The organism is Aeromonas sp. s7(2024) (assembly GCF_040907825.1).
Classification (GTDB): Bacteria; Pseudomonadota; Gammaproteobacteria; order Enterobacterales; family Aeromonadaceae; genus Aeromonas; species Aeromonas veronii.
The window spans coordinates 113,515-168,117 of the sequence record NZ_JBFOCM010000021.1; the positions used below are offsets into that span (position 1 = coordinate 113,515).

General features: G+C 58.0%; 54 protein-coding genes, 2 tRNA genes and 1 pseudogene (1 of these 57 only partly in view). 32 read left to right on the forward strand and 25 right to left on the reverse strand.

The features are described from left to right. A protein-coding gene (locus AB5Y73_RS09140; RefSeq protein ID WP_107683525.1) for a PAS domain-containing hybrid sensor histidine kinase/response regulator crosses the window boundary here: on the reverse strand, window positions 1–1,327 show its beginning. 2,129 nt of this gene lie to the left of the window's left edge; only the first 1,327 of its 3,456 coding nucleotides appear in the window; its start codon is at window positions 1,325–1,327; its stop codon lies beyond the left edge, outside the window. A 215-nt stretch (window positions 1,328–1,542) separates the two neighbouring features. On the opposite strand from AB5Y73_RS09140, the gene AB5Y73_RS09145 reads away from it, so the two are divergent. From AB5Y73_RS09145 to AB5Y73_RS09155, 3 genes are read left to right on the forward strand one after another with little or no spacing between them, the layout of a single operon-like run. Further along, the gene (locus AB5Y73_RS09145) at window positions 1,543–2,091 is read left to right on the forward strand and encodes a DUF2975 domain-containing protein (RefSeq protein WP_118854663.1); all 549 of its coding nucleotides are present in this window, start codon (window positions 1,543–1,545) and stop codon (window positions 2,089–2,091) included. A 7-nt stretch (window positions 2,092–2,098) separates the two neighbouring features. After that, window positions 2,099–2,308 (forward strand): helix-turn-helix transcriptional regulator, encoded by a 210-nt coding sequence (locus AB5Y73_RS09150; RefSeq protein WP_005335250.1) that lies wholly within the window; start codon window positions 2,099–2,101, stop codon window positions 2,306–2,308. A gap of 7 nt (window positions 2,309–2,315) precedes the next feature. Further along, window positions 2,316–3,533, forward strand: coding sequence for a hypothetical protein (locus tag AB5Y73_RS09155; RefSeq protein ID WP_107683523.1), 1,218 nt, complete (start codon window positions 2,316–2,318; stop codon window positions 3,531–3,533). A 76-nt stretch (window positions 3,534–3,609) separates the two neighbouring features. On the opposite strand, the gene AB5Y73_RS09160 is transcribed toward AB5Y73_RS09155, so the two are convergent. Together AB5Y73_RS09160 and AB5Y73_RS09165 are read right to left on the reverse strand one after the other, a co-directional pair. Beyond that, window positions 3,610–4,764: a 3-phenylpropionate MFS transporter gene (locus AB5Y73_RS09160; protein ID WP_107683522.1), complete on the reverse strand. Its 1,155-nt coding sequence runs from the start codon at window positions 4,762–4,764 to the stop codon at window positions 3,610–3,612. 285 nt (window positions 4,765–5,049) lie between these two features. Beyond that, on the reverse strand, window positions 5,050–7,155 hold the full coding sequence (locus AB5Y73_RS09165) for a TonB-dependent hemoglobin/transferrin/lactoferrin family receptor (RefSeq protein ID WP_005354204.1): 2,106 nt from the start codon (window positions 7,153–7,155) through the stop codon (window positions 5,050–5,052). Window positions 7,156–7,348: 193 nt separating this feature from the next. On the opposite strand from AB5Y73_RS09165, the gene AB5Y73_RS09170 reads away from it, so the two are divergent. Genes AB5Y73_RS09170 through AB5Y73_RS09180 form a run of 3 tightly spaced genes read left to right on the forward strand, consistent with a single transcriptional unit; the run spans window position 7,349 to window position 9,322 of the window. Next, complete coding sequence (locus tag AB5Y73_RS09170) at window positions 7,349–8,320, forward strand: ChaN family lipoprotein (protein WP_107683521.1); 972 nt, start codon at window positions 7,349–7,351, stop codon at window positions 8,318–8,320. Between the two features lie 26 nt (window positions 8,321–8,346). Further along, window positions 8,347–8,901, forward strand: a complete 555-nt coding sequence (locus tag AB5Y73_RS09175; protein ID WP_005348211.1) for a cysteine hydrolase family protein — start codon at window positions 8,347–8,349, stop codon at window positions 8,899–8,901. Between the two features lie 37 nt (window positions 8,902–8,938). Continuing rightward, window positions 8,939–9,322: a hypothetical protein gene (locus tag AB5Y73_RS09180; RefSeq protein ID WP_005335256.1), complete on the forward strand. Its 384-nt coding sequence runs from the start codon at window positions 8,939–8,941 to the stop codon at window positions 9,320–9,322. Window positions 9,323–9,409: 87 nt separating this feature from the next. Here AB5Y73_RS09180 and hutZ read toward each other — a convergent pair whose 3' ends face one another. Further along, window positions 9,410–9,967: a heme utilization protein HutZ gene (hutZ, locus tag AB5Y73_RS09185; protein ID WP_005335257.1), complete on the reverse strand. Its 558-nt coding sequence runs from the start codon at window positions 9,965–9,967 to the stop codon at window positions 9,410–9,412. Then, window positions 9,964–10,476, reverse strand: coding sequence for a heme utilization cystosolic carrier protein HutX (gene hutX, locus AB5Y73_RS09190; RefSeq protein WP_107683520.1), 513 nt, complete (start codon window positions 10,474–10,476; stop codon window positions 9,964–9,966). The genes hutZ and hutX overlap by 4 nt, the downstream gene beginning before the upstream one ends. A gap of 170 nt (window positions 10,477–10,646) precedes the next feature. Here hutX and AB5Y73_RS09195 point away from each other — a divergent pair, with 170 nt between their 5' ends. The 5 genes from AB5Y73_RS09195 to pepE all read left to right on the forward strand — a co-directional run bounded on the left by AB5Y73_RS09195 (window position 10,647) and on the right by pepE (window position 15,901). Then, window positions 10,647–11,498 carry a hemin ABC transporter substrate-binding protein gene (locus tag AB5Y73_RS09195; RefSeq protein WP_107683519.1) on the forward strand — a complete coding sequence of 284 codons (852 nt, stop codon included), beginning with the start codon at window positions 10,647–10,649 and terminating at the stop codon, window positions 11,496–11,498. Next, window positions 11,495–12,526 (forward strand): iron ABC transporter permease, encoded by a 1,032-nt coding sequence (locus AB5Y73_RS09200; protein WP_005335261.1) that lies wholly within the window; start codon window positions 11,495–11,497, stop codon window positions 12,524–12,526. Before AB5Y73_RS09195 ends, AB5Y73_RS09200 begins: the two co-directional genes overlap by 4 nt. Window positions 12,527–12,537: 11 nt before the next feature. After that, the gene (locus tag AB5Y73_RS09205; protein ID WP_107683518.1) at window positions 12,538–13,350 is read left to right on the forward strand and encodes a heme ABC transporter ATP-binding protein; all 813 of its coding nucleotides are present in this window, start codon (window positions 12,538–12,540) and stop codon (window positions 13,348–13,350) included. Window positions 13,351–13,580: 230 nt separating this feature from the next. Beyond that, a complete protein-coding gene (locus AB5Y73_RS09210) occupies window positions 13,581–14,942 on the forward strand; it encodes an endonuclease/exonuclease/phosphatase family protein (RefSeq protein WP_107683517.1) in 1,362 nt (453 codons plus the stop codon). 233 nt (window positions 14,943–15,175) lie between these two features. Further along, entirely contained in the window at window positions 15,176–15,901 is a 726-nt protein-coding gene (pepE, locus tag AB5Y73_RS09215; protein ID WP_107683516.1) for a dipeptidase PepE, read from the forward strand. Between the two features lie 120 nt (window positions 15,902–16,021). Here the strand turns inward: pepE and AB5Y73_RS09220 are convergent, their stop codons facing one another. From AB5Y73_RS09220 to dnaB, 3 genes are all read right to left on the reverse strand, one after another. Beyond that, window positions 16,022–16,441 (reverse strand): secondary thiamine-phosphate synthase enzyme YjbQ, encoded by a 420-nt coding sequence (locus AB5Y73_RS09220; protein ID WP_107683515.1) that lies wholly within the window; start codon window positions 16,439–16,441, stop codon window positions 16,022–16,024. Continuing rightward, window positions 16,441–17,514, reverse strand: coding sequence for an alanine racemase (gene alr, locus AB5Y73_RS09225; RefSeq protein ID WP_107683514.1), 1,074 nt, complete (start codon window positions 17,512–17,514; stop codon window positions 16,441–16,443). Before alr ends, AB5Y73_RS09220 begins: the two co-directional genes overlap by 1 nt. A 191-nt stretch (window positions 17,515–17,705) precedes the next feature. After that, window positions 17,706–19,100 carry a replicative DNA helicase gene (dnaB, locus tag AB5Y73_RS09230; RefSeq protein WP_026035132.1) on the reverse strand — a complete coding sequence of 465 codons (1,395 nt, stop codon included), beginning with the start codon at window positions 19,098–19,100 and terminating at the stop codon, window positions 17,706–17,708. A gap of 363 nt (window positions 19,101–19,463) precedes the next feature. Between dnaB and AB5Y73_RS09235 the strand changes: the two genes are divergently transcribed. After that, window positions 19,464–20,324 (forward strand): Tim44 domain-containing protein, encoded by an 861-nt coding sequence (locus AB5Y73_RS09235; protein WP_107683513.1) that lies wholly within the window; start codon window positions 19,464–19,466, stop codon window positions 20,322–20,324. Between the two features lie 194 nt (window positions 20,325–20,518). On the opposite strand, the gene ushA is transcribed toward AB5Y73_RS09235, so the two are convergent. Beyond that, on the reverse strand, window positions 20,519–22,243 hold the full coding sequence (ushA, locus tag AB5Y73_RS09240) for a bifunctional UDP-sugar hydrolase/5'-nucleotidase UshA (protein ID WP_107684266.1): 1,725 nt from the start codon (window positions 22,241–22,243) through the stop codon (window positions 20,519–20,521). A 268-nt stretch (window positions 22,244–22,511) separates the two neighbouring features. Here ushA and AB5Y73_RS09245 point away from each other — a divergent pair, with 268 nt between their 5' ends. The 3 genes from AB5Y73_RS09245 (at window position 22,512) to AB5Y73_RS09255 (ending at window position 24,318) form a co-directional block, all read left to right on the forward strand. Next, window positions 22,512–22,856 carry a DUF2956 domain-containing protein gene (locus AB5Y73_RS09245; RefSeq protein WP_107684267.1) on the forward strand — a complete coding sequence of 115 codons (345 nt, stop codon included), beginning with the start codon at window positions 22,512–22,514 and terminating at the stop codon, window positions 22,854–22,856. Window positions 22,857–22,999: 143 nt separating this feature from the next. Next, entirely contained in the window at window positions 23,000–23,335 is a 336-nt protein-coding gene (locus AB5Y73_RS09250; protein WP_107684268.1) for a hypothetical protein, read from the forward strand. A gap of 113 nt (window positions 23,336–23,448) precedes the next feature. Then, window positions 23,449–24,318 (forward strand): hypothetical protein, encoded by an 870-nt coding sequence (locus AB5Y73_RS09255; protein ID WP_107684269.1) that lies wholly within the window; start codon window positions 23,449–23,451, stop codon window positions 24,316–24,318. A gap of 54 nt (window positions 24,319–24,372) precedes the next feature. Here the strand turns inward: AB5Y73_RS09255 and AB5Y73_RS09260 are convergent, their stop codons facing one another. Together AB5Y73_RS09260 and fkpA are read right to left on the reverse strand one after the other, a co-directional pair. Next, on the reverse strand, window positions 24,373–25,779 hold the full coding sequence (locus tag AB5Y73_RS09260) for a sigma-54 dependent transcriptional regulator (protein WP_005335282.1): 1,407 nt from the start codon (window positions 25,777–25,779) through the stop codon (window positions 24,373–24,375). Window positions 25,780–25,930: 151 nt separating this feature from the next. Beyond that, a complete protein-coding gene (fkpA, locus tag AB5Y73_RS09265; RefSeq protein WP_005335283.1) occupies window positions 25,931–26,734 on the reverse strand; it encodes an FKBP-type peptidyl-prolyl cis-trans isomerase in 804 nt (267 codons plus the stop codon). A 118-nt stretch (window positions 26,735–26,852) separates the two neighbouring features. Here fkpA and AB5Y73_RS09270 point away from each other — a divergent pair, with 118 nt between their 5' ends. Next, window positions 26,853–27,821: a hypothetical protein gene (locus AB5Y73_RS09270; protein ID WP_118854657.1), complete on the forward strand. Its 969-nt coding sequence runs from the start codon at window positions 26,853–26,855 to the stop codon at window positions 27,819–27,821. Between the two features lie 14 nt (window positions 27,822–27,835). Beyond that, window positions 27,836–28,051 carry a SlyX family protein gene (locus AB5Y73_RS09275; RefSeq protein ID WP_005335285.1) on the forward strand — a complete coding sequence of 72 codons (216 nt, stop codon included), beginning with the start codon at window positions 27,836–27,838 and terminating at the stop codon, window positions 28,049–28,051. A gap of 100 nt (window positions 28,052–28,151) precedes the next feature. Here the strand turns inward: AB5Y73_RS09275 and slyD are convergent, their stop codons facing one another. Beyond that, window positions 28,152–28,823 (reverse strand): peptidylprolyl isomerase, encoded by a 672-nt coding sequence (gene slyD / locus AB5Y73_RS09280; RefSeq protein ID WP_139441999.1) that lies wholly within the window; start codon window positions 28,821–28,823, stop codon window positions 28,152–28,154. Between the two features lie 142 nt (window positions 28,824–28,965). Next, entirely contained in the window at window positions 28,966–29,169 is a 204-nt protein-coding gene (locus AB5Y73_RS09285) for a YheV family putative zinc ribbon protein (RefSeq protein WP_005335287.1), read from the reverse strand. A 39-nt stretch (window positions 29,170–29,208) separates the two neighbouring features. Here AB5Y73_RS09285 and AB5Y73_RS09290 point away from each other — a divergent pair, with 39 nt between their 5' ends. The 3 genes from AB5Y73_RS09290 (at window position 29,209) to AB5Y73_RS09300 (ending at window position 31,973) form a co-directional block, all read left to right on the forward strand. After that, window positions 29,209–29,868: a hypothetical protein gene (locus tag AB5Y73_RS09290; protein ID WP_118854655.1), complete on the forward strand. Its 660-nt coding sequence runs from the start codon at window positions 29,209–29,211 to the stop codon at window positions 29,866–29,868. 152 nt (window positions 29,869–30,020) lie between these two features. Further along, complete coding sequence (locus AB5Y73_RS09295) at window positions 30,021–30,920, forward strand: chemotaxis protein (protein WP_005335289.1); 900 nt, start codon at window positions 30,021–30,023, stop codon at window positions 30,918–30,920. Window positions 30,921–30,986: 66 nt separating this feature from the next. Beyond that, complete coding sequence (locus AB5Y73_RS09300) at window positions 30,987–31,973, forward strand: hydrolase (RefSeq protein ID WP_118854654.1); 987 nt, start codon at window positions 30,987–30,989, stop codon at window positions 31,971–31,973. Here the strand turns inward: AB5Y73_RS09300 and AB5Y73_RS09305 are convergent. Beyond that, window positions 31,952–33,103 carry a GGDEF domain-containing protein gene (locus AB5Y73_RS09305; RefSeq protein ID WP_118854653.1) on the reverse strand — a complete coding sequence of 384 codons (1,152 nt, stop codon included), beginning with the start codon at window positions 33,101–33,103 and terminating at the stop codon, window positions 31,952–31,954. The genes AB5Y73_RS09300 and AB5Y73_RS09305 overlap by 22 nt on opposite strands. A 97-nt stretch (window positions 33,104–33,200) precedes the next feature. On the opposite strand from AB5Y73_RS09305, the gene AB5Y73_RS09310 reads away from it, so the two are divergent. From AB5Y73_RS09310 to AB5Y73_RS09320, 3 genes are read left to right on the forward strand one after another with little or no spacing between them, the layout of a single operon-like run. Next, complete coding sequence (locus AB5Y73_RS09310; RefSeq protein WP_005335298.1) at window positions 33,201–33,425, forward strand: YheU family protein; 225 nt, start codon at window positions 33,201–33,203, stop codon at window positions 33,423–33,425. A 52-nt stretch (window positions 33,426–33,477) separates the two neighbouring features. Next, on the forward strand, window positions 33,478–34,347 hold the full coding sequence (locus AB5Y73_RS09315; RefSeq protein WP_005335299.1) for a phosphoribulokinase: 870 nt from the start codon (window positions 33,478–33,480) through the stop codon (window positions 34,345–34,347). Between the two features lie 16 nt (window positions 34,348–34,363). Continuing rightward, complete coding sequence (locus AB5Y73_RS09320) at window positions 34,364–34,897, forward strand: DUF4136 domain-containing protein (protein ID WP_118854652.1); 534 nt, start codon at window positions 34,364–34,366, stop codon at window positions 34,895–34,897. A gap of 143 nt (window positions 34,898–35,040) precedes the next feature. Here AB5Y73_RS09320 and AB5Y73_RS09325 read toward each other — a convergent pair whose 3' ends face one another. Together AB5Y73_RS09325 and AB5Y73_RS09330 are read right to left on the reverse strand one after the other, a co-directional pair. Further along, window positions 35,041–35,337, reverse strand: coding sequence for an MliC family protein (locus AB5Y73_RS09325; RefSeq protein WP_279499430.1), 297 nt, complete (start codon window positions 35,335–35,337; stop codon window positions 35,041–35,043). A gap of 93 nt (window positions 35,338–35,430) precedes the next feature. Next, window positions 35,431–35,835 carry an OsmC family protein gene (locus AB5Y73_RS09330; RefSeq protein WP_118854651.1) on the reverse strand — a complete coding sequence of 135 codons (405 nt, stop codon included), beginning with the start codon at window positions 35,833–35,835 and terminating at the stop codon, window positions 35,431–35,433. 300 nt (window positions 35,836–36,135) lie between these two features. On the opposite strand from AB5Y73_RS09330, the gene crp reads away from it, so the two are divergent. The 4 genes from crp to AB5Y73_RS09350 all read left to right on the forward strand — a co-directional run bounded on the left by crp (window position 36,136) and on the right by AB5Y73_RS09350 (window position 39,958). Beyond that, complete coding sequence (crp, locus tag AB5Y73_RS09335) at window positions 36,136–36,774, forward strand: cAMP-activated global transcriptional regulator CRP (RefSeq protein WP_005335304.1); 639 nt, start codon at window positions 36,136–36,138, stop codon at window positions 36,772–36,774. Window positions 36,775–36,899: 125 nt separating this feature from the next. Further along, on the forward strand, window positions 36,900–37,700 hold the full coding sequence (locus tag AB5Y73_RS09340) for a putative RNA methyltransferase (RefSeq protein WP_107684274.1): 801 nt from the start codon (window positions 36,900–36,902) through the stop codon (window positions 37,698–37,700). 342 nt (window positions 37,701–38,042) lie between these two features. Further along, window positions 38,043–39,149 (forward strand): porin, encoded by a 1,107-nt coding sequence (locus tag AB5Y73_RS09345; protein ID WP_042053944.1) that lies wholly within the window; start codon window positions 38,043–38,045, stop codon window positions 39,147–39,149. Window positions 39,150–39,322: 173 nt separating this feature from the next. Then, window positions 39,323–39,958 (forward strand): murein L,D-transpeptidase catalytic domain family protein, encoded by a 636-nt coding sequence (locus tag AB5Y73_RS09350; RefSeq protein WP_005354246.1) that lies wholly within the window; start codon window positions 39,323–39,325, stop codon window positions 39,956–39,958. A 77-nt stretch (window positions 39,959–40,035) separates the two neighbouring features. Here the strand turns inward: AB5Y73_RS09350 and AB5Y73_RS09355 are convergent, their stop codons facing one another. Then, window positions 40,036–40,467 carry a universal stress protein gene (locus tag AB5Y73_RS09355; protein ID WP_005335309.1) on the reverse strand — a complete coding sequence of 144 codons (432 nt, stop codon included), beginning with the start codon at window positions 40,465–40,467 and terminating at the stop codon, window positions 40,036–40,038. A 189-nt stretch (window positions 40,468–40,656) separates the two neighbouring features. Between AB5Y73_RS09355 and AB5Y73_RS09360 the strand changes: the two are divergent. After that, window positions 40,657–41,400, forward strand: a pseudogene (locus AB5Y73_RS09360) (hypothetical protein). A 120-nt stretch (window positions 41,401–41,520) separates the two neighbouring features. On the opposite strand, the gene AB5Y73_RS09365 reads toward AB5Y73_RS09360, so the two are convergent. Next, a complete protein-coding gene (locus AB5Y73_RS09365) occupies window positions 41,521–41,973 on the reverse strand; it encodes an RNA methyltransferase (protein ID WP_005335311.1) in 453 nt (150 codons plus the stop codon). 203 nt (window positions 41,974–42,176) lie between these two features. On the opposite strand from AB5Y73_RS09365, the gene AB5Y73_RS09370 reads away from it, so the two are divergent. Together AB5Y73_RS09370 and AB5Y73_RS09375 are read left to right on the forward strand one after the other, a co-directional pair. Continuing rightward, window positions 42,177–43,268 carry a PfkB family carbohydrate kinase gene (locus AB5Y73_RS09370; RefSeq protein WP_181497104.1) on the forward strand — a complete coding sequence of 364 codons (1,092 nt, stop codon included), beginning with the start codon at window positions 42,177–42,179 and terminating at the stop codon, window positions 43,266–43,268. After that, window positions 43,262–44,170 carry a pseudouridine-5'-phosphate glycosidase gene (locus tag AB5Y73_RS09375; protein ID WP_279499429.1) on the forward strand — a complete coding sequence of 303 codons (909 nt, stop codon included), beginning with the start codon at window positions 43,262–43,264 and terminating at the stop codon, window positions 44,168–44,170. The genes AB5Y73_RS09370 and AB5Y73_RS09375 overlap by 7 nt, the downstream gene beginning before the upstream one ends. An 86-nt stretch (window positions 44,171–44,256) precedes the next feature. Here the strand turns inward: AB5Y73_RS09375 and AB5Y73_RS09380 are convergent, their stop codons facing one another. The 5 genes from AB5Y73_RS09380 to AB5Y73_RS09400 all read right to left on the reverse strand — a co-directional run bounded on the left by AB5Y73_RS09380 (window position 44,257) and on the right by AB5Y73_RS09400 (window position 47,189). Then, window positions 44,257–44,982, reverse strand: a complete 726-nt coding sequence (locus tag AB5Y73_RS09380; RefSeq protein ID WP_111901192.1) for a carbonic anhydrase — start codon at window positions 44,980–44,982, stop codon at window positions 44,257–44,259. Window positions 44,983–45,332: 350 nt separating this feature from the next. Then, on the reverse strand, window positions 45,333–46,607 hold the full coding sequence (locus AB5Y73_RS09385) for an alpha/beta fold hydrolase (RefSeq protein ID WP_181497102.1): 1,275 nt from the start codon (window positions 46,605–46,607) through the stop codon (window positions 45,333–45,335). A gap of 130 nt (window positions 46,608–46,737) precedes the next feature. Next, the gene (locus tag AB5Y73_RS09390) at window positions 46,738–46,950 is read right to left on the reverse strand and encodes a hypothetical protein (RefSeq protein WP_157161318.1); all 213 of its coding nucleotides are present in this window, start codon (window positions 46,948–46,950) and stop codon (window positions 46,738–46,740) included. Window positions 46,951–47,033: 83 nt separating this feature from the next. Then, window positions 47,034–47,109 (reverse strand) — tRNA-Asn (locus AB5Y73_RS09395). 4 nt (window positions 47,110–47,113) lie between these two features. Further along, window positions 47,114–47,189: transfer RNA gene (locus AB5Y73_RS09400), tRNA-Phe, on the reverse strand. 265 nt (window positions 47,190–47,454) lie between these two features. On the opposite strand from AB5Y73_RS09400, the gene rraB reads away from it, so the two are divergent. Next, window positions 47,455–47,790 (forward strand): ribonuclease E inhibitor RraB, encoded by a 336-nt coding sequence (rraB, locus tag AB5Y73_RS09405; RefSeq protein WP_026034893.1) that lies wholly within the window; start codon window positions 47,455–47,457, stop codon window positions 47,788–47,790. A gap of 63 nt (window positions 47,791–47,853) precedes the next feature. Here the strand turns inward: rraB and AB5Y73_RS09410 are convergent, their stop codons facing one another. Then, the gene (locus tag AB5Y73_RS09410; RefSeq protein WP_162895484.1) at window positions 47,854–49,809 is read right to left on the reverse strand and encodes an EAL domain-containing protein; all 1,956 of its coding nucleotides are present in this window, start codon (window positions 49,807–49,809) and stop codon (window positions 47,854–47,856) included. Window positions 49,810–49,994: 185 nt separating this feature from the next. Here AB5Y73_RS09410 and AB5Y73_RS09415 point away from each other — a divergent pair, with 185 nt between their 5' ends. Continuing rightward, window positions 49,995–50,489 carry a hypothetical protein gene (locus AB5Y73_RS09415; protein WP_005335330.1) on the forward strand — a complete coding sequence of 165 codons (495 nt, stop codon included), beginning with the start codon at window positions 49,995–49,997 and terminating at the stop codon, window positions 50,487–50,489. 73 nt (window positions 50,490–50,562) lie between these two features. Here the strand turns inward: AB5Y73_RS09415 and AB5Y73_RS09420 are convergent, their stop codons facing one another. Further along, a complete protein-coding gene (locus tag AB5Y73_RS09420; protein WP_368147514.1) occupies window positions 50,563–54,579 on the reverse strand; it encodes a choice-of-anchor K domain-containing protein in 4,017 nt (1,338 codons plus the stop codon). Between the last annotated feature and the right edge of the window lie 24 nt (window positions 54,580–54,603).

Below are 54,603 nucleotides of genomic sequence, written 5' to 3' on the forward strand. Positions count from 1 at the left end.
CAAGATAGACCCCCTTGCGATTGCCGTGACGCCAGTAGAGACCGAGCAGCAGGGCTGGCGCAAACTGGGCCACCGCGCCAAACGAGAGATAGCCGATGCGCGATAAGCTGGTGAGATCGCCGAGCCAGAGGTAGAGCCCCCAGGCCGCCAGCAAGATCAGCAGGATGGCGCCACGGCGCACCTGCAACAGCAGCCTTACCAGCCGCTCGTCGCGCCCCTGCCGCCAGAAGCGGCGCAGCAACACTGGCAGCACCAGATCGTTGCTCACCATGATCGCCAGCGCGATGGTGCAGACGATCACCATGCCGGTGGCCGCCGAAGTACCGCCGAGAAACGCCAACATCGCCATGCCATCGAAACCGAGGGCCATCGGCAGACTGATCACATAGGTGTCGGAGGCCATGTCAGCCCCCACCCACTGCTTGCCCGCCAGCGCCAACGGCCAGATAAAGAGCCCCATCACGAACAGGTAGAGCGGGAAGATCCAGCGCGCCCAGTGCAAATCCTGCCCCTGATTGTTCTCCACCACAGTCACATGAAACTGGCGCGGCAGGCAGATAACGGCGCACATCGCCAGCACCGTATAGATGGCAAGCTCCAGCAGGTTGCCGGGGCTCACCGCCACCACCTGCGCAAAAAAGTCGCGGGTCACCTGTTCGTGAGCCTCGCCCGGTTTGCTCAGGATCAGCCAGAGGGCGAAGCCCCCCACCGCGATAAAGGCCAGCAATTTGACCACCGACTCGAAAGCGATGGCCACCACCATCCCCCTGTGGTGCTCGGTGGCATCAAGATGGCGAGTACCGAACAGGATGCTGAACAGCGCCAGCAGCAGAGTGACCCCGAGCGCCAGCTCGCTGGTATTGCTGGTCGGGCTGATGCCGCCGCTGTTGACCATCAGCAGATCCAGCCCGGTGACGATGGCTTTAAGCTGCAACACCAGATAGGGGAGGATCCCCATGATGGCGATAAGGGCGATCACCATGGCGAGCCGCTGGGATTTGCCGTAACGGGCGGCAATAAAGTCGGCGATGGAGGTGATGTGCTCACGCTTGGCCACCAGAATAAGGCGAGCCAGCAGCCGCCAGCCAAACAGAAAGACCAGCATGGGGCCAAGGTAGATGGGCACCGGCGACCAGGGGGATTCACTCGCCTGCCCCACGGTGCCGAAGAAGGTCCAGGAGGTGCAGTAGACCGCCAGCGACAGGCTGTAGAGCAGCGGTTGCCCCTTGAGACGGTGCCGTTTGTGCTTGTCTGCCACGAAGGCGATCAGAAACAGCAGCCCCAGATAGGTGAGCGACAATCCGATCAGCAGCCATCCCTGGTGCATCGATAACTCCTTGTCCATGTTGAGTTTTTGTATACAGCCTCGCCAGTCTAGAGAGGCAGCAGCCAAAAGTCATCCCCTTCGGACAGATTGAAATTATCGTTTTTCAATAAGTTTTATCTTGACTGTATATCGCAAAACAATAAACATTATCGGTGTAAATATTGATAAACGATAAACTTTACCTTTCAGATAAAACCATCACAGTGAGGAATGAGATGATTTCCAACAAACTCGAACGCTCGAGCATGCTGATCGAATGGCTGCTACTGCTGGCACTGCTAGCAACCCCTTTGATCACCTTGCTGGAGGTGTGGACCCCCTTCGGTGGCGCCGATTTTCTGCAGGATAAACTCAATACCATCTTGAGCCGCCCCGGCATCAATCCTGCCGACTATCCCCTTCACTTCTCCACCCGGCTGCTCGGCACCCTGGTGCAGCTGTTGCCGGATCTGGTCTTTATGATGATGCTCTGGCAACTGCGTCAGCTGTTTCGCGGCTACCGCGCCGGTCTGCTCTTCACCTTCGAGCAGATCCGCCGCTACCGGCAGATCGGACTGCTGCTCTGTACAACCTTCCTGGTCGAATTGATCCTGACCCCCTTGCTGGATACGGTGCTCACCATGAGAGGCCCGGAAGTACTCGGTACCATAGCGCTGAGTACCTCAGATTTCCGGGTACTGCTGGCGGGACTGATCGTACTGGCGCTGGCACTGGTCATGCGCGAGGCCAAACTGCTGGCCGATGAACAGCAACTGACGGTGTGAGGAACGTATGCCCATTATCATCCGCCTCGATGCCCTACTGGCAGAGCGCAAAATGACCGCCCGCGAACTGGCCCAGCGCATCGACATCACCGAGGCCAACCTCTCGATCCTCAAGAATGGCCACGCCAAGGCGGTGCGCTTCTCCACCCTGGAGGCCATCTGCCGTGAACTCAAATGCCAGCCCGGCGATCTGCTGGGCTACGAGCAGGAGCGCTAACCCTCTTATGAGTCGTCATATCACCCTGTTTGCCCTGTGGCTGCTGCCGCTGTGGGCCTGCGCTGGCAATGACGCGAACGGCCCCCGCTACCTTATCGAGCAGGGCGCAAGCGCCAATGTGCTGCAAGTGCGCCTCACCATGCAGGGCAAGCCTCCCTTTACCTTGCTCCCCGCTCGTCAGTTGCCGGGCAGTGCCACGCCGGTTTCCCCCGCGCTGGTCTGCCTTGCAGACAACCAGCCGGTTGCCCTCAACCAGCCCTTCTCCTGCAAAGAGGTTGGCTGGCAAATCACGCTCACACCCGCTCCGGCACTGGGTGCTGATGCCTCGGCCCAACAGTCGCTTCTGTTCGCACCCAATCAGTGGCTATTGACCGAGTGGGGTAACTTTGTGCGCCAGATGGGGAATCGCCAAGGAAAGGTTTGTCTGCCGGATGGCAGCTGCCAACCACTGCCGGATGTCAACCAGCCGCCGCTGATCCTGCCGTTTGGTCTGGACACAGTGCCCGTCACCAAGCCGGATCCGCGGCTGGTGCTGAGCCATGACGAGACCGCCAACCAGTTCGATCTGCCGGCCTTGCAGCAGCAACTGAATGAGATCATCGACTATCTGGCCTTCCAGCTCGATGTGGATCCGCCCACTCACCCGTGGCAACTGGTGTGGCTGGGGCGGGATGTGGCGACCCGATCCCTTGGCGGCGCAGCTGGGGATCAGGTGTTTGTCGCCAACTACCCCACCGAGGCTGGCAAGCCGACGCCACAGGCCCCCTTGCGCCTGCTGCGCACCTCGGCCCACGAGGCGGTGCATATCCTCAGCGCTCGCCATACTGCGCCACAACCCACCTGGGTCAACGAGAGCCTCGCCGAGTACCTCGCCATCAAGGCGCTGCGCCGCTTTCGGCTGCATCAGGTCACAGCGGTCAACGAGCTGGCCGAGCGGGGCAAACAGCTGTCCCATCGCGAGAGTGGCCTCTATCGGGCGGCTCGCGAGGTGCTGGCGGGCGATCGCTCCTACTACCCGCTCTTTTACGTCAAGGGGAGCGCCTTCTGGGAAGCGCTGGAGCGGGAGCTGCAGCACAATGACGTGACGATGGCGCAACTGCTGCCCCAACTGGGCTGGCTGCCGGATGGCCGCTTTGATGCTGCATCCAATGAGCTGCTTGCCGGCACCATCGGCTCGGATACCTGGCGCCGCCTCAGCCGCCTCTATCTGGGCGAGCAGCAATAACAGCGCAACCGCGACAACGAAAAAGGGAGAGCCGTGGCTCTCCCTTTTGTTAGGTGATGATTCAAATAGACAACTATCAGACCGGAGCCCTCTCCTGCGCAGACGGCGCAAAGGGGCGCAGCCGCAGGAAGAACACCGGCAAGACCACCAGCACCATCAGGAAGAAGATGCCGCCGCCGAGAGGCTCGAACAGCACGCCGCAGAGTGCCATCAGAGCAGCCACCGTCATGCCGAGGCCAAGGGCCGCATAGAGCGCCTGAGTCGGGATCAACTGCTCGGCGGGCAGCTGGCGAGTCATGAAGCGCACAGCCCCCAGATGGCTCATGCCAAAGGTGACCGAGTGGAGCAGTTGCCCCAGCACCAGTACCCACAACTCGGTCGAGGCCCCGAGCAATACCCAGCGCACCACACAACCGATGGCACCGGCGATAAAGAGACTCTGGGCGCCAAAGCGCTGCAAGAACCGCTTGTCGGCGGCAAACATGCAGATCTCGGCCACCACCCCGAGCGCCCAGAGATAGCCGATGATGGTGCCGCTATACCCTTGCGCCTTCCAGTAGATGGCGCTGAAACCGTAATAGGCGGCGTGGCTCCCCTGCAGCAAAGCTGTCAGCAGCAGGAAACGGCGCACCGGTGCGCTGCGCAGGGTTGCCAGCAAGGACGCCTTGGCGCGCTCGCCCTGACTATCCTGTGGCGCCGGATAGAGCGGCAGCCAGCTGAGCAGCAGCATCAGCACCAGCCCCGCCACCATGGTGTGCAAAATCCAGTCACTACCGAAGTTGCCCACCAGCGCCCCCACCAGGGTAGAGGCGACAATAAAGGCAAAGGAGCCGCACAGCCGCACCTTGCCGTAATCGAGGTGCGCCTGCACCACCATGCGGGTCGCCAGCGCCTCCCCCACCGGCATCAGAGTCGGATAGATAAAGTTCGCCAGCAGGGTCAAGCCCACCAGCCACCAGAGGTTATGACTGAGATAGAAGCCGAGAAACGCCAGCAGACTGAGCAGGGAGAGCAACCGGGTAACCGGCAGCAGATGGCCCGCCCCCTTGATCTGCCCCATCACCATCAGGTTGCCGGCAAAGCGGATCGCCATCCCCGCCCCCAGCAACAGACCAATCATCTCGGCGCTGACGCCCACCCCTTCCAGCCAGAGCGACCAGAACGGCAAGTAAGCACCGTAGACAAAATAGAAGGCGCCGAAAAAGAGCGCTAACCAGGAAAACGCGGGCATAGATCCTCTGCAACCGGATGACGGGAGCAGAATGATAACCCATCCTCCCCCGCAGATCCCGATGGAAACCCTGCGCAGAAAACGAAAAAACTTCAATAAAATTGAACTATTACCGAAGAGGTGGGGTCTACTTGGTAACACCTCCTCCTGGTTAGTGTTGCAATCCTTCCACCCGCCCACGGCGGGTTTCTTTTTTTAGGCAAACCTCTGCTCCATCGTCACAACATGGCGGCGACAAAAAAGGGGCCGAAGCCCCTTTGATCATCTGCGTCTGTTGTTTGCTCTTTAGAATACGTATTTGACCCGTGCACTCAGGTTGCGGCCCGGTTCGGTCATCATGCTGTTATCGGAGCCCTCGGCACGACCGGCGATGCGCTCGTAGCTGGTGTACTCCTTGTCAAACAGGTTGAAGACCCCGACGTTGAGCTGCAGGTCGGTCATCGGGTTGAACTGGGCGTACATATCTACCACACCCCAACCGGCGCTCTTCACGTAATCGTTGCCTTTGCTGTCTTTACGGACTTTGTCCATGTCGTCAGCAAAGCGCAGCGCGGTGTTGAAGTTCCATTGGGACTGTTCCAGACGCACACCGATCGAGCCATTGAGCGGGCTCAGGCTGTTGATGTAGTTGCCATCCCCATCCTTGCCTTCGATGTAAGCGAGGTTGCCCCATACATTGACGATGTCGTTGAGCCAGTAATCCGCCTTGGCTTCGACCCCTTTGGTGGTCGCCTTGCTCAGGTTCTGGTACTGGTAGACGGCGGTGCGCCCCTCTTTGCCCACTTCTACCATCTCGATGAAGTCTTCAAACTTGTTGTAGAAGCTGGCTACTTCATAGCTGAAGCCGTTGCTGCTGCCACGCACGCCGAGATCGATGCCGTCGCTGCTCTCCGGATTGAGGTTCGGGTTGGGCTCGATGCGATAGCCGTACGCCTGATGGTTCAGGGTGGAGAAGGCACTGTCATACATGGGGGCCTTGAAACCGTGGCTGTACTGGGCGAACAGGTTGGCCGCCTCGTGGGCCTTGAACACCAGACCCAGCTTGGGTGACAACTCCCCTTCCGAGAACTTGTGCAGCTTGTCTCCGGTGTAGGCCGGATCGTTGTCCGGAGTCATCCGGTAGTAGTCATAACGGGCACCCGGGGTGAGCACCCAGCGCTCGCCAAACTTAATCTCGTCAAAGGCCCACAGGGCGCTGCGCTCGCTGGTGGTAGCCGGGAAACTCAGCTCGTTGTAGCCGACAAAATCACCGGGAGTCGTCGGCCCCTTGTAACGGGTACGTTCGTTGTCGGTGTGCTCGTATTCAGCCCCCCAGGCCAGGCGGTGGTTGGCGACCGCCTTGTGGAACTGCAGCTGGGCGCCGATGTTCTTCTGATCAAACACGTTGTGATCCAGCGAGTTTTTGGTCACATAGGGGTTGCCGGGGCTGACCGGATACTTGGATGAGGCGTACTGATCCAGCGTCTGCTTGGTGCGGGCGAAGTAGACCTTGCTATCCATCCGATCGGCCCAGCCTTGATTTAGCGCGATGCCGTGATCCAGCACCACAGAGAGGTTGTCGGTCTGCTTGTCGGTGATGGGCTGATCGAACACGCGGGCAGTACCGGTACCGACCTTGTTGAGCTTGACCGCATCCGGCTCCTCGCCATCGGTCAGGTAGTCAACGGTCAGCTTGAGGAACTGCTCATCAGAGAGGTTCCACTTGCTCTTGAGCAGCAGGGCGTGGGTACCGATATCGAAGTCGTTCTTGGTGGAGTCGAAATTCTGGGTCACACCGCCATCGCGCCAGGTGTAGCGCAGCAGGTTCTCCACTTCACCAGTGCGCAAGGCGCCGGTAAAGCCCGCCATCTTCTGGTGGCTGCTGGAGGCGTAACCGCTGGTCACGTCCAGATAACTATCCTTACCCTTGAGGAAATCGCTGGCATCCTTGGTGGTGATGGCAATCACGCCACCCAGCGCATCGGAGCCGTAGGCGGCAGAAGCGGGCCCCTTGGCCACTTCTACCTGTTTGATCATGTCGGTATCAAAGTAGCTCTGGCCGACACCACCCTTGCTGTAGGCATCGTTCTGGCGCACACCGTCGCGCACCACCTTGACCCGGTTTTCACCCATGCCGCGGATGATAAAGGTCTGCGCATCCCCCTGGCCGCCGAGCACGGTCACACCGGGTTCGTAGCGGAACAGGTCGGCGACGTTGGTGACGACCTGCTCTTCAATCTGCTTGGCGGTGATCACCGAGATGGGGCCGGAGACATCTTCCAGTTTTTGCTCCATCCGTGAGCCGCTGACGACCACGACTTCATCCGCCTTCTGGGTGGCAGCAAAGACCTGGGAAGAGAGACCGGCTGCCACGGCGAGGGCAACCAGAGAGAGTGCGTTATGATGGGTCACAGCGAATCCTTATTGAGAACTGTTATCAAACAGGCCGCATATTACCCGGCTCTCGACAAAGATCAACAAGAAACGAAATCATTCTCATTTGTTTTGAACCAAATTGGTTTTACACTGTCGCCCTGTGTTGCCCTTATTCTCTATTAGCCCCCCGAGATGCACCGGCATCCGGGCATATCAGCCGTGAGATCCCATGATTAGACGACTTCCCCTGCTCGCCCTGCCGCTGCTACTGGCAGCCTGTGCCACCCCCACCCAACCGACCCAGTCATCACAGTTGCAGACGCTCTATGACTACCGGCTAAGCAGCGAAAAAGAAGCAGACCTGACGCTGGAGCAGGCGATCGCGCGCATTGCCGACGCCGACATCATTCTGGTGGGTGAGCTGCATAGCCATCCCGCCGTGCATCTGTTGCAATCGCGCCTGCTGAGCGGGCTCTACACCGCTGGCCAGCAGCACGGGCGGCCATTGGCCCTCTCCATGGAGCAGTTCAGCCGCGCCGATCAGAAGATGCTGGATGCCTATCTGGCGAACCAGATTGGTGAAGCGGCCTTGATCCGCGAAGGCAACGCCTGGCCCAACTATCCGAGCGACTACCGCCCGCTGGTAGAGTTTGCCAAAGCGCACCAGATGCCGGTGATCGCAGCCAACGCCCCCAAGCCGCTGGTGAGCTGTGTCGGTCAGGAGGGGGCTGAGTGGCTAGACAAACTGCCCGCGTCGCGCCGCAGCCAGCTGGCCCGCCAACTGACGCTGGGGGATGATCCCTATAAACAGAAATTTATGGCCTCCATGCACCACGGCGACGCCGACAGCAACGCCCGCCGCTTCGCCGCCCAGACCAGTTGGGATGACACCATGGCCGAGAGCATGGTGGATTATCTCGCCAAGCACCCGGGCCAGCAGATCATGCATATCGCCGGCAATTTCCACGTCGAGGGGGGGCTTGGGCTCGCCAGTCGCATCGCCAGCCGCAATCCTGCCCTCAAGGTAGCGCTGGTCGTGCCCCGTACAGATGAGACCTCTGTTGCAGATCCCGCAGCCGATGTGCAGGTAACCATCATGCCGCTGCCTAAGCGCTGGCAAAACAGTGACGAGATGAAGCAAGATATGGGCGCGCTGCATCAATCCCGCAGTCGTGACTGCAGCCAGTGGCTGCAACCCTAATCTTCAAGGAAACGGCGGGTAAGAAAATGGATGTGTTACTGATCATCGATGTGCAGCAAGGCTTGTTCAACGAGCCCCGTTACCGCCAGGAGCAAGTGCTGGCCAATATCAATCGGGCTGCGGCCCATGTCAGGCAGCAACAGGGACGGGTCATCTATATCCAGCATGACTCGCCCCCCGGTACCGAACTGGAACCGGGCACACCGGGTTGGCAGTTGCACAGTGCGCTGCAACCGGCCAAGGGAGAGAGCCGGGTGCGCAAAACGGCCTGTGACAGCTTTCTCGACACCGAGCTCGCCTTCCTGCTGGCCGAGCAGCCGGTCGATCGACTCATTCTCTGTGGCTGTGCCACCGATTTTTGCGTCGACACCACGGTGCGCAGTGCCGCCTCCCATGGGTACGAGGTGCTGGTGTTGAGCGATGGTCACACCACCGCTGATCGCCCCCATCTGAGCGCAGCCCAGATCACCGAGCACCATCACTGGATGTGGCGCCACCTCAGCCTGCCGGAGGGGCGCAGTGTGACCCTGCTCACCACCGACGAGCTGCTGGCAGTAACACCCGCCCTGCAGCCATGCTAATCTGCGAGCCTCGCTTCGTTTCTCACTGGAGTCTGTCGTGCGCCTGTTGTCTGCCACCCTGTTGTTGATTGTTCCCCTGCTGTCGGCCTGCTCCAGCTTGCCCGGACAGAAGTATGACGGGCCGGAGCCCCTGTTTCTGACCCACATCAACGAGGAGGGGAGCAAGCGCTTCACCTTTGAAGCCGCGCCCAACGACACCTTGCCACGCGGTCTCTCGGCGGCCCAGAGCCAGCGGCTGCTGGAACAGCGGGAGGCGTTACAGGAGAACCTGCTGACCGAGACCCTGGCGACCAAGCAGTATTGCCGCCAGGGCTACATCGTACTGAGCCAGACCTCCTGGAAGGTGCGGGGAGAGTGCAACGAAACGGCCACCGATGCCGATCGTCGCGCTTTTCCCAACAAGGCCAGCTGGCAGGATTGAAAAGACCGGATGAGATAATGCAATAAAAACGGGCAGCCCAGTGGCTGCCCGTTGTGTTATGACGGCTGTCGTGGTCGACAGGGATCGTCAGACCGGCGCATCGGCCGGGCTGGTGAGCTCGGCACCGTTGTCGATGCGCTTGTGCCCTTCCACCAGATGGACGAAATCCACCAGCTCGTCACCGGAGACCGCGAACGCCTGGCCGAAGCCCTTGACGAACAGCCCCTGTTCCGGCTTGAGGCGGAACAGTTTGAAATCCTTGAGGTTGGAGAGACCCTTGATGATCTCGCCAAAACGACCTTCCAGTGCCGCCACCGCCTTGCTCCAGCGGGCGTCGTCACGGGCCACCACTTCAGCCACCGCATCGAAGGTCAAGCGCTTGCGGGCAAACAGCTCGCGGGCACCGCTCTCATCCTCGATCAGCATCAGGGATACCCGGGGCACCTGTTGCAGGTTGCGGGCGTGGCGGGCGATCTCGGAGATCAGCACATAGTAGCCATCTTCCTGCAGCACGAACGGGGCATAGCTGGCGTTGGGATTGCCTTCGCCATCGACGGTGGCGAGCTGCAGGGTGCGGCAGCTGTCGCGAAACTCGCGGATCTCCGGTTGCAGGCGGTTCTGCAGACGCTCCTGACGTTCACTCATGCTTTGACTTCCTCTTGAGAGTTGTGGCGCAGCGCCATAAAACGGGTGACCTGATCGGCCAGCAGCTGGCGTTTCTCGTCGCGACCCAGATAGACCTTGAAAATGCAGCGGCCGGAGTGACCGAAGAACTGGAAGGAGTGCCCCTCCTTGCCCATGAACAGCTTGCTGACCAGCGCAATCCCCGCCACGTTGTCGAGCTTAAGATGACCATGCAGCTCACCGTCGCGGCCCATCAGGTTGTAGTAACCGCGTGCGTCCTTGCCTTTCGGGAAGGGGGCTTTTACCTCGAAGATGGATCCTTCTGATTCGACGATGGTGGTCACCGGGCCCCAGTCGGCCAAATCTTCCAGCAGACCTTGTGCGCGATTGGCGGGTAGCAGAGTCACCAGCTCGGCGGGCAGATGGCGAACCACCTCCCATTCGCTGATGGCAAGCTGGGCCGCCAGGGTGGACGGATGAGCGCCGGGATCCTGCTCCAGCAGCGCGTGAATGCGTTGTGCAATGCTCATGTTTTCTCCCTCTGCGGGACCAGGTCGTCCCGCTGTTTATCATGGCGGCTACTCTAATAAAGCACCGAAACCAATGCAATTGATAATTGCTATCATTATCAGTGCATTTTTTCCAAAGCCTTGATATTCTCGGCGGCACACCCGTTTCATTCACCCCTTCGGAGGTTAGCATGGGCCGTCGTCTTGCCCTCGCCATCACCCTGCTCTGCAGTTCACTCTCTCCCTTCTCTGCCGTTGCCGCCGACGGACAGAAAGAGCGTATCGTCAGTATCGGCCCAGCCACTACAGAACTCATTCTGGCCCTTGGCGGTGAATCGAGCCTGATCGCCACCGATGTCAGCAGCCCCTTGCCAAAAGGGTTGCCCAAGGTGGGTTATCACCGGGCGCTGGCCGCCGAAGGGATCCTGAGCCTCTCCCCCACCCGACTGGTGGGCAGCGACGAGATGGGCCCGGCCCCGACCCTGGATCAGCTGCGTCGTGCCGGGGTCAAGGTGGAGGTGCTGGATACCGCGCCGACCCTCGCCAACCTCAACCAGCGTATCGACACCCTCTCCAGCCTGCTGGGCGATAAAGCCGCTGGCGATCGCCTGAAGGCAGAGATCCAAGCTCAGACCGATCAGCTGGCGGCGCAAGCCAAACAGAACAAACCGCTCAAGGTCGCCTTCCTGCTACTGCACAAGGGGCAACCCACCAGCATCGCCGGGGGGGACACCACCGCCAGCGCGCTGATTTCGCTGGCAGGCGGCATCAATCCGGTCGCCGAGTTGCGCAACTACAAGCCGGTATCCGCCGAATCCCTCATCGAGATGCAGCCCGATCTGGTGCTGGTCAGCGGTCGTGACTGGCAGCAGTATGCCGACCCGGCCAAGGTGCTGGCCGAAGTGCCCGCCCTGGCCGCCACCCCGGCTGGCAAGCGTAACGCCATTCACGCCATCAACGGCCACGCCCTGCAAGGGGGCCTGAGCCTCAACTCCCTGCAACAGGCGAACCAGATCGCCCAGTGGATCAAGCAGGGGTCATGATGCGGTTACCCCTCTCCTGGCTGCTGGCCTTCACCACGGCCGCACTGGCGCTGTTGCTGCTCGGTTCGCTGGCAACCGGCCCCATGACCCTCACCCTGGGCGAGAGTCTACGGGCGCTGTTTGCCGGGCAGGAGAGCGGGATTGAGTCGCACAAACTGCTGATCGTGCAGGAAATTCGCCTGCCTCGTACCCTGCTCTGCATCGCCGTGGGCGGGATCCTCGGGCTCTGTGGCGCCGTGATGCAGGGGCTGTTTCGCAACCCCCTGGCTGACCCCGGCATCATAGGTGTCTCCGGCGGTGCGGCGCTCGGTGCGGCGCTCGCCATCGTGCTGCTGGCCCCCCTCGGCCAGCAGCTGCAAGCCACCATCGGGGTTGGTCTGCTGCCGCTGCTCGCCTTTCTCGGCGGCGCGCTCACCACAACCCTGGTCTATCTGCTCGGCACCCGTGAGGGAGGCACCTCGGTCACCGTCATGCTGCTGGCCGGGGTCGCCATCACGGCGCTCTCCGGCGCGGTGATCGGCCTGCTCACCTATCTGGCGGACGATCAGATGCTGCGCAACCTGAGCCTGTGGCAGATGGGAACGCTGGCGGCAGGCAAACCGGCCGATGTGGCGCTGGCCCTGCTCACCCTGGCGGCCCTGCTGTGGCTCTTTATGCGCGATGCCAATCCCCTCAACGCCCTGCTGCTGGGTGAAGGAGAGGCTCGTCATCTGGGAGTCAATGTGCAATCCCTCAAGCGCCGCCTGATTCTGCTCACCGCAGCAGGCGTCGGGGTGGCGGTGGCGGTATCGGGGATGATCGGCTTCGTCGGGCTGGTGGTGCCCCATCTGGTGCGCCTGCTGGCGGGCCCCAACCATGTCAGGTTGCTGCCACTCTCGGCCCTGCTTGGCGCCGCCCTGCTGCTGGCAGCCGATATGCTGGCACGCACCCTGCTGGCCCCGGCCGAGCTGCCGGTGGGCATCATCACCGCCCTGCTCGGCGCCCCCTTCTTCATCTGGCTGCTGGTAAAAGGCCGCCGCGCCCTGTGATACGGACTGTTATGCAACCACTCTCATCCTCACTCTCCTCCCCCCTGTTGAGCTGCAGCCGACTCAGCCTGCGCCGTGGCCAGCGCCAGATCCTGGATGGGCTCGATCTGAGCCTTGAGAGCGGTACCCTCACCGCGCTGCTCGGCCCCAACGGGGCGGGCAAGAGCTCGCTGCTCAAGTGCCTGACCGGCGAGCTGGAATATGAGGGTTCCATCACCCTGTTTGGCGCAGATCGCCAGCAGTGGGACAGCAGCCAGCTTGCCCACTGGCTCGGGGTATTGCCGCAAAGCTCCTCCCTCAACTTCCCCTTTCTCTGCGAGGAAGTGGTCGCCATGGGGCGCTTGCCCCACAGTGAACCGGCGGCACGGCGTGACGAGATTGTGGCGGCGGCCATGACCCATGCCGGGGTCGAGCATCTGGCCAAGCGGCTCTATCCCGGGCTCTCCGGCGGCGAGCGGCAGCGGGTGCAGTTTGCCCGGGTGCTGGCGCAGATTTGGCAGGCCCCCTCCCCGACCGAGCAGGCCGAGCAACCCCGCCTGCTGCTGCTCGACGAGCCTACTTCGGCGCTCGATCTGAAATACCAGCACCAACTGCTCACCATGGCGCGCGCCCTGGCCAGCCGCAATACAGCTGTGCTGGTGGTGCTGCACGACCTCAATCTGGCGGCGCGCTATGCCGACCGGCTGGTGATGCTGGAGCGGGGCAAGCTGATGGCCGATGGCACGCCAGCCGAGGTGCTCACCCCTGAGCTCATCGCCCGTCTCTATGACTATCCGGCACAGGTGATCCACCACCCCGAAAGCGGCCTGCCGATGGTGGTGTGACAAATTCAGAGTGCGGTAACGGCAGGAAGCGCGCCATTCATCCCGGAAACTGCAGCATATAAACCGGTTTTTCACACTCCATATCGCCCTGCTAACATTCATCATCGCCAGCTATGTGGTGTGAATATCCTCACACTTCGCTCAGGCAAAACCCCCGCAGCATCACCGTCTACTTATAATGACGCCGCCTCACAGAAGGCATAACTCATTGATGCTACGGAACAATTACAATGAAAAATATCAACAAGACCCTACTGGCTGCCGCCATTTCCCTCGGGATGCTGGCTGGCTGCAACAGCGACAACGACTCAAAGGCAGCTGATCCCATGGTTCGTTTTGCCACCTTCAACCTCTCTTTTGATCGCACGGCCGCCGGTATGCTGACCGGTGAACTGGCCTTGACTCGCACCGAGCAGGATGCCCTGCTGGCCCGCCTCGCGGAAGGGAGCCTGAGCGGCGCCACGGAAACCAAAGCCAAGAACGTGCAGCAGATCCGCAACGTGGCGGAGATCATCCAGCGCACCCGCCCGGATGTGTTCCTGCTCAACGAGTTCGACAACGACGGCAAAGGCGAGAGCACCGCCGATCTGAAAGCCTTCAACGACAACTATCTGGCCCACGCCCAGCACGCAGAGGTGACGGCCATCAGCTATCCGGTGATGCAGAATTTCGCCACCAACACCGGCCTGATGAGCGGTTATGACCTCAATCTGGATGGCAAAGTCAACAGCGGCCCCGACGATGCCTGGGGCTTTGGCAACTACCACGGCCAGTATGCCTTTGCGGTGATGTCCAAATACCCCATCGACACCAAGCAGATCCGCACCTTCCAGAACTTCAAGTGGAAGGATATGCCGGGCGAGCAGAATCCCATCATCGATGACTGCAACAATCCCAAGGTCAAGATCCCGGCCAGCCGCCAGTGTGGCGATGCCTGGTATTCAGACGCAGCCTGGCAGCAGTACCCGCTCTCCTCCAAGAACCACGCCGATGTGCCGGTACGCATTAAGACCGAGAAAGGGGAAGAGGTGATCCACTTCCTGATCTCCCACCCGACCCCGCCGATCTTTGCCAACGCGGCGCGTCACACCGTCAAGCACAACCGCGCCGAGATCGCCTTCTGGAACGACTACGTCAAGGGTCTCAACTACATGACCGATGACAAGGGCACCAAGGGTGGACTGGCCAAAAACGCCAAGTTTGTTATCGCGGGTGATCTCAACGCCGATCCGCTCACCGGTGACGGCGACCTGACCGCCATTCAGGATCTCCTTAACAACCCGCTGATGAATCAGGCCATCACCAATGGCACCCTGATCCCGGTCAGCGAAGGGGGACCAGAGTGTGTCAGCAAAGGGGCCGACTGCAAACGCAACCTCACTCGCCCCAACCCGGAACGGATCACCAATAGCAGCGTGCTGCAGCTGGATCACGTCATCCCCTCCGCCAACCTCAACGCGGTGAAGAGTGGTGTCTACTGGCCGGCCAGCTTCGAGGCGGGTTATCACTTGGTCTATGATGCGAAACTCGGCATCGCCAAGGGAGTCAGTTCGGATCACCGCATGGTGTGGGTCGATCTCAAACTCGACTAACTCTGCCATGACCCCGCTGCGGCGGGGTCTTTTATTGGCGATAGGTGACAAGTTGACCACGGCTCATTAATCCACCGCTTGGCATGGCATCACCCATCCATAGCGGTTGAATAGGCCCCCCGATCACAGAACCGCCGCGCCAATGGTGGTAGCATGCCTCCTCTTGCCATCCGGCCGCACGGCGGTTCCGGTGGCCCTCCCTCCTCCGCTTTCACTTTTTGAGGACGTATCTGATGGAACTGCTTCTGCTTAGTAACGGTAAAGCCAACGAATTTCCGGGTCTGCTCGGCTGGGCCCGAGATCGGGTTCAAAGCCTGCTGGCTCGCAAACAGGTCAAACGCATCCTGCTCATCCCCTACGCGGTGATCCGCAGCGACTGGGATACCCGCGCCAACGAACTTACCGAGAGCCTCGGGATCGAGACCATCAGCATTCATCACTTCGATGATCCGGTCGAGGCCGTCAATCAGGCCGATGCCATCTTTATCAGTGGCGGCAACACCTGGCGCCTCAACCAGATGTTGCATGAAAACGGCCTGATCGTGCCGATCCAGCGTGCCGTGCGCGAACGGGGCGTCCCCTATGTAGGCTGGAGCGCCGGTTGCAACGTGGCGACCCCGAGCATCCGCACCACCAACGACATGCCGGTCTGCAACGCCGCCGTGCTGCCCGCGCTGGGCCTGTTCCCGCTGCAGATCAACCCGCACTATCTGGATGCCAGCATCAGCGGCCACATGGGTGAAACCCGCGACGAGCGTCTGGCCGAGTTCTGCGCCATCAACCCGAGCGAATATGTGGTGGCTCTGCGCGAAGCGAGCCTGCTGCAGATCAGCGGCGATACCGTTGAGTACTGGAGCGCCCGCGAGCAGGACTTCAAGATCTTCAAACATGGCCAGGAGCCGCAAGCCTTTATGGACGCCGCCCCGCTGGCCGAGCTGACCCCCTTCAAGGTCGGCTAAGCCACGAAGAGCGCCGAACCACTGGCAGGCAGATGGTTCACAGCAACGTAGAAACAAAAGAGGGATGGCTCGGCGCCATCCCTCTTTTTTATCTTCATCTTTCAGCTGGTTGCAGCCTGATTACTCACCCTGCAGGGTCACCAGCACCTTGCGGGCACCGCCATCGACACGATGCTCGCCAAGCCAGATCCCCTGCCAGGTGCCGAGCGCCAACTGACCATCACGGATCGGCAGTTGCAGGCTCACCCCGAGCAGGGAGGATTTGATATGGGCGGGCATGTCATCCGCCCCCTCATAGGTGTGGCGATAGTAGGGGGCATCCTCCGGCGCCAGCCGGTGCAGATGGGCCTCCATATCGCTGCGCACGCTGGGGTCGTAATTCTCGTTGAGGGTGATCGAGGCGGAGGTGTGTTGCAGTAGCAGGTGGACCATGCCGATCCGGTAATCCGCCAGCATCGGCAGCTTGGCCACCAGCTCGTCGGTCACCAGATGAAAGCCCCGCGAACGGGGCTTCAGAGTCAGCAGGCACTGCTGCCACATCAGACGTACTCCATAAAGACGCGGGAGGTGAGTTTGGTGATGAGCTCGTAGGGGATAGTGCCAATCTCGTCGGCCACCCGCTCCACCGGCAGCCCCTCGCCCCACAGCACCGCCTCGTCGCCGGGCTTGTCGGTCGCGCCCGGCCCCAGATCGACGGTGCTCATATCCATGGAGACACGCCCCACCAGCGGCACGATGCGGCCGTTGATCAGCACGGAAGTGCCATTGGGCGCCATGCGCGGGTAACCGTCACCGTAGCCGATGGCGATCACGCCAAGGCGGGTATCGCGATCCGCCACCCAGTTGGCGCCATAACCCACCGGCTCGCCCGCCTTGTGATCCCGCACCGCAATCAGCTGGGTCTTCAAGGTCATCACCGGCTGCAGGTCGTAATCGGCCGCCACCGTGTTGGGGAAGGGCGACACGCCATAGAGGATGACACCGGGGCGCACCCAGTCGCAGTGGGAGTCCGGCCAGGCCAGAATGCCCGCCGAGTTGGCCATGGCCCGCTCGCCCAGGAGCGGCGCGGTCAACTTGCTGAACAAGTCGATCTGCTCGCGGGTAGTGGGCTGCTCCAGCTCATCGGAACGGCTGAAGTGGGTCATGATGTTGAACGGCTGCACCACGTTCTTGCACTTGCCGAGTCGTTCGATAAAGGCGGGCATCTCGTCGGCACGCACCCCGAGGCGGTGCATGCCTGTGTCGAGCTTGAGCCAGGCCACCACGGGGGCTGGCAGCTCGACCTGCTCCAGCGCTTCGAGCTGCTCCCAGGTGTGAACCGCCGTCTGCAGGTTGTTGGCCGCCAGCACCGGCAGATCGTCGGCAGAGAAGAATCCCTCCAGCAGCACGATGGGTTTGACCACGGCGCAGGAGCGCAGCATCAGCGCCTCTTCGATCCGGGCCACAGCGTAGGCATCCGCATCCACCAAGGTGCGGGCGACCGGCAGCAGTCCGTGGCCATAGGCGTTGGCCTTGACCACAGCGATGATCTTGCAAGCGGGGGCGTGGCGCTTGACCACGGCGAGGTTGTGGCGCAAGGCCGCAGTGTTGATTTGGGCAGTAGCCGCTTTCATGGTTTTCCCTTACGAGGGCACAAATGGTCTCCCCCTCATCGGGCAGAAGACCGCCACTCACTTATCGTCGTCGAAGGCCGGACCGGCATAATTGTCGAACCGGGAAAACAGGCCCTGAGCAGCAGCCAATGACTGGCTATCGATCAGGGCAGTCGTGGTAATGACGAAACCGCCATCACCTTGGGTTTACATCAATAATCGTCGTCAAACGCCGGACCGGCATAGTTGTCGAACCGGGAGAACTGACCCTGGAAGGTGAGGCGCACTCTTCCGATAGGGCCGTTACGCTGCTTGCCGATGATGATCTCGGCAATCCCCTTGTCCGGGCTGTCATCGTGATAAACCTCATCACGATAGATAAACATGATCAAATCCGCATCCTGCTCGATGGAGCCCGATTCACGAAGATCCGAGTTGACCGGGCGCTTGTCGGCCCGCTGTTCCAGGCTTCGGTTCAACTGGGAGAGCGCCACCACAGGGCACTGCAGCTCTTTCGCCAGCGCCTTGAGGGAGCGGGAGATCTCGCCGATCTCCAGGGTACGGTTGTCAGAGAGCGCCGGCACCCGCATCAGCTGCAGGTAGTCCACCATGATCATGGATAGGCCACCGTGCTCGCGTGCCACCCGACGGGCACGGGAACGTACATCGGTCGGAGTGAGGCCGGAGGCGTCATCGATATACATCTTGCCCTTCTCCAGCAGCAATCCCATGGTGGAGGAGAGGCGTGCCCAATCCTCGTCGTCGAGCTGACCGGTACGCACCTTGGTCTGGTCGATGCGACCGACCGAGGCGAGCATACGCATGATGATCTGCTCGGAGGGCATCTCCAGCGAGAAGATAAGCACCGGCTTGTCGGCGGTGAGGGCCGCATGCTCGCAGAGGTTCATGGCAAAGGTGGTCTTGCCCATGGAGGGACGGGCCGCCACGATGATCAAGTCCGAACGCTGCAAACCGGCGGTCATCTTGTCGAGATCGTTGTAACCGCTCGATACCCCGGTCACCCCGTTGTGCGGCGTCTTGAACAGCTCTTCAATCTTGTCGACGGTCTGCTCGAGGATGAGCTTAAGGGGCTGGGGCCCCTCGTTGGCGCTGGTGCGCTGCTCGGCAATCTTGAATACCTTGCTCTCGGCAAGATCCAGCAGATCGCCGGAGGTACGGCCCTGTGGCTCGTAGCCCGCTTCGACTATCTCGTTGGCGACCGAGATCATCTCCCGCACCACCGCCCGCTCGCGCACGATTTCGGCGTAGGCGTTGATGTTGGCGGCACTCGGGGTGTTCTTGGCGATCTCCACCAGATAGGCGAAGCCACCCGCCTCTTCCAGCTGTTCGGAGCGCTCCAGCTCCTCCTGCAGGGTGATGAGGTCAATGGGGTTGCCCGCGTTGGAGAGGCGGGTCATGGCCTGGAAGATCAACCGGTGCGGACGGCTGTAGAAATCCTGATCGATAACCCGTTCGGCAACCCGATCCCAGGCATCGTTATCCAGCATCAGGCCGCCCAGTACGGACTGTTCGGCCTCAAAAGAGTGGGGAGGAACTTTCAGCTGTTGTGTCTTGGCGTCTTTTTTCGCCGTCACTTGCTCTGCCATACACATAAAAACCGCAGCGGGAAGGGGACGGGAATTTTACAAAAGAAAGCCAACTACGGCGAGCCCTATCTGGCGGCTCATACCATCATAAAGGGCCAAACCAGAGTCTGCTCTACCTTGACCATTTTGATTTTGCTTCGCATTTTGCGCTCTTTGCGACTCAATCTTCTGCTTTTCATCCGGTTTACTCCTCTTGTTTGACGCCGCATCGCGGCAACCTCGTTCATGAATAATTCATGCCAGAGGTGATATTGATGAATACAAGCTGCGACACAATTAGGGACCGGCAGCCTGCCATGCGCCTTGCTGAGCTTGCCAAAGCGGAGCATGCCCCACCCACAGACGAGAGTGAAAAGAGTCAAAATGAAAAAGATGCTGACCCTGTTTGCCGTGATCCTGGCCATTGGCCTGGGGGCACCTCACGCCGAAGCCAAGAAGTTTGGCGGCGGCAAATCCTTTGGTAAAAGTTACAAAACTGCGCCGGCCCAGCCTGCGGCCAAACCGGTCGACAACAAGAATCCGACACTGAATGCCCAGACTCCGCCGAAAAAGAGCGGCATGATGGGCGGCCTGCTGGGCGGCCTGCTGGCCGGTGGCCTGTTTGCCTACCTGCTGGGCAGCGGTGCCTTTGAAGGTCTGCAAGGAATGGACTTCCTGCTGATCGCTCTGCTGGCGCTGGGTGCCGTCTTCCTGATCCGTACCCTGCGCAAGGGCAAGGTCGCGACGCCACAGCCACAACAGGCGGCCTATGCGGGCTATCAGCCACCGCAATCCACTGCCCCGCAACAGTTTGAGCAGAGCAACAGCGCACCGCAAGCCACCGGCTTTGCCGACAGCGATGTGCCGTTCCGCCTGCCGCCGGGCTTTGACATGAACGGCTTCCTGGCCGGTGCCCGAGATCACTATCGCACCCTGCAAGAGGCGTGGAACAAGAACGATCTGGAAAAAGTGCGCGAATACGTCAGCCCCGAGCTGTTTGAGCAGCTCAAAGCCGAGCGCGCCGAACTGACTGGCGACCAGCATACGGAAGTAATGTATGTCGACACCCAGCTGGTACGCGCCGACTACGGCAGCGACTGGGCTCAGGTAAGCGTGCGCTTCAGCGGCCGTTACATGGACCGTCAGGAGCAGGTCGAAGAAGACATCAAAGAGGTGTGGCACCTCGAGCGCGATCTGGCCAAAAACAATGCTCCCTGGCATATCGTCGGTATCGAGCAGCTGTAAAGTTTATATTGTCACTACGCAAGAGGCGGCCCATGGGCCGCCTCTTTTCATTTCATCCCCTCACCTGACCTCATACAGGCATTGCTATCGTCATTAATGATTGAAGAGTTGTAACCGCTACCCAACCAACGACAAAGGGCAGCCACTGGCTGCCCTTGGGGATCACATCTGGAGCTAAACGCACCGCTGACGAATCAGTTGCACCCTTCGGCAGATGTTGAGTTCAGATAGGTCACCTCATTGGACGGTTGATAATCGGCTACGTTGATCACCTTCTTGATCTCGATGTACTCCTTCAGCACGGCTGCATCCACCAAGCCGGCATTGATGGTATCGATCTTCGGATAGCCGTCACCACCGGAGGCGCTGAAGCTCGGGATCGCGAAGCTGTAGGTTGCAGCCGGATCAAACGCCTTGCCACCGATACTGGTGATATTGACGCTCTTGGCCTGACAATCCACCGCCATGTTGATACCGCCAAACTGGGCATAACCACCGGTATTGCGAGTCTTGCTTGCCACCTGGCCCAGATAGGTCGCCAGATCGCTTCCCTTCATGACAGCCTTGTTGACCGTGTTGCCAAACGGGTGCACCAGCAGCACGCTGCGGTAGGTGATATCACCGGCCGGGATGCTGTCGCGCACACCGCCTGAGTTGACGATACCAAAGTCGACACCCAGCTTGCTGCTGGTCGCCGTGGTGATGAGGCGACCCAGGTTGGTCTGCTTGTTGCGAACCGAGTTGCGATCACCAACCAGCAAGCCATCTGCCGAGCCAATGACGACATTCAGCTCTTGCTGACCTTTCTCCTGGTAACCCAGCAGGGTGTTATACAGCTCGGGATCCTTGGTGATCTCGTCCTGTACGAACTGCATCTTGGCCGGGTCCTTGGTTACGGCGCCGTTGGCATCGATCGCTTCTCCCTTGGCGTTGCGCTTGATCAGGTTGACCGGGATCAGGTCATAGCTGGTCAGGGTCAATTTGCCATTCTGGTACTCAAACTGGGCACGGCCCACATACTTGCCCCACTCGTGGGCCTGCATGATCCAGGTGCCGTTTTGCTGGTCCGGTTGGCAGTTATCACCCGGTTTGAAATTGGCGTACTTGTTGGTGGTACCCGGTTCCATACAGACCGGATTCTGGGAGTGGCCACCAATGATGGCATCCAGAGTCCCTGCCGGCAGTGCACGAGCCATCTCTACATCGCCCGGCGCATTGCTGCCGTGCTGACCATTCTCGTAATGGCCCATGTGAGTGATGGCGAAGACCAGATTGGCCTCCTTGTTGCTGCGTATCTGCTGGCCCAGTTTGGCCGCCTCGCTGGTCGGATCGCGGAACTCCAGGGTCTGCACGTTGTTGGGGTCAACCAGCTGGGCGGTATCTTCGGTGGTCAGGCCCAGTACGGCGACCTTGAGACCGCTCTCCAGCTTGAACACCTTGTAGGGGTCAAAGTAGTGTTTGCCGCTGGCCTTGTCATAGATGTTGGCCGAGAGCATGGGGAACTGGGCCCACTTGCGCTGCTTCTCCAGTACGCTGAGGGGATTGTCGAATTCATGGTTGCCCACCGCCATGGCATCGTAGCGAATGTTGTTCATCGCCATGAAGTCAGGCTCGGCGTCCTGCAGATCGGACTCCGGCACCCCGGTATTCACATCACCACCGGAAAGAACCAGTACGTCACTGCCAGCAGCCTTGGCATCGGCACGCAGCTGCTCGACCAGAGTCTTCTGGGCAGCCATACCATACTCATTTTCAGCGTTGTGCCAGAAACGGCCGTGGGTATCGTTGGTGTGCAGGATGGTCAGTTTGCAGACATTTTCGGTGCAGGGTGCAACGGTGTCATTGCTCGAGGTATTACAGCCAGTCAGTGCAGCAAGCACGGCCAGTGCCACGCCACCTTTGATAAAGTTATTATTCATTTCCATATCACCTTGATTGTTTTGTTATTTATCAACCCTGTCCAGCGGGTCGGGCGCCAATATAACAAACAACAGATGACCGTTTTTCATCGATGACTCACAAATTCTGCTAATTGTGATCTTCGGCCCAACATCCGGCTTCCTGCTGATTTATCAGGTTTTTTGTTGAGCAGTCACTCACTTGCTCCCCTCCCGCACCAAGGAGGCGCCACCCGGACGCGCCTTTATGGCATACTCCCCAGCCAGCCATGCCCGAGGAGATGATTTGATGGCCAAGTACGACAAGATTTCCCCCGAGACCCAGCAGGAGGCGATGAAAATTGCCCGTGCCAACCAGAAGCCGGGGCAGACCAAGGAACAGACCCAACTTATCGCACAAGGGATCCAGAAAGGCATCGACGAATACAAGAAACAGATGAAGGCGCGGGCCCGCAAAGCGAGCCGCCAGAAAAAATTGCAGGCCAAAGCCAGGCAGCCACAGGGCGCGCCACAAACCGAAGAGCAAGACGATCAGCTTGAAGTGGTTGAAGTAAGCCATCAGCATCCCCTGCCCTGGATCTTGCTGGTGCTGAGCTGGCTGGGATTTGCAGCAGCCTGGTTCTGGTTGCACTAAGACGCGCTAGCAAACCTTTATCCGGGATCCTCTTCACAGCCCGGGCCCGGGCTGCTGGTGATTACCTGCGAAGAGTGATTAAATTCCGCGCCTCTTGCACCGGACAACCGGTTTTTTGACGATCAGTTTTCAGGAAAGATGTTATGAACCCCGCTCCGCTCTATCTGCTGGCCCCTTTTGTTCTGTTCCTTGTGACCATGCTGCTCTATCGCATTTCGCCGCTGCGGGCGGTCGCCGCCGGTGGGGTACGCTGGTTTATCCTCCCCGCCTTCACCCTGTTTATTTTGCTGATCATCATCAATGGAGCCGCCAATCCCGCCCTGCGCGACCCGGCATTCCACTGGTTGATGCCGGGCCTTGGCTTTGCCCTGAGCCTGTTTCCGGCCCTGCCCAAGGCGCTGGTGCCACGGCTCGCCATCAAGGAGGGGGCCTTTGCCGCCCTCGGTCTGATGCTGATGAGCCTGGCCATGGTCTACTGACCAACCGGCCACAGCAGTTAGCATGATGCAAGGGGCGCTCTGTGACGGGCGCCCCTTGTACAAACAATGGCCTGCAGGCATCTTGGTAACAGGATAACCAGCAAGGAGGCCAGATGGACAATCCGCCCGATTTCATGGCGCTGTGGGATTATCAGGATCCCGCCGCCAGCGCCCTGCGTTTTCACACCCTTCTTCCCGAAGCGCGTGCCGCCGCCGACCTGCAACTCGAACTGGAGTTGCTGACCCAAATTGCCCGCACCCACTCGCTGCAGCGCCAGTTTGCCGAAGCCCATCAGCTGCTCGACGAGATAGAGCCCCGCCTCACCGATAAAACCCCCAGAGCGCGGATCAGGGCCCTGCTGGAACGAGGCCGCACCTTTAACTCGGCGGGCGACAAAGCCAGTGCCAAACCGCTGTTTGAACAAGCCTGGCAATGGGGGCTCAAGGAGAAGGAAACCTATCTCGCCATCGACGCCGCTCACATGATCGCCATCGCCGCACCATTGGAAGAGCAGAGCCGCTGGCATCAACTGGCGATGGAGCTGGCGGAACGCAGCAGTGACGAGAAGGTGCGTGGCTGGCTGGCCCCCCTTTACAACAATCAGGGCTGGACCCTGTTCGAACTGGGCCGCTTTGATGAGGCGAAAATCCAGCAGCAGAAGTGTCTGGCCTGGCATCTGCAACATAACCAGCCGGCCAAGGCGTTTATCGCTCGCTGGAGTCTGGCTCGCCTGACCCGGGCCCAGGGTCAGCACCAGCAGGCGCAGGCAGAGCTGCACCAACTCAAGGCCGATATGGCCGAGGCAGGCGAACCTGAGGATGGTTATCTGTTCGAGGAGCTGGGGGAGAATGCCTTGGTACTGGACGATCCGCTGGCTGCGGAATACTTCTCCCGCGCCTGGTTTCTGCTGTCGCAGGACCGCTGGTTCAGCGCCAACGAGGGGGAGCGACTGGCCCGCCTCAAGCGCCTCGCCAAACTCTGATCCCCAAAATAGCAAGGGCGGCACGCTAGCCGCCCTTTCTGCTGGCAAGATGGTTCAGGCCCGATTGGACTCTTCCCACCCCTGCTTTTTACGGTAAATGGTGGAGGGGCTGATCTCGAGCAGGGCCGCCGCCTTGGGAATATTGCCATCACAGCTGGCGATGGCCTGTTCGATCACCTCTTTCTCCACCAGCCAGAGCGGACGAATTGGCCCGTTGGCCACCCCGGTGGTGGCCGGAGCCGATGTCACCGCTGCCGCAATCGCAGCCGGCAGCTGGGGGCGAACCCCATTGAGCGGTGGCGGCAGAATATCCGGGCTCACCAACTCCTTATCGTTGAGCACCACGATATTGCGCACCACGTTCTGCAGCTCGCGTACGTTGCCAGGCCAAGGGTAGTCGAGCAGCACTCGCGCCGCCTCGACATCGAAATCCTTGAAGCGTTTGTTCTCCTCCTTGGCGTAGCTCTGCAACAGGGTACGCGCCAGCAGCAGTATATCCTCACCCCGCTCCCGCAGCGGCGGCAGGGTGAGGGGAATGACGTGGAGCCGATAGTAGAGATCCTCGCGAAAACGGCCCGCTTTCACCTCCACCAGCGGATCCCGGTTGGTGGCGCAGATAAAGCGCACATCCACCGTCTCGAGCTTGCCGCTGCCGACTCGCTGCACTGTGCCGGTCTGGATAAAGCGCAGCAGCTTGCTCTGCAGATCAAGGTCCATCTCGCAGATCTCGTCGAGAAACAGGGTACCGCCATCAGCCAGACTGGCCGCCCCTTTGCGATCCCCCTGGGCACCGGTAAAAGAGCCCTTCACATGACCAAAGATCTCGCTCTCCATCAAATCGTGGGGAATGGCGGCGCAGTTGAGGGCAATAAAGGGCTGTTCGCTGCGGGGACTGCACTGGTGAATCGCCTCGGCACACACCTCTTTGCCGGTGCCGCTCTCGCCAGTGATAAAGACGGTCGCCTTGCTGGGCGCAGCGCTCTCGATGATGCGATAGACCGCCTGCATCGACATGGAGGCACCGATAAAACCGAAGAAGGAGCTGCGCTCGAAGTTCTCCCGATAGTGGGCAACCAGCGAGCTCAACTGCTGGTGTTTCAAGGCATTGCGAACGGTGGCGCAGAGCCGCTTGCTGTCAAACGGCTTGGTCAGAAAATCGAAGGCTCCGAGGCGCATCGCCTCCACTGCCACATCCACCGAACCATGGGCGGTGATCACTACCACAGAGCAGGGCAACTGCTGTTCGGTGATCATTTGCAGAATATCCATACCGGACATATCCGGCAGCTCCAGATCCAGCAGCACCACGGGGGGAGGACTTGCCAGCAACTGCGCCAACGCTTGCTGACCACAGTCGGCCAGCACCACCTCATACCCCTCCTGGCGCAGGTACTGTTCATAGACCACCGCCAGACTACGTGTATCTTCCACCAGCAGGACACGCGATTTATTTTCAGCCACTGGACTCATCCTTGTATTTGATTCTGCGATCTATTTTGCCTTATTTTCGCGCGCAAACCCAACGCCAAGACAGCTCTGTTATCCCGCGATTGCAGGGAATACACAAGTAAAAACGGCTCCTTAAGGAGCCGTTTTTCACTACAAGAAAAGATTACTTCTTGGCATCGTCTGCAGTCGGCTTCTCGATAGCCAGCAGCTCAACGTCAAACACCAGTACGGCATTCGCCGGGATGGAGCCTGCACCGTGCTCGCCATAGGCCAGCTTGGACGGCAGGAAGAACTTGAACTTGGAGCCAACCGGCATCAGCTGCACACCTTCGGTCCAACCCGGGATAACCTGGTTGAGCGGGAAGGTAGCCGGCTCGCCGCGATCGACGGAGCTGTCGAACTTGGTGCCGTCGGTCAGGGTACCGGTGTAGTGCACCTTGACGATGTCGGTAGATTTCGGCTTGGCGCCAGTGCCCATCTTCTCGACCACGTACTGCAGGCCGGATTCAGTGCTCTTCACACCCTCTTTCTTGGCGTTGGCAGCCAGGAACTCTTCGCCCTTCTTCAGATTCTCAACGGCGTCTTTCTCGGCCTTGGCCTTGGTCAGCTCGTTGATCTTGGCGTCGTAATCCTGCAGCACCTTCTGGATCTCTTCATCAGTCATCTTGGCTTCTTTGCCCAGACCGTCAGTCACCCCTTTCAGGATCACGGCGTTGTCCAGTTTGATGCCCAGTTCCTGCTGACGCTCCAGGGTATTGGCGATGTAACGACCCATGGAGAGGCCAATTGCGTAGCCAGATTGCTCTTCAAAGCTCTTGGCTTCGGCCTTGGTCGCCTCTGCCGGCTTGCTGGCTTCTGCCTTCACTTCGGCGGTATTGGCCGCAGCAGGCTTCTCGTCTTTTTGGCAAGCAGTCAAACCGACGGCAACGGCCGCCGCCAACAGGGACACCTTCAGAAATTTGTTCATCAGTTTCTCCAAACTCCAAATACCGCTCTCGGTTCCATCGTGAAATGAGAGGTTTATCGTGATAAGCGCCTTATACTAACGCCGTGATCGCAGGTAACAAAAGCGTGAGACCGCAAAAATGATAAAAAGTGCCATTTATCTGGTGAGCCTCTGTTTAATGCTCACCGGTTGCGAGCAAAGCTCCCAACCCAACCAGCAAATGACCCTCGCCAGCACGGGTCTGCTGACCGCAGATCTCTCCAGTGATGGCAAGCAGGCCATCGTCTCCAGCATCAGCCAGGGCATCATCGTCTGGGATCTGGAACAGAACCGTCAACGCTGGCGCTGGAAGCAATCCGACTCTGCGGAAGACCTGGTATTCATTACCCGCTTTTCCGAAGGCAACAGCCATGCCGTCACCGCCACCCCAGACACCTTTGCTACCTGGCGGCTGAACGACGGGCAATCACAAGGCTACTACTCACTTCCTGAATCCAGGCTGAGGGACATCGCGCTCTCTGCCGACGGTCGTTATGTGCTGATCGGGCGAGAAGATGGCAAGGCCGAGTGGCTCGATACCCGAAGCGGTCGTCGTCTGCAGTTTCTGGGGCACACCGAACAGGTCAATACGGTCGATCTCTCCGCTAACGGTCGCTACGCCCTGACCGGAGGCAACGACTACAGCGCCTATCTGTGGGATACCCGTAGCGGGCAGGTGATCTGGCGCTTCAACCATGGTGGCCGGGTGATCATGGCCAGACTGGAGCCGAGCGGCCGCTACGCCTTCACCGCCGACAGCAGCCGGGCCAGCATCTGGGATCTGAAAACCGGCAAGGAGGTGAGTCAGCTGAAATATGATCACCGCTTCGAGGTCTACACCAGCGCCCGCTTTGCCAACGATGGCAAGTGGCTGATCACCGGCGCCCCTTCCCGTCAGCTCTCCCTGTGGCAAGTGAGCGATGGTGCCCTGCTGCAGAGCTGGCGCGTCTCGCCGCAACCCAAGGTGAAACCGCCCAGCGCAGTGGTCTACGGCGTCGCTTTGCGCGACAATAGCCACCTTGTCAGTGCCAGCTCCAGTGGTCTGGCCGAAATCTGGACAATCAAGTAAGGACCCGAAGGCCCATGAGTCAGCAACTTAACGATCGCATCGAAACCCTGGAAACCCGTCTCGCCTATGCGGAGTACACCATAGAGCAGCTCAACGACGAGGTAACCACCCAGGGCCGTGAACTCGATCGGCTCAAATACCAGATCCAGCTGCTGATCGACAAACTGCAAAGCGTACAACCCAGCCAGATTGCCAGCATGGCCGAAGAGACCCCGCCGCCGCACTACTGATCCGGCGCCATCTCTGGTCAGGCAACATGGTTCGGCATCACTGTCAGCCAATAAAAAACCCGCGAGTATCGCGGGTTTTTTATCATCGGCATGGCCGTGATCAGTGGTGATGGCCTTTGCCACCACAACCGCCGCCACCGCAGCAGCCGCCGTGACCATGGTCGTCACCGTGGTCGTGACCATGATCGTGACCGTGGCCAGCACCACCGCAGCAACCGCCGTGGCCGTGATCCTCATCGTGGTCGTGACCATGACCGCCACAGCAGCCGCCGTGATCGTGGTCATGACCGTGATCGTGACCGCAACCACCGGCACCGTGAACGTGGCCGTGAGACAGCTCTTCGGCAGTGGCGGCGCGCACGTCCTTGATCTCGACCTTGAAGCCCAGAGTCACGCCAGCCAGCGGATGGTTGCCATCTACCTTGACGAACTCTTCGGACACTTCAACCACGGTCACCGGACGGTGACCATCGTCGGTTTCAGCCACAAAAGTATCCCCTTCGGAGACTTCCATGCCGTCGAACAGCTCGCCCGGTACTTCTTGTACCAGTGTCTCGTCATATTCGCCGTAGGCCTGGCTCGGTGCCAGAGTCACTTCGAAGGCTTCACCTACCGCGCGACCTTCCAGCTCGGCTTCCAGGCCTGAGACCAGGTAACGGGTGCCGTGCAGATAGACCAGCGGCTCTTTGCCGACAGTGCTGTCGATGACTTCACCGTGCTCGTCGGTGACTGTGTATTCCAGCGTAACCACGCTCAGAGGAGCTACTTTCATGTCAGGATCCTGCGGATAGAAAAAACGGGCTCAGAATACCCTAAAAAGCGGGCCGCGCATATGGCGTGCGGCGCCACGGAGTGACGAAAAAAACGGCAGCAGCGTCAGCGAGAAGGCCCGCATTCCACCCGCCGTTGCCTTATCAGGGGCGAAACACCCCGATCACCTCTTCCGCCTCGCGAGTCTGCTTGTCGACCTCGGCAGGCGTTTGTACCTGGGTATCGCCACAGGCGACGCAGGTCACCTTCTCGACTCCATGCTCCAGATACAGCATCATGTTGTCCAACTTGCCGCACGCCGGGCAAACCGCACCGGCAATGAAGCGTTTTTTACGTCTGGTTTCCATATTTGTTACCTCCAGGCAGCATCATATCAGGGTTTTTACATGCATCACGCCATCGAGTATCACCATTTTTCCTGCCAGGGCCTGCACGCCGGCAACCGCAAACGAACTCCGGTCGGGCAGCTGTTGCGGATCACCCGGAGTGCCGCGTTGCTGAGACTGGGCCAACATGAGCTGTTGCTGCCAGCAGGCAGCTGTTTCTGGCTCTGCGCCGATGCCCTCGCGGCCTTCAGCCCCCTCAGCGGTTGCGAGTACGATCAGCTGAATGTCTCTTTGCGCGTGACTCAGCCGCAGCAGGCTGGCTGGCTGCAGACCACCCCACTGCTCGATGCCCTGCTCGACTCGCTGGCCCGGTGGCAACGTCCGCAAGAGTGGCAAGGAGCCTACGGTCAGCGACTCCAGGTTATCCTGGATGAGCTGCAACAGTGCGCCATCAGCCAGCAGGGTCACGATGAGCTGCAAGCCTGCTGGCAAGCGCTGGCCAATGGCCAACCGGAGTCTCTGCAACTGTGGGCACAACAAGTCGATGCGCCGGTGGAAGGGACTGCATTGCAACAACAGTGGCAACTGCTGCAGGCGCTCAGATTGCTCAAAGGCGGCAGCAAACCCGCACAGGTGGCCAGCAAGCTGGGTTATGCCGATGAGACCGCATTGCAAGCGGCCTGCCAGCAATGGGGCGTTGGCGAGGATGGCGATCAATAACCGGACGCCGATGGAATACGCCAACGAAATTGGCTGAATGAGTCCAGTTTTTTGCCAGATGGTCGTTAACAAGGAAGGGCCATTCCCCCCGTAATCCTTTATGCTAGAGGCCTGAAGTGACTGCCAACGTTTCGACCAACAGGACATCTGCCATGACGAGCAAAGCCAATCAATCCCAGGGCATGTTGCTGTTTCACCTTTCAGCCAAACAATCCTTTGCCATCGGTACTCTCAAAGTGAAGGAGATAGTGCCCTACACCCAGCTGACGGCAATGCCCCACTCGCACCCGACCGTGTTGGGGGCCGCCAATATGCGCGGCTCCACTATTCCGGTGATCGACATGGCGATGGCGGTAGGCTATCGCCCCATCAGCAAGGAGGAGATGCCCCACTGCTTCATCATCATTACCGACTGCCGCCGTACCCTGGTGGGCTTTCTGGTACGGGGCATCGACAAGATCACCGAGTGCAACTGGCGCGATATCGAATCGCCCCCCGCCTCCCTCGGCCACAATGTGTTCGTAACCGGCGTGACCCGGGTCAATGACCAGCTGATCCAGCTGCTGGATGTGGAGCTGATCCTCTCCCGGGTCTATCCGGATGATCCGAGCCACCTCTATCCGGTACTGACCGATGTGCAGCGGGAACGGATCAAGCCGATGCGGATCCTGCTGGTTGATGACTCTTCGGTCGCCCGCCGTCAGCTGATGGCCGCCCTCGACTACATCAATATCCCCTATGAAGTCTGCACCAATGGCAAGGATGCACTGACCCTGATGCAGACGCGGGCGAGCCAGAAGACCCCAATCGACATTCTGGTGAGCGATATCGAGATGCCGGGGCTTGATGGCTACGAGCTGGCCTTCGAGGTACAGAGCGACAGCAAACTGGCGGGGGCCTACATCATCTTGCACACTTCGCTCTCCAGCGAGATCAGCGTGGAGCGGGCCCATCAGGTGGGTGCTCATGAGGCGCTGACCAAGTTCGAGGCCAATGAGCTGATCCAGGCCATGCTGCGCGGCGCCGAACATCACGATCGCCTGCTGAAATAAGCCAATGACTGGCGGGAGGAACACGCCTCCCGTCCTCCTTATCTTCGACCCAGACCGACTGACCCCATGCTGACCGAGAGCCACTTCCACGCCCCCTGGTGGGCCCGCAATCCTCATCTGCAGACCATATTGCCCAAATGGCTGCGCCGCACCCCTGCCCGATTTGTGGCGGAGCGGTTTGAACTGCAGGATGGGGACTTTGTCGACCTCGCCTGGAGCGGGGAAGTCAGCCTTGATGAACGGCCGCTGATAGTGGTGTTTCACGGGCTGGAGGGGAGCATTCACTCCCACTATGCCAAGGGATTGTTCGCCCACCTGCAGCAAGAGGGCAGAGAGGCTGTACTGATGCACTTTCGTGGCTGCAGTGGCGAACCAAACCGCCATCTGCAGGCCTATCACTCCGGCGCCATCGGTGATTCGCAGGAGCTGATTGCCGAGCTGAGCCAGCGCTTCCCGGGCAAACCGCTGATCGCCATCGGCTTTTCACTGGGTGGCAATATGCTGGTCAATCTGCTGGCGCGGGGCTGTCCTGCGGCATTGAAAGCGGCGGTGGTGGTCTCGGCCCCGCTGCAACTGGCAAGCTGCGCCGAGCGGGTCAATCAGGGCTTCTCGAAGGTCTATCAGAACTATCTGCTGCGCACCATGCGCCACAATTTGCTTAGCAAGATCAGCCAGCAGCAGAAAGCGAGTGAACGCTGGCAACCTAGACAAGTGGAGCAGATTGCCACCCTGCGCGATTTTGACGAGCTTGTCACCGCGCCGCTGCACGGCTTTCACAGCGCCAGCCACTACTACCAGTGCTGCTCGGGACTACCGCTGCTGGCTCAAATCCCCATCCCTACCCTTATCCTGCACGCCGCCGACGATCCCTTTATGTCACACGCGGTCATTCCCCGGCCGGAGCAACTCTCGCCTACGGTGCGCTATGAGTTGAGCCAGCGTGGCGGCCATGTCGGCTTTCTGCACGGCACGCCCTGGCGGCCACGGTTTTGGCTGGATGAACGGATCAGTCACTGGATTGCCGAACAGAGTCACTCCGCAACACAGAACTGATTGCGTCCCGACTCCTTTGCCCGATAGAGCGCCTGATCGGCCAGCTCCAGCAACTGGCTCGCCCCTTCACCGGAGACATTGCTGGCAATCCCCTGACTCACCGTCACCCAGGGGGCAACATCGGACGCCAGATGCTCCAGCTGCAGGCTGGCCAAGCCATCTTGCAGCCGCTGCGCCACGCTGGCCGCCGCCTGACGGTCGGTATTGGGCAGCAGTAGCACAAACTCTTCCCCGCCATAGCGGGCAACCAGATCAGATGGCGTGCGTACCGCACGGTTGAGCGCTTGTGCCACCTCTTTGAGACACATATCCCCCACCTGATGGCCGTAGTGGTCGTTGAAGCGCTTGAAATAGTCCACATCGATCAGGATAAGCGATAGCGGAGCGCCGCTCTCCTGGCTATGGGCCAACGCGCGCTCCAACTCGATATTGAAATGCCGCCGGTTGGCGACTCCGGTCAGAGGATCTTGCTTGGCGAGCTGATCAAGTTGGCGCAGCAGCGTCAGATTTTCATGCTCCCGCATGATCGCCAGCTCAAACCAGCGGTGCAGCATGCGGCGGCCAACCTCCAGCGCAATCACGCCAAACAACACGCCAAGCAGGTAGATCTGGGGAAAATCGACGCGCAAAAAGAGCTCCAACCCTACACCCACCGTCATCGGGCCCAAGAGATAGCCATACAACACCTTGCGATCGGGATAAAACGCGATGAGCGCGGCCAGCAGGTTGAGCCGCATGATCCCGTTGGCATAGCTGACCCCTCCCCGCAGCTCCACCTGACCAATCGTGTAGATGTGCAGCGTCCAGAGTCCGCCCCATAGCACCATCACCAGTGCAGCCATCCGTAACCAGAGGCGGTCCTGCATATGGTCACAAAACAGGCTGACAACAGGTAGCAGCAATAACACCACCATGACCAGCGCCAGCTCACTCTGAAAGCGCCAAGGCAAGCTGTCATCACTGGCTAGCCCGACCTGGCTGTAAACCTCGTAGCGTATCGAAAGAAACAACACCACAAGCCAGTTCCACAACCAGAACCACACCATGCCTCGGGCAATCGCCTCTCGACGTGCGCTGTCCAGATGCTCAGTCAGGGTTAACGGCGCGCTGCGCTGCGCTTCAGACAACATCTCTCAGACTCCGGTGAAAAGGTAAAAAGTGATTGCATTCGCGGGATTCAACACAACAATAGCCTGACGATCACCTCTTTTGCTGTGAGACCTTTAAATGATCATTCCCTGGCAAGAACTGGACGGCGACACCCTGACCAACCTGATCGAACACTTTGTATTGCAGGAAGGAACCGAATATGGAGAGCAGGATGTTCCACTTGGCGTCAAAGTCGATGCAGTGAGAGAACAATTACAGCAAGGCAAAGCTGTCATCGTCTATAGCGAGCTGCACGAATCGGTGAATATCGTGATGAAAGACCGCTTCATCGAGCAGTCTTGACCCAACCGCAATCCGGACCTTATAACGGAATTCCCAAGGAAGAGAGAATCCCATGTCGGCCAAGCACCCCATTATTGCTGTTACCGGTTCGTCCGGTGCCGGCACCTCCACCTCCACCAACGCCTTTCGCTCCATGTTCCATCAACTGGGATATACCGCGGCTGTGGTGGAAGGTGACAGTTTTCACCGCTACACCCGACCGGAAATGGATGTAGCGATCCGCAAGGCGCGCGAACAGGGGCGCCACATCAGCTATTTTGGCCCTGAGGCCAATGACTTCGGGCTGCTGGAGAGCTTTTTTCAGGGCTATGGGCAGGATGGCAATGGCCAGTATCGCCGCTACCTGCACAGCTTTGACGAGGCAGTGCCCTTCAACCAGATGCCCGGCACCTTCACCCCCTGGCAGCATCTGCCCAGCAATACCGATCTGCTGTTTTATGAAGGGCTGCACGGCGGTGTGGTCACCGAGGATCACAATGTGGCGCGCCACGTGGATTTTCTGATAGGCGTAGTGCCCATCGTCAACCTGGAGTGGATCCAGAAGCTGATCCGCGATACCTCGGAGCGAGGGCATTCCCGCGAGGCGGTGACCGACTCCATCGTGCGCTCCATGGATGACTACATCAACTTCATCACCCCGCAGTTCTCGCGCACCCATATCAACTTCCAGCGAGTACCGACGGTGGATACCTCCAACCCCTTCAGCGCCAAGGTGATCCCGAGTCTGGACGAGAGTATGCTGGTGATCCGGTTTCGTGGTATCAAGCAGGTGGATTTCCCCTACCTGCTGTCGATGATCGACGGCTCATTCATGTCGCGGATGAACACCATAGTGGTGCCGGGTGGCAAGATGGGCTTTGCGATGGAACTGATCCTGCGCCCGCTCATCCAGCAATTGATCGAAACCGGCAAAATAACCTGATTCAAAGGAGTTCACGATGCGGCTTGCTTATCTCTCTGTGGCACTGCTCTCCCTGCTTGGCGGTTGCAGCAGCGGGCCGGCGGCCCCCACGCTGGAGTCCGGCACCATGCTGGTTCGCCCGATGGGCAACTGGACCTATGGTGCAACCCCGCACTACGCCCTGGCCGAACAGTATCAATTTGCCGGTGAGTTGGCGGAAGGGTGGCTGGAACCGATGCAGCAGGCGGTAAGCCGGGAGCTCAATGGCAAGGGGTGGCAGAGTGCACCGCTCGACGAGGCGGATCTGTGGGTCGCCATCGGCGTCGCGGGCGGCAAGGATATGAGTGACGGCGAGATTTTCGCGCGCCTTGGCATGACGCCCGGGGTATATGCCTCGGCCAACCAGCGCAAAGGGTCGCTGGCCATCGTGCTGCTCGATCGCAAAACCCAGAAAGCGGTCTGGAGCAGCATCATCCAGCTGACCAGCGACGTGAGCATTGCAGATAGCCAGCGCCAGGCTCTCAGCCAGCAGCTCGCGGCCGAGCTGCTCCATCGCGTCCCCACCAACTAGCGCTTGTTTAGTGATAACGGATGGATAGAAAAACGGCTTGCCTCCCGGCAAGCCGTTTTTTTTGTGGTCTCAACCTCTTGACCCAATCCGGCCTAGGCCAGACCCGGGCATAAAGCCGCACACCTTCAGCTATCTGTGGTCACTTATTTGAGCGTACAGGTCAGCAGTGTGACCCCTTTCTGGGTGAGGAGAGCTTGTTTCTCCTGATTCCAGAAGGTGGTCAGGCCGTCAGAATATTTGGCGCCAGACTCTGACTCCACACGCGCCAGCTTGTGATAAAGCCCGGCATAGGGGAACTGCACCATGTCAGCCTGGGCATCATAGGTAACGGCCAGCATCTCTTCGCCACACTGGTATTGGCTGTATTGATACTGGGTAGGTTGCGGGCTGCTGCACGCCGCCAGGCCCAAAAGGGGAAGCAGAGCGATCAATTTTTTCATTGCACTTTCCTTATGTAATGGCTTTATGTCATGGCCTTGTGCAGTGGCCTTACGTAACGGCCTTATGCCAGGGTACCAACGAAACTATCGTTATCAAGCTTCAACAATTTGATAACTATGGGTAATTTGTACCGCTTTTTCCAACATCAGGGAAACAGAACAGTATTTTTCCATCGACAGATCGACCGCTCTGGCCACCTGTGTCTCTGCCAATCCCTTGCCAGTCACCACGAAGTGCAGATTAATCTTCTCGAAAACCCGGGGCACGCTATCGACCCGTTCGCCACTGACATCGACATGGCATGCGGTCACAGACTGGCGCGCTTTTTCGAGGATGGAGACCACATCAATGGAGCTGCAGCCACCGACCGCCAGCAGGATCATCTCCATCGGGCTGGCCCCCTCACCGGGGTTGGCACCATCCAGGATCACCTTGTGACCGGATTCACTTTCACCCACAAACTTCATCCCTTCCACCCAGCTGACCTTGGCTTTCATCTCGCACTCTCTCCTGTTAATCATGATGATGGATCCCTAGCATAACCCAGTCGCTTATCTCTGCCGAACAGGGGGAGTTGGGATGGAAATAGATCAAAATCAACATCTCCGACCTCTATCTTCCCTAGAATGGCCGAAGCGGCGCAGCAGGCATTACTCAAAGGGCTCTGTCAAAAGCCCGCAAAGCCTTGTCAGCACAGGCAAAGGCTCTTATCCTACTGCGACCAATACAAGGAATGGCAAGATTGGCAGCTTGCCCGGACGCACAAGTCCATAAAAAGACACTACAGAGGAATTCTCATGGTCATTGGCAAACCGCAAAGCGATCCCACCCTGGAATGGTTCTTGTCGCACTGCCACATTCATAAGTATCCCGCCAAGAGCACCCTGATCCATGCGGGTGAAAAAGCGGAGACCCTCTACTACATCGTCAAGGGCACTGTGGCCGTCTTGATCAAGGATGATGAGGGCAAAGAGATGATCCTCTCCTATCTGAACCAGGGCGATTTCCTGGGCGAGATGGGGATGTTCGAGGAGAACGAGAACCCCGAGCGCTCCGCCTGGGTTCGCGCGAAAGGCTCTTGCGAAGTGGCAGAGATCTCCTACAAGAAGTTCCGCCAGCTGATCCAGGTCAACCCGGACATTCTGATGCGTCTCTCTGGCCAGATGGCCAAGCGCCTGCAACACACCAGCCAGAAAGTGGGTAACCTCGCCTTCCTGGATGTGACCGGCCGGATCGCCCAGACCCTGCTCAACCTGGCCAAACAGCCGGATGCCATGACCCACCCGGATGGCATGCAGATCAAGATCACCCGTCAGGAAATCGGCCAGATCGTCGGCTGCTCTCGTGAAACCGTGGGCCGCATCCTGAAGATGCTGGAAGAGCAGGAGCTCATCTCTGCTCACGGCAAGACCATTGTGGTATTTGGCACTCGCTGATGACCCGTCCGCAGGCCTGACTGAGGCCTTGGGATAAAAAAGGCTGCTACGGCAGCCTTTTTTGATCCTCTCCCCTATAATCCCGAACGCCCTTCACTGTTCCGGCATTCGCCCAGAGAGTTACTATGCACCTTCAATGTCCCCGCTGCCGCAGTCCGCTCCATCTTCATGAAGCCTCCCAGGGGCGCTATTGCGACAACAAGCATCACTTCGATCCGGCACCGGAAGGTTATCTGGATCTCATCCCCGGCAAGAAAAACCCCAAAGACAGCGACAGCCGTGCCCTGATGCGCGCCAAGCACCATTTCCTGGAAGCCGGCCACCAACTGCCGCTGGTTGAGGCCATGGCCGGCCTGCTCGCTCCGCTGGCCCCACAAGAGCTGATCCATCTTGGGTGCGGTGAAGGCTACTACTGCCGCGCGCTGGCAGAGCGCCTGCCCGACTGGCAGTTTGCTGGAGTTGATATCGCCAAGAACACCATCTTTGCCGCCAAAAAAGCGCAGCCGGACGGCCAGTTTGTCATTGCCGATCCCGCTCGCGCGCCGTTGCAACCAGGCTCTGCTCAGGTGCTGCTGGTCAACGATCTCAAGGTCAAGACCGAACAGCTGGTCAGCTGGCTGGCCCCCGGTGGCTATCTGCTCTATCTGCAGCCGGGCCCGCGCCATCAGTGGCAACTGCGGGTCAGCCTCAATCCGGTGAGCATGGAACACCCCCTTAGCTGGCCAACCCTCGGCGGTCTCAATCCGATGGCTCAACAACGCTGCCAGTTCAGCCTCACCATGGATCAGGCCATGCGCAGCTTTATTCTGGAGACCAGCCGTCTCGGCTGGCGGGCAACCGGTGAGCAGCGTCACGCTTTCGCGCAACAAGGCCCGAATGAACTGGAACAGGATCTGCTGCTGACCCTGTGGCAAAAGCCCATCTGATCACTGGGGGGGAGCCTTGCAAGGCTCCCGCCCCGTTTTTCCCGCCCCGCCCCATTCTCCCCTGCGTGATCTAGCTCACAACTTGAGCCATCGACCTTGTTGCTCAGAACAGCCTTGATGTCAAAAAAGTCACTAGAAAATAATTCATTGAATTTAATCTCTTTTTATCTTGTCAAAAACCGTCACACCCAGTCTTGATAACGACCTCGCCACCTCAATTAAACAACGATGGATTCAGGCCCAGTCAAGGTTGGGACGCCTACCGTGTGGCTATCGGACCATTTCCGATTTCACAGAACCGACAACAAGTTCGGAAGTGTTTACATCAGAGGAATAACGCATATGAAGAAGTCTGCACTGACTATTGCCATCTCCAGCCTGCTGCTGGCGAGCGGCGCCCATGCTGCTACCGTTTACAACCAGAACGATACCAAGCTGGAAATCGGCGGCCGTGCACAAGGTGCTTACTACGGTACTGACGACAACGGTTCCGAAGGTGACCAGAGCTACTTCCGTCTGCACGTTGCTGGCGAGACCAAGATTGCTCCCGAGATGAAGGCGTTCGGCTTTGCCGAGTACAACCTGCCGACTTCCGGTTCTGACAACGACGAGCTGCGTTATGCCTATGCCGGCATCAAGCACGACCGTTTCGGCGCATTCAGCTATGGTCGTCAGGATGGCCTGTTCACCAAGGCCGTCAACAACTATACCGACGTTCTGCCTGAGTGGGGCGGTGACGGCCTGGGCAAAGATACCGAAGTATTCGGCACCGGCCGTACCAACGGTCTGGCCCAGTACATCTATAACTACCAGGGTCTGACTCTGGGTGCCCAGTTCACTGGTAACAACGATCCGCAAAACGCCGGTCGCAGTGCAATCACTGAATCTTTCAACGGCAACACCTACAACGGTGAAAGCTGGAATAGCAAAGGTTCTGCTGAAGGCTTCGCAGTTTCTGCCAACTACGATTTCGATATGGGCCTGAGCCTGGGTGCTGCCTATAACCAGGCTGGCAAGACTGACGAGCAAGCTCGCTACGCCGCCTTCGGTGGCGACAAGGATGCCAAGCTGATGGGCTTCGGCGCCAAATATGCAACTGGCGACCTCTACCTGGCTGCAACCTACTCCCACGGTGAAGACCACCTGTTCGTCAACAACGGCTACGCCGAGAAGATGGATGGCTACGAAGCCGTTGCCCAGTACACCATCGGCAAGTTCAAGCCTTCTCTGGCCTACCTGCGCACTGACGTGAAAGACTCCGCTCGTGGTATCGATGATACCTACACCGAGTACGTATCTATCGGTGCCTGGTACAACTTCACCGAGAACTTCAACGCCTACGTTGATTACAAGCTGAACCTGCTGGACTCCGTAGATGGCAAGTCCACCAACTCTCTGGGCAAGAACACCGATGACGTAGTCGCGGTTGCCCTGCAGTACAACTTCTAAGTAATTGGAAGTCAGTTATACCCTGTGATACCAATGTCTACTGTTTGAATTACTTCCGGCCGCTCTGCGGCCGGTTTTTTATTGCGCCTTTTCAGCACCTTGCATATAACTATCGAGCGGATTGATGGCAATATCCGCGTCGTTGACAGGGAGTGACAAGGAGATATTCACGGATGAGACAAGCGCGCGGGAACATAGACTGGCAACGCGGATGGCTGTTGTTGCCACTGCTGTTGATATCGCTCATCTGGAGCAGCACGGCAGATGCCAGCTGGGATCAGAGCCTCTATCGTCAACTGGGTCTGGCCGGCAAGCTGGATAAACAGACCTTTCGTCAGGCACTCAACAGTTATCAAACCGTGCGCCACAAACGCAAACCCATTCTCACCATCATCGATTACAGCAAGCCATCCACCCAGCGCAGACTGTTTGTCATCGATATGAAACGCCACAAGCTGCTCTATCACACCTGGGTCAGTCATGGCCGCAACTCAGGTGAACTGGCAGCAAAACACTTTTCCAACCAGCTCAACTCCCGCCAAAGTTCCCTTGGCGTCTATCGCACCGCAGAAACCTATCTGGGCAAGCATGGCTACTCCCTGCGGCTGGACGGGCTAAGCCCCGGCAAGAACAGCAATGCCCGCAAGCGTGCCATCGTGGTACATGGCGCCGCCTATGCCAGCCCGACCCATCTGCGCAAATATGACAAGCTGGGCCGCAGTTGGGGTTGCCCCGCCCTGCCCAAGGAGCAGGCCAGAGCCATCATAGATACCATCAAGGGGGGGAGTGTCATCTACGCTCACGGCTAGCGGGCACAACACCAAAAAACGCAAGGCCAGCAATCGCTGGCCTTGTTTGTTACGCTTTTCACACTAAACGTGGCGCGTTATTGGCGCACCACCAGTACCGGACAGGGTGCATGACGCACCACAGACTCGGCGACACTGCCTACCAGCAGATGGCTGATACCGGAGCGACCGTGGCTGCCCATCACGATCAGCTCAACCTCATCCTCCTTGGCCTGAATGACAATTTCATCGGCGGCACGGCCAAAGCGAATATCAAAGGTGGCTGGGATCGGCAGGGTGGCAACCAGCTCTTTGAGCTGGGTTCTGGCCTGACGCTCCATCTCGTGGGTGATCTCGATGGCCGTCATATGAAGGATCTTGTAACTGTCAAAACCGTGCAGTTGATCAACCACGTGGATCAGCTTGAGCTGGGCCTGATGGCTCTGTGCCATGAAAACGGCATAGTCGAGTACCGCGCGAGACATTTGGGAAAAATCGACTGGACAGAGCAGAGTCTTGATCGATGGCATAATGCAGTCTCCTCTACTGATTGGGGTGCTATTGAATCTTTACTCGATCATAACGATCCGACCGCAAATAACCCTCGACCCTGTCGCAAAATGGAGATGCGAGATGTTTTCTCCGCCCGCCACTATCAATGGCATGGTATAAATCAGGTGACAAATGCTCTCCTCACCCCTGCGAGGATAATGCTGACCATGCTGCGCATCGGTTGTTTGCTGCTTTGCTGTCTGTGTGAGATCGCCCACGCTCGCACAGCCAATATTCACGTCTATTGCGATGGCTGGCCCGGTTTCTGCCAACCGGATGGCCGCGGTATCTATCTCGATCTGGTGCGAACCATTTACCAACCCCACGGCTATCAGATCGTGCCCCATATCGTGCCTTACAAACGCGCCGTCGCCATGGTAGCCAGGCAAGAGGGGGATATGGCGATGAGTGTCTATCTGGACGAGATCAAGGGGGTCAGGCAGCCCCATCAGCCAGCCTCCGCCGATGATGTGACCGTCTTCATGCTCAAGCAGTGGCAGCCACAATGGCGGGGAAAGCGCAGCCTCGAGGGAGAGACCGTGCTCTGGCGGCGAGGATGAGTGCTGGATAAATATCTTCCGGTCACCATGCGGTGGCACGAGATCGACAACCATGAGATGGCCCTGCAGCTGATTGGCAAGGGGCGCTATCGCTATTACCTGACCGCTGGCGTGCTCCATTCCGCCGATGAGACCCCGGCCAATATGTACCGCACCATTTTGCGCTGGATCCCGACTTACCCCATTTTTGCCGATACCGAGCAGGGCGAGCGGCTACTGCTGCTGTGGGATCAGGAGATGATGAATCTGATCCGTCGCGGCACGCTGGCCGAGATATATCGCTGTTATCACCTCTATGACTACTACCGCGACTTTCTCGAGGAGCAGGCGGTCAAGGCCGGCGGAAACTGATCCCACCATAGGGGAAATAGAAGGATGCCGCAGCCCCGTCAACAGCAGCCACCGCCAGCAACCAGTCTATGAGCAACACCGTTTCCATTACGGTTTGACTGACCGTGGCCACGCCACAACTCAGGGTTGCCGGAACCCCTTCGCCAAGCGGTCATAGAGGATCACATTGACCGAGGCGGCCAGATTCATGCAGCCCTGAGTCGGCACATAGACCACATCTTTCACCGCCCCGTAGAGGGCGGGATCGAGCGTGCCATCCTCCGGCCCGAAGATATAAAAAGCCCGTTCCGGATGGACATAGTCGGGGAGCGGTGTAGCACCGTCGATCAAATCGACCACCACGGGCACGCATCCCTGCGGGATAAACGCCATCAGATCATCCACCCCGAGCAGCGGGATCTTCTCCACCATCTGCTTGGTATCGGTGGCAAAGCGGCGCGCCAACTCGAAGCGGTTGCCAGTGTAGTAGACCTCGTCCACCCCGTAACAACCCGCAGCCCGCATCACGGAGCCGACATTTTCCGGAGACTTGGGATTGACCAGCCCCACGCAGCAGAATGCACTCTTTTCCATCATCTCTCCTCATCTTGCGGCGGCCATTATAAGCCGTTGCAGGGCCACCGACCCGTTAAAAGTCCCTCCCCGGCTAAACCGCTTGCCAACCCAGCTTTGAATGTCGATTTTTTGTGCGCAAGCCGACAAATTTTGTACAAGCCGATAGCCAGCAAACGTTTCCCAGCAATAATGGACAAACGTTTGCAAATGGATGTTTGTCTATGACTGAGCGTGAACAAGAGATCCTCGCCCTGCTGCGTCAGGATCCCATGATTGCCCAGCAGGAACTGGCCGATCGCCTCGGCATCAGCCGCTCTGCGCTGGCCAGCCACATCTCAAGCCTGATCCGGCAGGGATATGTGCAAGGCAGAGGTTATGTACTGCGAGAGGGCCCCTACGTGGTGGTGATCGGCGGTGCCAATATGGATATTTGCGGCACCAGCCACGACAACCTGCTGCTCGGCGACTCCAATCCGGGCAAGGTGCGTACCTCGGCCGGTGGTGTTGGCCGCAATATCGCCGAGAATCTGGCGCGGCTCGGCAGCGATACCCGACTGCTGACTGCTGTCGGCAACGACCAGTATGGTCACCATCTGCTGGAGGTAAGCCAGCGGGCCGGCGTCGATGTGCGCCAGACTCTGGTGCTCGATGGCCACGCCACCTCCTGTTATCTCAGCCTGCATGATGGCAGCGGCGAAATGAGCTGCGCCATCAACGACATGGCCATCATAGAGCAGCTCACCCCAGCCCGCCTGACCCCCCTCGCAGGCTTTCTCGGTGGTGCCCGGCTCTGGGTGCTCGACACCAATCTGGCTATCCATACCCTCGACTGGTTGTTTGAACGGCAAGGTGAGCAAGCCATCTTTGTCGATACCGTTTCGGTGGCCAAGGTAGAGAAGATCCGCCCTTGGCTCGGCAAGATCCACACCCTCAAACCCAATCGAAGCGAGGCAGAGCAGCTGTGCGGCATGACCATCGCCGGGCCCGAAACCTGGCCCATGGTGGCCGCCTGGTTCCACCGCGCCGGGGTCAAGCGGCTGTTCCTCAGTCTGGGTGAACAGGGGATCTTCTACAGCGATGGCGAGCAGCAGGGCCACCTGCCGGTGCTGGGCAGTCCGGTACTCAACGTCACCGGCGGCGGGGATGCCTTTATGGCTGGCCTAGCCCACGCCTGGCTGCAACAGCTCGACATTGCCCAAACCACCCGCTTTGCCCTGGGCTGCGCCGCCCTCACCGTCAATTGTTCCGATACCGTTTTTTCCGGTCTGAGCAAGACCGCCGTTGACCGCATACTGGAGGAGTACTCATGCTGAACGCTTACCTCGATATCCAACCGGAAGTGGCTGCCGCGCTGGCTGCTGGCAAACCGGTCGTTGCCCTCGAATCCACCATCATCTCCCATGGCATGCCCTATCCGCAGAACGTGGAGACGGCCCGTCAGGTGGAGCAGGTAGTGCGCGATAACGGCGCCATTCCGGCGACCATTGCCATCCTCGACGGCCGCCTCAAGGTGGGTCTGGATGCCGGTGCACTGGAAGCGCTCGGCCGGGCAGGCCACAGCGTGACCAAGTGCAGCCGCCGCGACATTCCGTTCGTACTGGCGCGCAAGGGGATGGGGGCCACCACGGTCGCCTCCACCATGATCATCGCCGCCATGGCGGGGATCCGGGTCTTTGCCACCGGCGGTATCGGCGGGGTACATCGCGGTGCGCAAGAGACCTTCGATATCTCGGCCGATCTGCAGGAGCTGGCACAAACGCCGGTAGCCGTAGTCTGTGCCGGTGCCAAGTCGATCCTCGATATCGGCCTGACGCTGGAGTATCTGGAGACCCAGGGCGTACCGGTGATCGGCTATCAAACCGAGGAGCTGCCCGCCTTCTACACCCGCGAGAGCGGCTTCAAGGTCGATTATCGCCTCGATACCCCGGCAGCCATCGCCGAGGCGCTGCGCCTCAAGTGGGAGCTGGGACTGGCGGGCGGCGCCGTGGTGGCCAACCCCATCCCGACCGCACACGCCATGCCAAAAGCCGATATCGACGCAGCCATTGCCCAAGCGCTGCGTGAAGCCGATGAGCAGGGGATCAAGGGCAAGGCGTCTACCCCCTTCCTGCTGGCCCGCGTCTGCGAGCTGACCGGCGGCAACTCACTCGCCGCCAACATCCAGCTGGTACTGAACAACGCGGCACTTGGCGCCCGGATCGCTGCCGCGCTTTAATTGCACACCGATACCTCACCATGTAAAAGAGGGCCTCGCGGCCCTCTTGTTGTTTTTGCTATCTGCAGCGCTATTGCAACGCTGTGTTATTGCAGTACCACGCGCCCATTGAGGGGCTGCACCGGCCGGTTGTTAGGGTGGTGCATCACCGCCTTGAAGGCGTCGATCTGGGCCTGACTGACCTCAACCGGCTGCTTCATTACCAGCCAGCGCACTCCTTCCGAGCAGGGTGGCGTTGTAAGGGAACCGCTGAAGCGATAGTAGTCACGGCTTTCCGGCAGCAGTTGCTCAGCAGAGAGCGGCGCCTTGAGGGCCTGGATCTCCCCCACCTTGGCAGGTAATGCACTCCAGGCTGCCGCCAGCGCCGGATTGGCCTTGCCAGCCTCGAACATCACCGCCACCACGGCGATCTCTCCCTTGTCACTGACATGCACCAGATGCCCTTCCAGCGGATAGGATTTGCCCTCGATGAGGTTTTCACTCGGGGCGTGGAAGTGGAACTGCTTGAGTTCAAACCTGTTGCCATCAAGTTGCAAGATGCTGCCCGGGGCATAACCGACCTGCACGGTATGACCGTTGTTGACCACTGTGTTGCCACCCGCCTGATAGTGAAGTACCAGCGGGGCCAGTTTGGCCTCGACCAATCCGCGCAGGTCAACCGGCGACTGATTGCTGCCCGCACACTGGCCAAACTCCGGGGTCAGCTTGGCCCAGTGGGCAGGCCCCGCCTCACCGCTATATTCCCAATGGGGGGTGGCAGCAAACACGACAGGGCACAGCAACAGGGAGGAGGCCAACAGAGACTTTCTCATCATACATCCTTATCTTGATTGAAAAGCACGACCATCCCCTCCCCCGGATAGCGGGGCATGCAGAGATGGCATATCTGATACGCGGGATACAGAGCATCGGAGCGACTTTCTAATGGTAATGAGCACGAGCTGGTCAATCGATTTGACCGCGGCTCAATACAGAGTCGTTTGGCAAGTATATGGTGAGGGATCGGCAGAGACAGTGAAAGAGGGGGAAATTAATCAGCCGGCTATCCACTCATCGTCTGGCAGGCGCGGGGCAAGGTTCAGGGAGTCACGCTTTCATAACAACTATCCATCACAACCATCGCGGGAGTCCGGGCTCCCGCGATGGTTGCCGATAACGGCAATTAACGGTCGCGATTCAACGCGATCAGACGATCAAGAATCGCCTCACCATCGGCACGCAAACCGTTGTGCTCATACTCATTGGTGATCCAGGCGCGACTGCTCCCCAGGCCACGCAGAGTTTCGCGACTGTAGTCAAACTCCACATACATATCCTCGGCATAGACGGCGCATGCTACCGGCACCTGGTTGCGGGCCAGCTGGGCCGGATTATAGAGCGCCCCCCAGTCCGCCTTGTTGGCCAGCAGATGAGCCGCCTCTTTCAGGGGCAGCAACTCGCGGAACTGCTCGAACATCCAGGGGTAAACCATCTCGCCGGTGAAGGTGAAATCCTTGCCGGGCGCCCAGTTCACCGCAGAAAACTCCCCTCTGACCCGATCAGCCGCCCAGCGAGTCGCCTCCCCTTCGGCGTAGATAGCCTCGTGCAGGATGGCAAACAGCGGGTTGGTATTGAATGGCTGCATGCTCTGCACCTGATAGAGAAAGGCCGGGCTCAGCTTGTCGCCGATAAAGGCCTCTTCCAGCAGGTAATAGAGCTCATCGAAAGCCCCCGTGGCACCGAGATCCAGCCCTTGCTGCTGGAACTGCTCCACCGTCAGGCGCTGGCCGTTGGGCAGTCGCACATCATGCTGGTGCAGATGGTTGGCCAGCCGGTTGGCAATCCCCTGAGCGTGGGGGAAGCGGGCGAAGAAAGCACGGTTCTTGTCGGCCACCCGCAGATAGGTGGCGCGGTAGACCTCCTCGGCACTGCGGCCGATCGGTGCGATACCACCGGTGATATAGACCTCCCGCAGACTATCGGGGAAGAGCGAGAGATAGGTCAGGCAGCAAAAACCACCAAAGCTTTGCCCCAGCAGGCTCCAGCGATGCTTGGGGCTGAGCTCCTGCCGGATGAACTCGGCATCTTGCACTATGCTGTCGGCGCGAAAATGGCCGAGATACTCCGCCTGCTCGGCCGGGGTCATTTTGGCCAGAATCTGCCCGTGGATGGGGCTCGACATCCCGGTGCCACGCTGATCCAGCAGCAGCACTCGGAACTCCTGCAACGCCCGCTTGAGCCAGCCACTGTTAGCCGTCGGGCGCGGCGCCCCGAATCCCGGCCCCCCTTGCAGAAAAAGCAGCCAGGGCAACTTCTCATCGAGCTTGTCTTTACGGCAGAGGGTACGGGCAAACAGAGTAATGCTGTCGCCATCCGGCTCATCATGATCGAGGGGAACGGTAAAAAAGTGCGGCTCGCAATGAATGCCGTCCAATACATAGCTCAAGGGGCTGCTCATCTGGGATCTCTCCATCAGGATGGGAACATCATTGACCCCATCATATCCTCGCCCAGCCACAGGGTCACTCCGGTTTTCCAAAATGTTAACAATGGCTTAAAGGTCGAATCATCACCCGACAAGCCGCTCTTCAACGCTGCTGAATTAATTGTTTTGCGGGGGAGATTGACGCCATGGCGCCATTCAACAAAGATGGCTCGCCTGCACAGGAGTGCAGCCATTCAGGCCGACAAAATGGATAAGGGAATGTGATGAAACCGAAGTGGATCAGGGCCAGAAAAAAAGAGAAGAAGCCATGCCCTGGCAGCATGTTGCAGACCGGAATGCTGCTGTTCAGTGCCACCTGTGGCGCGACGCTCTTTTTGGCAGCATGCAACAGCAACTAGAAATGAAAAAGCCCGCTCGATTGAGCGGGCTTTTCGAATTTGGCTCCTCCTACTGGACTTGAACCAGTGACATACGGATTAACAGTCCGCCGTTCTACCGACTGAACTAAGGAGGAATTATGGTGCCCAGAGACGGAATCGAACCGCCGACACGGGGATTTTCAATCCCCTGCTCTACCGACTGAGCTATCTGGGCAACGGCGCGCATTAAACCCTTTCCAGCGCAGAGTGTCAACCATGATGGCACGATAAAAAGCGCGTTCGCTCAACAACCGAACGAAGCGACCATTTATTATCCATTTCAGTCCTGTTTGCCATACTTGCTGGCCTCTGAACACCCTGCAGGCTGCGCCAATATGATGGAAATTCGAGGTTCAGTGGGTCCGCCGCATTGAGCCGAATCCACTCTGCGAGTATGCTTTGCCGCAATGATACCGCCTGGAGGCAACATGAGTCTGAATATGCAAGAGTGGCGTGATGAGACCACCGAGATCGTCAACGAACTGCTGGCCGATGGCAGTAATCCCGATGCGGATTACGACATCGAGCACCACTTCGCCTGCCAGGATTTCGACCGTCTGGAAAAAGCAGCGGTTGACCTGTTCAAGGCCGGTTTTGAAGTGACCGATGCCGAAGAGATGGAACTGGATGACGGCGCCACCATCTTCTGCTTCGATGCCACCATCGAGTGCAAGCTGAATGTCGAAGCGATCGTCGCCGATATCGCCAAGATGCTGCCCATCCTGGAAAAATATGGGGTGGATTACGATGGTTGGGGCACCTACTTCCAGGATTGATCCTGCCTCCATCGTAAAACAACAAGGCCACCTTGCGGTGGCCTTGTTGTTTCTGACGAGCTTTCACGCCAGATAGCTGGCAGCAAACTCCGCCGGCGGCAGGGGGCGACTGAACAGATAGCCCTGTAGCCGATCACAACCCGCCTCGGTCAGCCACAGCTGCTGCTCGGGTGTCTCTACCCCTTCGGCCGTAATCCGGATCCCCAGCTCATGGCCCAACCCGATGACTGAGCGCACGATAGCGGTGGTCGCACTATTGCTGGCCAGCCCCTGAGTGAAGCTGCGATCCAGCTTGAGGGTCGCCACCTGCAACCGCGGCAGATAGGCCAGCGAACAGTAACCGGTGCCAAAATCGTCGATGGCCAGCTGAAAACCGGCGGCGATCAGGTTGTCGAGGTTGGTCTCAATCTCGTCGGCATTCTCCATCAGTACCCCTTCAGTGATCTCCAGCTCCAGTTGACTGGCCTTGAGACCATGGCGAGCGATGCAGGCTGAGACCCGCTCACAGAGCGCCGGATCACGGAACTGCAGAGGCGAGAGGTTGATGGAGAGCACCATATCCGGCTGCGCAGTTTGCCACTGCGCCAGCTGGGCACAGCCCTGCTCCAGCATCAGCTGGCCCAGTTGACCGATGATCCCCATCTCTTCCGCCAACGGAATGAATTCGTCGGGGGAGATCATCCCAAGCTCGGGATGGGGCCAGCGACAGAGCAGCTCGGCGCCGTGCAGTCGGTGGGTGCGGGTACAGATAATGGGCTGATAGACGGCAACCAGCTGGGCGGACTTGATGGCGAGCGGCAACTGGGCGGCGATCAGCTGACGCCGCTTGAGCCGGGCATGCAGCTCGGGATCAAACAAGGTGCAGTACTGCTGCTGCCGTTTTCCCTGCGCCAGCGCAGCCTCGGCATGACTGAGCAACCGTTCGGCATCGCTTGCCCGCCCCTGGGCCAGCCCCAGAAACACCGGGATCTGGATGCGGTGATCTTCCACCTGATAGTGCTCCATCAACTGCTGCTGCAGATGCTGGCTCCACCCCTGCAATGGCTCGTTGAAATCTGGCAGCAGCAGGCTGAAGTCATCGGCAGCGACCCGACAGAGCAGAGAACGCGGCGGCACCAGCTGCTGCAACCGCTTGGCAACCTGGCTCAGCAGGCGATCGGCAATCCGGATCCCGAAGCGATCGTTGATTTCACGAAAATGGTGCAGATCGACCAGCACCAGCGTGGCACTGCGTCCCCCAAGATGGCGGCTGGTCTGCAAGAACCGGGAGAGTTTGAGCAACCCGGTCAGACTGTCGTAGTGCTGCTCCTGCTGCAACTGCGCCTGAGTGGTGCGCAGGCCGGTGATGTCACGCCCCAGCGTCAGGATCCCGAGGGAGTGGCCGTCACCATCGGGGACATCGACCCGGGTGATCTCCATGTGTCGCCCCTGCCCGCTGGCATCCAGCAGACAGCACTCGCCGTGGCCCATCCCCTGCGGCGCCGCCAGCCGGAACGGTAGCTGCTGACCCAGCACCTCATCCGCCCCCTGGCCGATAAAGTCGAGAAACGCCTGATTGCACTCCAGCAACACCCCGTTGTGATCATCGAAACGGATCAGATCAGGAATGGCATCGAGCAGAAAACGCTGCAACAACTGCTGCTTTTTGACCGTCTGTTCAAGACTTTTGCGCTGGGCAATCTCGTTAACCACGCCGAACACTGCGCACGCTTCCCCCTGCGGGGTGTAAAGAGGTACCTTGTGCACCTCCATCCAGCAGGTATTCCCGCCCCGGTTGCAATGGAGCTGCTGATACAGTATCGGCACGCCTCCAGCAAGCAGCTGCTCATCCTCACTGCGAAAGAGATCGCCCCAGGGCATATCTGCATCTGTCTTGCCGACAATCTCGGCAGGCGACTCCAGCTTGGCTTCACGGGCGAACTCACGATTGGCGAACAGGTAACGCCCATGACTATCTCGACAGAAGATACTCATTGGCAATTGGTCGATGATCTGCTGCAGCAGATCCGGGGTGAGCATGTTGGTCACAGGGGTGCTTATGGAGGAATTTCGAGCAAATCTATGATAGCAAACCAATTTTGTAAAGCACCCCGATCACCTCCCCATAACATCGAACGCTGGATGGTTGCTGACAGAGATTGTCGCTCCGGCGATAATAGGCGCCGGTTGGCCAATGGCCTGGTGATATGGACGAGAGAAACAAGATGAAAAAGATTATGGGGAGCGCATTGGCGCTGCTGCTGGTTGGTTGTGCTGGTGACAATAACGGCGGTGAGGAGTATCGCTACAACCCGCCAATTGCCAAGGCAACCAACAACACTCAGGAAATGGCGATCCCGGTGGATCTGGTGTGGGCTCGCGCCGAGAAGTGGTTCACCGATCACGGCCTCACCATCGAAAACAGCCAGCGTGGCTCCGGCCTGATGACTGCCAACGTCAACCAGTCAGCCGACGGGCTGGAGTGGCTGGACTGCGGTACCATGGGTTCCAAAGTTGCACTGGGCAACCCGAACCTGCAGATCAACTTAATCATCACCCAGAGCGGCAACAGCAGCGTGGCCACCGTCAATGTCAAGGGCAACACAGAGCTGTTCTTCGTTGAATCCTCAGGCGAACGCGTACCGGCCCCGTCCATCAAGCCGGTCTGTGTCTCCCGCGGCACCCTGGAGCAGAGCCTGTTTGCCACCCTCGGCAACTGATTTCTCTTCCCTGCAAAGATAAAAAAAGCGGCAGATTGCTCTGCCGCTTTTGTTTTTCTACTGTCTGTTCGTGTTAGCCATGAGGTTTGTCGATCAGCAGTATGTTGTTCAACATGTACTCGAGAACCTCAGTGGTCGTAGTATCAGAACCCCCAGTCAAGCTATCGAAAGTATGATTCATCAACACAATCTCTTGAGTTGGTGAGGTAGAACTACTGTCTTCTCTGATAAATAGATGCACCCCATCGTCGCCCTGAATAACAGAGAGTAGAGAAGTCAGATCATTCTGATTGGGGGAATCAAGCAAATCACTCAAGTCCAGCTTGTCACCTTCCGAAAGGTTGTTAGTGCCTGACCCCTTGTTGAAGTCCATGATGTAATCTGTGGTCTGAGAGCCGGATACCGTATCCCCTTTGTTCCAGACAAAGATATCTGCACCTTCATCACCACGCAGGACATCATTGCCAAGACCACCAATCAGAATGTCGTCACCCAAACCACCACGTAAACCATCAATACCTTCACCACCAATCAGTTGGTCATTGCCACTGCCGCCATGAGCGACCTGGCTACCTTCGCCACCGTTGACTATGTCGTCGCCAGAACCCAAATTGACAGTGTCTGTTTTGGGTTGCAGTGGCTGCCGCGCATCTTCCTTAAGAGTACCTACGGTATTGGTAATAACATCCTGAGTCATAAATTGGCTGCTAAGTAACTCATCTTGAGTAACCACAGGGTTATTAACATTGGGCAACGAACTACCAGTGTTCACGATATTGTTAGCAGTTGAAACACCAAGGTCAATGTAATCATTACTATCGCCTGCATTAATTAGTAGCTCGGTGTCTTTAGCAATATATTGAGTCTTGGATGATGAAGCGACACTGCCGTATCCTCCTAAATTAACGGCAAACTGGGCTGTATCACCACTCCAATCGGTCATCATGAATGAATCTACACTCTGACCACCGACAACATTATTCTTATGCAGAACGGCAACTTGGAAATAAGCAGTACTTTGCGCTGAATCTTGATTACTGGCTTCTGTCGCCGTAGCCACAACTGTGATGGTAAAGTTGCCATGGTTGGCGACTTTAATCTGTAAGTTATTAAGATTCCAACCCGTAATGTCTACTTCGCCATTAGCATCAACTGTTACTTGATGATCATTTCCATCTTTTAAAATCGCGCCTTCTGGCAAGCCTTGCAACTTAATGCTCAACGATTCAGAGTTATCGTCATCAACTAACTGAGCATTTATATTGCCAAGCTTGATGAAGTTTCCGATATAACCAAGGTTATCTACAGCGCTAAAAGAGAGATTATCCAAAATAGCACCAACAGAATCCGCATCTGAGTCCGCCTCAAATAACAGGCGGTAATTACCAGAGGCATTTACGGGTAAGGATACTTTTTGGTCGCGTAGCCAATTAGAATCATTTTTGTTAAAGTCATAGAGAGTGATGGCCTGTGACATTATTGGCTGACCGATATTATCTAATGGAATCAGTTTGATCGTAAGCTTCGAGCTAGATTCGTGGCCTAAGCGTGCTGCAATATCGAAACCTAGCTCATAGAAGCGCCCAGCATACAACTCCATATCCGTGTACAGAGTATCGTCACCATTATTAAACTCAATTTCCATGACCTTGTTGGTGGATCCTCCACCCTGATAAGTTTTTTCGAAACCAACTTCAATCCTGCCACCTGAGTTGCTGGTATACCATTTACCAAGGGTGTTAAGGCCGTCAATCTGATTCGCAATTACGCCCCCCCAGCCGTTATTCACATTGAACTTTGCATCTTCAAAGTTGATAGATGCGACATTTGTGTAATTGCCAACAGTGAGCGTCGGGGCATTAGCCACCGCTTCAACAGTTATATTCAAGGTACTTGTAACACCCGTATTAGTGGTGTATGTAATTACAGGTAATGAACCGCTCCAGTACTCTTTTGGCACAAAGCTGTATTCACCATTTGTATTTAATTGCAACTCACCTTCCGGCAATTGATACCAAGTACTACCAGCGGTATAGGTCTCGTTATTCACTTGGAAGCTGGTCACGGATAATGTGTTATCCGCATCCGTATCATTTTCCAGTACGTTACCTTTCGCTTGAGCATCCTCGGCAACAGTGTTGCTATCTGATTCAGTCACCGTTGGATCATCAACAGGCGTTACCACTATGGTTAGTGTGCTTGTTGCCCCAGTATTCGTGGTGTAGGTGACGACTGGAACCTGGCCATTCCAATCATCTGCGGGCTTAAAGGTGTAGCTACCATCAGCATTGAGGGTTAGTTCACCCTCTGTCAATATAATTTTACTGCCTGCAGTATACTGATTGGCATCGTTAGCCACAGTGAAATGGGTGACTGATGTATTTTTATTGCCATCATTTTCCAGCACATTACCGATTACAGCAGTATCTTCAGGACCACTTTTTTGATCTTGAACTGCTTTAAGCGCATTCACATTAACGGTATTTACATTAATGGTGAGTAATGCGCTGGATTGATCACCATCAGCATCCTGCATGGTGTAGGTAAAGGTTTCTGTTGCGCCGGCCGGAATCGCTGAGGCGTTGGCTGTTACTTTGTAAGTGTAACTACCATTGGCGTCTATGATTAACGTGCCATATATGCCGTTAATAATGACTCCAACGCTGCCAGTGGTGCCTGAACCTGTTTGGTCGCCCGTTGCAGCACCTACTACCGTGAGATCGCTATCAGCACCGATGACATCATTGGTTAACACATTCCCCTCGGTAGAGGGCAATTCATAGCCATTACCAGCGACTATACGTACAACCAGTTCATAACTGCTTGCCGCATTTTCAGCCGTTCTAATTTCAGTAACAACTTGGTTAGTACCAGGAACTCTAAAGCCTATTACTTGCAGCGTATAAACTTGCCCCTGATGTTCAAAGGTTACATTGGTATTGCCGACTTTAATGATATCTTTTGATGCTTCAGGATCGTTGTTGTCGTTCGGTGTTTCATTATGGTCAAAGTTAACGTTGAGAGTTACTGGTGTAACTACCCCATAGGCATCAGTCACCGAGAAAGTAACATCCATAGTTGCTTTAGTGATAGCGCCACCAGAAGATATTGGGAAGTTATAGTGAGTAAACGTGCCCAAAATAATCTCTTGGTTTAAGGCAAACTGACCATTTAATGCACTGTCGTTATCGATGAAACCATAACCAGATTTATAGGTATTCGTTGGATTACCCCATCTAATCTGATCTAAACCATCATCATTGTCAGTACCACCACCATTAGGATTACTGTTACCATCGAACGTGGTCACGCTTGTGCCATTTGTCCATGATGTCCAATTTGCCTCCACACCAGACACTATAAAACTATCTACTATCACATCGACACTGCCAGTGTCATTGTTGGCATTGGGGACATCATCAATAATTTCAACGCTAACATTTCCGGTTACTAAACTTCCGTTAGCCGTGGTTCCTTCAATAACAATACCATTGATCAGAGCACTTAAGTTTTCACCACCTAAGCCATTATTTTGCAATAGATTATCTAGCAACTCCACATTAACAGTAACATTGCCAGATGTTCCTGGAGAGATCGTTGAAATGTCGCTTAAGGTTAATATGATAGCTTGTTGCCCATTGATAGAACCAATCAACGCACCATTAGTTGCAATCGCCCAAGTTATGTTGTGCCCAGCAAGGTTTGTTGCGGCATTTATCGATGAGGAATTGAAGTTAAATGCTGTGAGCGCTTGCGTTCCTGCTGTAAAATTAATCTTCTCACTTGCAACATTTGACCCACCGTCACGTAACGTACTTTCATTCACAACAATATTGCAGTTCCCAGGGGTATAAACTTTTGCGGTATCAGAGCCTGGGCCTGACGTGCTGTTTGCTGCATCAGTCTGGGTCGCGGTGACCGTGATGCTCTGACCTTCACCTGGGGCGGTTTCGGTCCAGCTGATCACGCCCGTGGTGGCGTTGTAGCTGTAGCCAGTCGCAGGAGTGCCGTTGGCAAACTGCAGCTCGTCATTCACCAGCTTCAGTTCCACATTGCTGGTCGCGGTGCCATTGACGATAGTCAGGTTCACGTGACCGCCAGCACTGAAGTCCTC

Coding starts and splice junctions, on each gene's coding strand:
- AB5Y73_RS09285 (WP_005335287.1), bottom strand. CDS start 29,169: ATGGAAACCAGACGTAAAAAACGCTTCATTGCCGGTGCGGTTTGCCCG.
- dnaB (WP_026035132.1), bottom strand. CDS start 19,100: ATGGCAGAGCAAGTGACGGCGAAAAAAGACGCCAAGACACAACAGCTG.
- AB5Y73_RS09205 (WP_107683518.1), top strand. CDS start 12,538: ATGCAACCACTCTCATCCTCACTCTCCTCCCCCCTGTTGAGCTGCAGC.
- AB5Y73_RS09155 (WP_107683523.1), top strand. CDS start 2,316: ATGAGTCGTCATATCACCCTGTTTGCCCTGTGGCTGCTGCCGCTGTGG.
- AB5Y73_RS09250 (WP_107684268.1), top strand. CDS start 23,000: ATGAACCCCGCTCCGCTCTATCTGCTGGCCCCTTTTGTTCTGTTCCTT.
- crp (WP_005335304.1), top strand. CDS start 36,136: ATGGTCATTGGCAAACCGCAAAGCGATCCCACCCTGGAATGGTTCTTG.
- AB5Y73_RS09300 (WP_118854654.1), top strand. CDS start 30,987: ATGCTGACCGAGAGCCACTTCCACGCCCCCTGGTGGGCCCGCAATCCT.
- AB5Y73_RS09235 (WP_107683513.1), top strand. CDS start 19,464: ATGAAAAAGATGCTGACCCTGTTTGCCGTGATCCTGGCCATTGGCCTG.
- AB5Y73_RS09340 (WP_107684274.1), top strand. CDS start 36,900: ATGCACCTTCAATGTCCCCGCTGCCGCAGTCCGCTCCATCTTCATGAA.
- fkpA (WP_005335283.1), bottom strand. CDS start 26,734: ATGAACAAATTTCTGAAGGTGTCCCTGTTGGCGGCGGCCGTTGCCGTC.
- AB5Y73_RS09385 (WP_181497102.1), bottom strand. CDS start 46,607: ATGAGCAGCCCCTTGAGCTATGTATTGGACGGCATTCATTGCGAGCCG.
- AB5Y73_RS09365 (WP_005335311.1), bottom strand. CDS start 41,973: ATGGAAAAGAGTGCATTCTGCTGCGTGGGGCTGGTCAATCCCAAGTCT.
- AB5Y73_RS09270 (WP_118854657.1), top strand. CDS start 26,853: ATGATAAAAAGTGCCATTTATCTGGTGAGCCTCTGTTTAATGCTCACC.
- AB5Y73_RS09355 (WP_005335309.1), bottom strand. CDS start 40,467: ATGCCATCGATCAAGACTCTGCTCTGTCCAGTCGATTTTTCCCAAATG.
- AB5Y73_RS09255 (WP_107684269.1), top strand. CDS start 23,449: ATGGACAATCCGCCCGATTTCATGGCGCTGTGGGATTATCAGGATCCC.
- hutZ (WP_005335257.1), bottom strand. CDS start 9,967: ATGAGTGAACGTCAGGAGCGTCTGCAGAACCGCCTGCAACCGGAGATC.
- AB5Y73_RS09290 (WP_118854655.1), top strand. CDS start 29,209: ATGCATCACGCCATCGAGTATCACCATTTTTCCTGCCAGGGCCTGCAC.
- AB5Y73_RS09305 (WP_118854653.1), bottom strand. CDS start 33,103: ATGTTGTCTGAAGCGCAGCGCAGCGCGCCGTTAACCCTGACTGAGCAT.
- AB5Y73_RS09150 (WP_005335250.1), top strand. CDS start 2,099: ATGCCCATTATCATCCGCCTCGATGCCCTACTGGCAGAGCGCAAAATG.
- AB5Y73_RS09160 (WP_107683522.1), bottom strand. CDS start 4,764: ATGCCCGCGTTTTCCTGGTTAGCGCTCTTTTTCGGCGCCTTCTATTTT.
- AB5Y73_RS09275 (WP_005335285.1), top strand. CDS start 27,836: ATGAGTCAGCAACTTAACGATCGCATCGAAACCCTGGAAACCCGTCTC.
- AB5Y73_RS09380 (WP_111901192.1), bottom strand. CDS start 44,982: ATGAGAAAGTCTCTGTTGGCCTCCTCCCTGTTGCTGTGCCCTGTCGTG.
- AB5Y73_RS09415 (WP_005335330.1), top strand. CDS start 49,995: ATGAAAAAGATTATGGGGAGCGCATTGGCGCTGCTGCTGGTTGGTTGT.
- AB5Y73_RS09145 (WP_118854663.1), top strand. CDS start 1,543: ATGATTTCCAACAAACTCGAACGCTCGAGCATGCTGATCGAATGGCTG.
- AB5Y73_RS09295 (WP_005335289.1), top strand. CDS start 30,021: ATGACGAGCAAAGCCAATCAATCCCAGGGCATGTTGCTGTTTCACCTT.
- AB5Y73_RS09195 (WP_107683519.1), top strand. CDS start 10,647: ATGGGCCGTCGTCTTGCCCTCGCCATCACCCTGCTCTGCAGTTCACTC.
- AB5Y73_RS09345 (WP_042053944.1), top strand. CDS start 38,043: ATGAAGAAGTCTGCACTGACTATTGCCATCTCCAGCCTGCTGCTGGCG.
- AB5Y73_RS09370 (WP_181497104.1), top strand. CDS start 42,177: ATGACTGAGCGTGAACAAGAGATCCTCGCCCTGCTGCGTCAGGATCCC.
- AB5Y73_RS09310 (WP_005335298.1), top strand. CDS start 33,201: ATGATCATTCCCTGGCAAGAACTGGACGGCGACACCCTGACCAACCTG.
- AB5Y73_RS09170 (WP_107683521.1), top strand. CDS start 7,349: ATGATTAGACGACTTCCCCTGCTCGCCCTGCCGCTGCTACTGGCAGCC.
- AB5Y73_RS09200 (WP_005335261.1), top strand. CDS start 11,495: ATGATGCGGTTACCCCTCTCCTGGCTGCTGGCCTTCACCACGGCCGCA.
- slyD (WP_139441999.1), bottom strand. CDS start 28,823: ATGAAAGTAGCTCCTCTGAGCGTGGTTACGCTGGAATACACAGTCACC.
- AB5Y73_RS09210 (WP_107683517.1), top strand. CDS start 13,581: ATGAAAAATATCAACAAGACCCTACTGGCTGCCGCCATTTCCCTCGGG.
- AB5Y73_RS09375 (WP_279499429.1), top strand. CDS start 43,262: ATGCTGAACGCTTACCTCGATATCCAACCGGAAGTGGCTGCCGCGCTG.
- pepE (WP_107683516.1), top strand. CDS start 15,176: ATGGAACTGCTTCTGCTTAGTAACGGTAAAGCCAACGAATTTCCGGGT.
- AB5Y73_RS09320 (WP_118854652.1), top strand. CDS start 34,364: ATGCGGCTTGCTTATCTCTCTGTGGCACTGCTCTCCCTGCTTGGCGGT.
- AB5Y73_RS09350 (WP_005354246.1), top strand. CDS start 39,323: ATGAGACAAGCGCGCGGGAACATAGACTGGCAACGCGGATGGCTGTTG.
- AB5Y73_RS09315 (WP_005335299.1), top strand. CDS start 33,478: ATGTCGGCCAAGCACCCCATTATTGCTGTTACCGGTTCGTCCGGTGCC.
- hutX (WP_107683520.1), bottom strand. CDS start 10,476: ATGAGCATTGCACAACGCATTCACGCGCTGCTGGAGCAGGATCCCGGC.
- AB5Y73_RS09325 (WP_279499430.1), bottom strand. CDS start 35,337: ATGAAAAAATTGATCGCTCTGCTTCCCCTTTTGGGCCTGGCGGCGTGC.
- AB5Y73_RS09245 (WP_107684267.1), top strand. CDS start 22,512: ATGGCCAAGTACGACAAGATTTCCCCCGAGACCCAGCAGGAGGCGATG.
- AB5Y73_RS09175 (WP_005348211.1), top strand. CDS start 8,347: ATGGATGTGTTACTGATCATCGATGTGCAGCAAGGCTTGTTCAACGAG.
- ushA (WP_107684266.1), bottom strand. CDS start 22,243: ATGAATAATAACTTTATCAAAGGTGGCGTGGCACTGGCCGTGCTTGCT.
- AB5Y73_RS09410 (WP_162895484.1), bottom strand. CDS start 49,809: ATGCTCACCCCGGATCTGCTGCAGCAGATCATCGACCAATTGCCAATG.
- alr (WP_107683514.1), bottom strand. CDS start 17,514: ATGAAAGCGGCTACTGCCCAAATCAACACTGCGGCCTTGCGCCACAAC.
- rraB (WP_026034893.1), top strand. CDS start 47,455: ATGCAAGAGTGGCGTGATGAGACCACCGAGATCGTCAACGAACTGCTG.
- AB5Y73_RS09330 (WP_118854651.1), bottom strand. CDS start 35,835: ATGAAAGCCAAGGTCAGCTGGGTGGAAGGGATGAAGTTTGTGGGTGAA.
- AB5Y73_RS09220 (WP_107683515.1), bottom strand. CDS start 16,441: ATGTGGCAGCAGTGCCTGCTGACTCTGAAGCCCCGTTCGCGGGGCTTT.